This is a genomic window from Sulfuricaulis sp. (genome assembly GCF_040901545.1).
Taxonomy (GTDB): domain Bacteria; phylum Pseudomonadota; class Gammaproteobacteria; order Acidiferrobacterales; family Sulfurifustaceae; genus Sulfuricaulis.
The window spans coordinates 23,145-78,946 of the sequence record NZ_JBBDYL010000024.1; the positions used below are offsets into that span (position 1 = coordinate 23,145).

Here is a 55,802-nt window from a genome sequence, read left to right on the forward strand (position 1 = left end):
CCCCACTACTCCGCTTCGCCCTGTTAATCCTGTTTTCAATCCTGTGAATCCTGTCCATTCGATTTTTTAATACAACGCGGACTGAAGCGCCTCGTGGATATAGACGCGATAGTGGTCAATCAGGAGCAACGCAAACAGCAGCGCCAGGTAATTGATCGAATAGCGGAAGGTTCGGCGCGCCAATTCATCGCTGTAGTTCCGGTACAGGCACACGGCGTAATACAGGAAACCGGCATTGAGAATCATCGCACCGCCCAGGTACAGCCAGCCGCTCATATGGGTGGCAAACGGCATGACCGTCACCGCCACGAGCAGAATTGTATACAGCAGGATTTGAAGTTGCGTGTACCGCCGCCCATGGGTGACGGGGAGCATGGGAATGCCGACCTTGGCGTATTCCTTCTCGCGGTACAGGGCCAGCGCCCAGAAATGCGGCGGCGTCCAGAGGAAAATGATCAGGAACAACAGCAGCGCATCGGCGGCGACCTCGCCCGTGATCGCCGTCCAGCCAAGCACGGGCGGCGCGGCGCCGGCCGCCCCACCGATGACGATATTCTGCGGCGTGGCATGCTTCAGATACACCGTATAAACGATCGAGTAGCCGATGAGCGATATGAAAGTCAGCACCGCGGTAAGCGTGTTGATCCATAACGTCAGAATCACCATCGAGGCCACACCCAGCATCAGGGCGAAAATCAGCGCTTCGCGCGTGGTGAGCGATCCGGTGGGCAGCGGACGGAAGCTGGTGCGCGTCATGCCCGAATCGTAGCGCAGATCGAGGATCTGGTTGATGGCCGCGGCGGAGCCAGCGGCCAGCGCGATACCGAGCGTTCCGAGCAGCAGGGGCACGGCCGGCAGGCCGGACGGCGTGGACAGGAACATGCCGACCACGGCGGTGAATACGATCAGCGACACCACGCGCGGTTTGGTCAACTCGAAGTATTCACGCGCCAGCAAGGGAAGTTGGCGGCGTAATGCAGTTGATGTCGCGATGACGGGATCGTCTGACTTCATGGATGATCGAACGGAAGAATTATGTTGTTCGGTTTGGTCGGACCATATGATACAGGGTAATAATACTCAACAGTAGTAGTGCCGCCACGGCATTGTGCGCCACGGCGAGAACCAGAGGGAGATGCGCGGCTACCTGCGTGATTCCGAGGAGCATTTGTTCGGTTAACAGCAGCAGCACCAGCACTCCGAACATGTGCAGCTTGTCCTGCCGCCCCACGCGCACAACATGTAACGCGAGCCATCCGACATACAGCATGGTGATCAATGCCCCTGCACGGTGGGCTACGTGAATTGCGGTCGCCGATGCCAAATCCAGCAGCTTGCCTTCATACTCGATACCAATGTCGCGCCACAGGGTGAAGGCATTGAGAAAATCCATCGGTGGCCACCACATTCCCTGGCAGGTGGGAAAATCCGGGCAGGCCAACCCGGCGTAATTCACCATTGACCATCCACCTAGGGCGATCTGGATGGAAACCAGGATGAGCGCAAACAGCGCGCGGGGACGGAGCGAACGGGCGACGGTCGAACCCGCGCTGACTGATTTCCAGATTTTCTGTTCGCGCAGGGTAATCCACCACAATGCCCCGAAAATAATCATGCCTCCCAGCAACTGGGTCATCATGACCAGCGGCTTGAATTGCAGACTGAAAGTAAGCGCGCCGGCAATGGCCAGCGCAAACGTCATCAGCATGGTTACGAGCGGTATTATTACCTGCTGATTGCGCTTGCGTCTTTTGAGCTGCCAACCCAGCCACGCCAGGCGCAACAGCAGCAGCCCGAGCACACCGGATAAATACCGGTGGATCAATTCCTTCCAGGCGCGATCCTCCGGCGCCTTGGCACCGGCGCGATGCCTGGATATTTCGAGGTCACTGGCCGTTTGAGGCGTGAACACCTCGCCATAGCATCCCGGCCAATCGGGACAACCCAGACCGGCTTCCGACAGGCGCGTGTAGGCACTGAAGACTACCCCCAGACAGGATACCAGAGCGGCCGCCAGCGCCAGGCGAAAAAACTTCGAGGACTTGCGGCCGTTCAGCATCTCAGCCTATTTGCGAAACCCGTAACAGACGTTTGATGTCCTTGTTCATCCCTGTCGGGTCGGCATCGGCAGGATAACTCATCATGAAATTGCCGGATGGATCCACCAGATAAACCCGGTTCAGATTCTCCAGCGGACTGCCGGCGGGCAGGACAAACTGCCGTGCCAGCAAATTCACGGCTGCCGGCGGACCGATGATTACCTGCATGCCGGGATAATCCTTGATGGCATAGCGCAGCCAGTCGAGGTCTTTCCCGTCGGTAACCACCAACACCCCGCGGACCCGGTGCGCCTCTTTCCCCTGAGCGGCGATGATTTGGCGGATGTTGTTGAGATTACGTTCACAGGGCTTAAGGCACTCCGCCGTGCTGAACGTGAGCAAGGTCCATTTGCCGTGCCAGTGGCTGAATCGGCTGGACTCGCCACCGAGTAAAGTCAGTGCGACATCCTGCACCGGGCGCGCCGGCTGTAACAATTCTCCGTGATTGGCGGTTGCAGACGGACGCCAGCCGCTGTAATACAAACCGTAGGCGACAAGAACGGGCAGCAACAACAGCGCGGCAAGCAACAATAACCGGCGGCGGCCCGGCGCTGGATTGACCGGCGTAGTCATGATTTTAGGTTCTCCTGATCGGATGGCCGCGCGCGGCGCAGGCTCATGAAAAAATAAATAACGAGCGTCGCCCCGGCCAACATGAACCATTGGAAGGCGTACCCCTGGTGCACGGCGATGCCGGCGTCGAGCCGGTTCCACTCCCGGGCAAAGCCGGAGGCCTGGCTTTCGGGATCGAGCAACACCACCACCGGTTGTATCGGAAACGGCGCCGTGGCCGCATAACGTTCCATATCCATATGCTGCCAGACGAGTTGCCATCCCCGGTTGAGTGGTTCCGGCTTGGCAAGCATGAAAACATTCTCCGAAGGCACCGTCGCCACGCCCGTGACCTCTTGCAGTCCTTCCGGGGTGTCAACCACCGGCGGATGCTGACGATCTTCCCCAAGCGGAAACCACCCGCGATTGACGAGCAAACGAACATCGCCGCCTTGCAGCTTCAGCGGCGTGATGACGTGATAACCCGCGCGTCCGTGGTGTATCCGGTTGTCAATCAATACCTGATACTCCGTTTCGTAATGCCCCTGCGCGATAACCCGATAAAACTGTAATTGCTCGGCCCTTTGCAATCGCGGTTCAACCTTGACCACGGCGCCGGTCGCCCGCGTGTCGTATTCGGCCTGCAAAACGCGTTTTTCATCCGCTCGTTGCAACTGCCAGTACCCGAGATACAGCAAAGCCGGCACCATGACGGCGACGAGCACGGACGGGAACAGGGTTGGCCGGAAACGTCCCTGCATTTTCTTTCACCTCTTCCGGACGACACTTGAAGATAGAACGCGTCTGATCGGCATTTATTCAGTATAATGCACCCACATCCATTCGTCGGTTCCTTCCATGATCATTAAGATTGTCGTGATTCTGATGCTGGTCCTGATCTTTGGAAGCCTGTTTTCCGCTTTGATTTTCTTGTTTAAAGACAAAGGACGGGGCAAACGCACCGCCACGGCGCTTACCTGGCGTATCGGACTCTCATTGGCATTATTTTTACTGCTAATGGCTGGATTCTATTTCGGTGTGATTCCACCGGAGGGTCTTTCCGCAATGAAATAAAAAACCGGCGGTTCTTACACTCCACCGGCACGAGATAACCGCTTTCCGCTGCAGCAAAAAATAGTCGCAGTCTTTCCGGTCATCCGTTCACGATTTAATTCTCTCGCCCGCCAGTCCGAAATTGGTGCAATTCTGAAAGCCAAGGGCCGGTATCCCCGCGCCTGGCTTGCACGCGCGATTCCCGCCGAGTGTGATTTTTCCGGAACGGATCAGAGCCAATACACCAGGATAAACAGGAACAACCAGACCACGTCCACGAAGTGCCAGTACCAGGCAACGGCCTCAAATCCGAAATGGTGATCCGAGCGGAAATGTCCCGCCATGCATCGGCCCAGTATGACAATCAACATGATCGTACCCATCGTGACGTGAAAGCCGTGGAATCCGGTGAGCATGAAGAAGGTTGCGCCGTAAACGCCGGTCTTGAGCGTCAGCCCCAGCGCCGTGTAGGCATGAATGTATTCGTAAGCTTGTAACCCCAGGAACGTGATACCCAGCGCGATCGTCAGGAACAAGCCGGTAATGAGTTGTGCGCGATTGTCCTTGAGCAATCCCCAGTGTGCCCAAGTGACGGTAGCACCTGAGGACAACAGGATCAGCGTGTTAATGGCGGGGATGCCCCACGCGCCCATGGGTGAAAACTGGTTCACGCCCGGTATGGTGTCGGGCACCACCGGTACCGGTCCCTTGGGTCCCGCGGTCGGCCAACCGGCGTCATATCCGGGCCAGAGCAGCTCGGTGGCGCCGATCCATTCCACCGAGAACTGTCGCACATAAAACAACGCGCCAAAGAAGGCGGCAAAAAACATGACCTCGGAAAATATGAACCACGCCATCCCCCAGCGAAACGACCGGTCCACCTGGGCGTTATAGATTCCGCCTTCGGACTCTGCGATCACCTGACCGAACCAGCGGATCATCATGTAGATGATGATCGCGGCACCCAGCAGCATGCTCCAGGATCCGGCCTTGATGTCGTTCATCACCAGCACGAAACCCAGCGCCAGGAAGAACAGGCCGGCCGAGGTAATCACCGGCCAGGCGCTCGGGTTGGGCAGATAGTAATTGTTTCCAGAGTGGGCAGCGGACATGCTTATATCCTCAAAGTGAAATGGGTGCGCGCGTAGCGCGCTTCGGCTCCGATCTTACAAACCTCCCCTCTCCCGCGAGCGGGAGAGGGGTCGGGGTGAGGGCACCCTCTCCCGCGATAGCGGGAGAGGGAATGAGGGTGAGGGTTGCGGAAAATAGAGTGGAGTTCATTTTCCTAACCGCCGGACACCGTTGCCGGGTGCGCGTGCGGGGCGTGTTCCTCGCCATGGGCCATCGTTTCGCCGCCGTATTTCTTCGCAGATGCCTTGTTAGCGTTAAAAAACGAATATGACAGGGTGATGGTGTGCACGTCCTTGTCCAGGCCGGCATCCACCACAAATCGTACCGGCATTTCGCGTGTCTCGCCCGGCTTCAGGGTTTGCTGGGTGAAACAAAAACACTCGATCTTCTTGAAATGGATGGCCGACACGCCGGGCGCCACGCTCGGAACGGCCTGGCCGGTGATTTCCTCCTGCGCCAGGTTATGGACCAGATATTTCACCTCCATGATTTTTCCGGGATGCACCTCGATCTTTTTCGTCAGCGGCCTGAACTCCCACGGCAACCCGCTGGTGGCGAGCCCGGTGAACTCCACCGTCACCGTACGATTCGCGTCGACGGGTTGCTCGGCCGCCTGCTCCGTGACGCGCCCGGTCTTGCCGTTCAGCCCGAAGGCCGTGCACATCAGGTCGTACATCGGAGACAGTCCGTAACCGAATCCGAACATCGCCACCGTCACGACAACGAGCTTGATCGCCAGTCGGCGATTCGCTTTATGGACATTGGGACGCGCTGTCACGCCCCGAATCCCAGGAATGCAGCGGATACAAACATCAGCGTCACCAGCAAAGCCAAAACCATGACCGTGCGCTGGATGCCGCTCTGCTGCCGGGTTTTTTGCGTGATGTCAGTCATCGTTTGCCGGAAAATTTTATTTAACTTTCGGAACCACCGTGAAACTGTGATACGGCGGCGGCGAGGGCAAGGTCCACTCGAGACCCTCCGCGCCTTCCCAAACCTTGTTGGTTGCCCGGGCGCCGCCCCGGATGGCCTGTGTTATCACGTAAAAGAAAATCATCTGGGCGGCGACGGTCATGAATGCGCCCACGGTGGACCACTGGTTGAACTCGGTAAATTGGAGCGCGTAATCCGGGATACGTCGGGGCATGCCCGCGAGTCCAAGAAAATGTTGCGGAAAGAACGTGATCGTGAAACCGATCATGGTCAGCCAGAAATGCCATTTGGCCAGTCCCTCGTTGTACATATGACCGGTCCACTTCGGGATCCAATAATATACCCCGGCGAATATACCGAAGATGGAGGCACCGAAAATAACATAGTGGAAGTGCGCGACGACAAAATAAGTATCATGGTACTGGAAATCCGCGGGTGTAATGGCAAGCATCAGACCGGAGAGGCCGCCGATGGTGAATGTGAACACACCGCCAACCGCCCACAGCATCGGGCTTTCGAAAGTCATCGAACCCCGCCACATGGTCGATATCCAGTTGAATACCTTCACGCCGGTCGGCACGGCGATCAACATGGTGGAGTACATGAAGAACAGCTCGCCTGCCAGCGGCATGCCCACGGTATACATGTGATGCGCCCAGACGATAAACGACAGGAAGGCGATCGAGGCCGTCGCGTAGACCATGGAGTCGTAGCCGAACAGCGGCTTGCGCGCGAACGTCGGGATGACCTGGGAGAACACGCCGAACGCCGGCAGCACCAGGATGTACACCTCCGGATGTCCGAAGAACCAGAACACATGTTGCCACAGCACCGGGTCGCCGCCGCCCGCGGCGTCGAAGAAGTGCGTGCCGAAATGACGGTCGGTGATCAGCATCGTGACCGTGCCGGCCAGCACCGGCATAACGGCGATCAATAAAAATGCAGTAATTAACCAGGTCCAGGCAAACAGCGGCATCTTCATCAAAGTCATGCCGGGGGCGCGCATATTGAGGATGGTGGCGATGATATTGATTGAGCCGAGAATCGAGGACATGCCGAGCAGGTGGATGGAAAGCAAGGTGAAATCGGTGCCGATCCCGCCCTGTACCGACAATGGCGGATACAGTGTCCAGCCCGCCGCTGGACCGCCGCCAGGCATGAACAACGACATGATTAACAGCGTCGCGGCAAACGGCAGGATCCAGAAACTCCAGTTATTCATGCGCGGAAGCGCCATATCGGGTGCGCCGATCATCATCGGTATCTGCCAATTGGCCAGGCCCACGAAACCCGGCATCACGAAACCGAAGATCATGATCAGCGCATGGACTGTCGCCATTTGATTGAAAAAGTGCGGGTCCACCAGTTGCAAGCCCGGCTGCCAGAGTTCGGCGCGGATCACAAGCGACATAATCCCGCCGATAATCGCCATGGTGAAGGCGAACACCAGATAGAGCGTGCCAATATCCTTGTGGTTGGTGGTGTACAACCACCGGGTAAAGCCGTAGGGATGATCTGCGTTGTTTGCGGTAGCCATTATAGTTAAATATCTCCTTTCGGAATCCAGTTGTTACTTGCGCAGTGCCTTGACCTGGGACGGTTGAACCACGTCGCCGGTCTTATTGCCGAAGCTATTACGCTCGAAGGTCACCACCGCGGCCAGGTCCACTTCGCTCAGTTGGGCGGCAAAGGCCTGCATGGCCGTTCCCGCCTTACCTTTCATAACGATATCCAGATGACCGGCGACCGGACCGGTAACGATTTTACTGCCGGCCAGTTTCGGGAACGGTCCCATGCCTTCCCCATTCGCGCCGTGACAGGCGGCGCAGGCCGAGGCAAAAATTTTCTTGCCCTTCTCCATCAGTTCATCCTTGCCCCAAGTCTTTGCCGCGCCGGCTGAGTCTGCGGCCGTCTTGTCCTTTTGCATGGCCACCCATTTCGTAAAGTCCTCGGGGCTCACAGCCTGCACCACGATGGGCATAAAACCGTGATCCTTGCCGCAGAGTTCGGCACATTGGCCGCGATAAATTCCGGGTTCGTCGATGCGCGCCCACATTTCATTGATAAACCCGGGGATGGCGTCCTTCTTGATGCCCAACTGCGGGACCCACCAGGCGTGGATCACATCATTGGCGGTGACGATAAAGCGGACTTTCTTGCCCACCGGCAGCACCATCGGGTTATCGACTTCAAGCAGATAATTCTTTCCCTTTTCAGCCTTATTTTCGATTTGTTCTCGGGGTGTGGCAAGCGTGCTGAAAAAACCTACATCCTGATCCGGGTAATCATATTTCCACTTCCACTGATAACCGGTGATTTTAACCGTCAAGTCGGATTTGCTGGTGTCGCTCATCTCGATCAGCGTCGCCGTGGAGGGAATAGCCATACCAACCAAAATCAGGAAAGGGATGACGGTCCATACAACTTCAATAGTGGTGCTTTCGTGAAATTTGGCGGCCTTGAAACCGCGGCTCTTGCGGTGCGCGAAGATGGAATAAAACATGAAACCGAAAACAATAACGAAAATGACAACACAAATGATGATGATCATATTGTGAAGTTCGAGAATCCGCTGGGCGACGGAAGTAACCGGCTTCGGAAAATTCAACCCATATTCGGCAAACGCCATCGGTGCCGCGATCCACAGACACAAACCCAGGATCAGGCGGGAAATGTTTCCTCGGGCTTGTCTGACATAAAATAAGGGCATAACTGTCTCCCGTAACGTATAAAAACTGTATGCGAAAAATCGAAACCGTACCAACGGTGCAGGCAGCCTATCCCGCAATCTGTACCGCCGTTCCCGGAGGGAATATGAGCGGGTCGGGCAGAGAAATGAGGGGGTTCACCCATGTCTTGATCTGGCGTAGCGCGCGAACCATCCTCACTTGACGACCCCCGCCAGAAATTACCGGGCGCTCCCGCGAGATACAGATTTTTGATCTATATCAAGCTTATTTGGCGCGCGCAAACTATCATAAAGGCCCTAACATCTGCAACCGTATTTCCAGGGGTAAAAAGACAAATTGCCGGAGAAATTATGGCGCTAAAGCGCGCTGGAAAATACATCAAACCCGAGTGCTTTGGTGGGGATATCGGGACTAGGGCAGGAGCCGATGCAGCGGGAATTCAGGAAGTCGTTGGCAAGGGCCTTTTGGCGGCTGATACGGAAAGCGGGCGATCAGCGGAAGTTCCAAGCTGCGCGCCAAATCAATTATCGATTCATCCACCCGTGTCATGGCCGGATCGATTTGATTTGCAATCCACCCCGACAAGCGTATGCCCGCGTGCCGTACGGCTGACGCCGTTAACATCGCATGATTGATACATCCCAGGCGCATACCGACAACGAGTATGACGGGCAACCCGATCTCGCGCGCCACATCCGGCATGGAAAGGCGATCACCGAGAGGCACCGTCCAACCGCCGATACCTTCGACAATCACCCATTGGGCTGCTTGCTGCAGCCGCCGGAAGTGCAGCAGAATCTTGTCCAGCCGGATTTCCACGTTCGCTTCACGCGCCGCAATCGCCGGCGCGCACGGCGGCGCGAAGGCATAAGGATTGATGTCCCCATAATCGGCCGACACACTGCTGGATGCCAGCAATAATTCCGCATCCCCACTGCCCAAGCCGGTGTGGGTGGCAGTACACCCGCTCGCCACGGGCTTCATGCCAACAGCGCGCATGCCCCGCTGCGCTAACGCTGCCAGAATCATGCACGCAATCCGGGTCTTGCCCACTCCGGTATCCGTCCCGGTGATGAACCAGCCGCCACTCACGTCGATCGACGTCCGATCCGATTCACGGGAATCACGGCCATGCCTTCCCGGGAGAATTCCTGTTTGGCCTCCGGCACCCACGCATGGCCATATACGGCTTCATAGGTAGCAGGGATTTTCCCGTCCCGGGATTGCGCTTCGTATGCGGCCCGAAAGCGGGCAAATCGTCCCTTGCCGGTCAGTCCACGGGCACGAGTCATCGCGACATTATGCGCGCCCAGTTGCTTGAGGTCGGACATGACCGCGGTGACATCGCCATAAGTGAGAGTGAAGCGTTCCATATCCATGACCGGATCGGAAAACCCGGCATGGACCAGCATGTCTCCGAGATCATGCATATCGATAAAACCGTGCACATGCGTACCATCGTCCACCGCGCGCCAGGCCTCCCGCAGTTCACGCAGCGTATCCGGGCCGAAAGTCGTGAACATCAAAAGCCCGCCGGGGCGCAGGATGCGTCTGGCCTCGGTAAACACGGTCAACGGATTACACCACTGTAACGTCAGGTTCGACACAACCAAATCCACGGTGGCGCTGGCGAGAGGCATGTTTTCAGCGTCTCCGCAGCAAAAGGACTCCCGGCCGAACAGACGCGTCCACCGACTCCGATTACGGTGCGCGCGGCGGGCCATGGCTTCGGCGATATCAATTCCGATAATCCGCGCCCGGGGATAACGTTTCGACAAGTGATGCATGTCATATCCCGTGCCGCACCCGACATCAAGTATGTCTTTTGGACTAAGTCGAACCACATCCAGCCGGGCCAGCAGGCGGTCGGCGATTTCGCGCTGCAATACGGCGGCCGCATCATAGGTAGCCGCCGCGTTCTCGAACGAGGCTCGCAGTCGGCGCTTGTCGAGCAAAAGACTTTCAGCCATGAATAAAATCTTTCAGCTTATCCACGAACAGCGATTGATGGGTTAAAAATGGGGCATGCCCGGCCCGTGGAATAATTTCCAGCCGCGCTTGTTTCACTTGTGTCGCCACAAAGCGGGCCGCACCCACCGGAACCAGTTGATCGCGCTCGCCGTGAATAATAAGTGTCGGCACATCGATAGCCGATATTGCCGAACGGTGATCTACTTCCATGAGCAGCCTGAGCCCGGCGCGCAGTGCCGCGGCAGGCGGCTCGCTGTAGCGGAACAGCTCGGCACGCAACCGGCGTATCACTGACCGATCGTCTTCCGTGGAAACCTGCAGGCTCAGGAATCGGGTCAGCGTCGGAATGTAGTCATGTTCCAGATCATGCGCGAACTGATTCAGTACCTCGGATCTCGTCGCATACGGCCAGTCGGCGGTACGCGCGAATTTCGGCGTCGCGCCGACCAGCACTATTTTCGTGACAGAATCCGGAAAGTGCAGCGCGGCGGAGAGCGTCACCAGCGCCCCCAGTGACCAACCCACCCAGACGGCCGGGCCGGGCAGTATGCGTTTAACTTCCTCGGCGAAAACCTCCAATGTGTAGGCATGCGGTACAAATTCGCGCGAACGCCCGTGCCCGGGTAAATCAGGAACCATAACGCGGCTATGCCCGGAGAGTGCATTCGTTACCTCGCCCCACACACCGCCGTGCAACCCCCAGCCGTGCAACAACACCACATTCGGTCCTTGACCGTGTACGTCATAATAAAGCGTCATGTCGATATCGCCTCCTCGAGCGCGGCCAGCAACCGGTCCACGTGCGTTGCGTCGTGTGCCGCGGAAAAGGTGATGCGTAAACGCGCGGAACCTTCCGGCACCGTGGGGGGGCGGATGGCGGGCACGAGAATGCCCTGTTCGCGTAGGCGCCGGCTGGCGTCAAGGGCGGCCTGCGCTTCACCCAGAATGAGCGGTTGAATAGGCGTTGCCGACGTCGTCAGGGAATATCCCAGTTGCTTCACACCCATGCGGAAACGCTCGACTAAAACCTGAAGGTGCTCACGCCGCCACGATTCTTCGCGCACGATCCGGAGACTCGCGCGCACCGCCTCGGCGACGGCGGGCGGAAGCGCGGTGGTATAAATATAAGTGCGTGCGCGCTGGATCAGGGTTTCGATCAGCGCCGTTTCACCCGCTACGAAGGCGCCAAATACGCCAAGCGCCTTGCCCAACGTCGCCATATAGATGACCGGCGGCTTGAGCGTCAATCCCAGATGCTCGAAGGACCCGTAACCGTTTCTTCCCAGTACGCCAAAACCGTGGGCATCGTCGGCCAGCCAGCGCGTGTTGTGCCGCACGGCCAGGGAATGCAACGCCGCCAACGGCGCCATATCGCCGTCCATGCTGAAGACGGCATCGGTCGTGATCAGCCCGGGACGCGGCGTCTGCGCCAGCATTTTACTGAGATGTTCAGTATCGGCATGCGCATAGCGGATTACTTTGGCGCGGGTCAGGCGCGCGGCGTCGATCAGCGACGCGTGGTTGAGCCGATCCTCGAAAATCACTTCCTGCCGGTCGGTCAATGCGCCCACCACGCCGAGATTTGCCATGTATCCCGTGGAGAACAGCAACGCCCGCTCGGTGCCGATGAAATCCGCCAATTCCTCTTCCAGCGCATGATGCGCGCGGCTGTGGCCGCTGACCAGGTGCGAGGCGCCCGCACCCACTCCATAGCGATTCGCACCGGCGCGGAACGCGTCGATGACGCGCGGATGATTCGCCAGTCCCAGATAATCGTTGCTGCAAAATGACAACAGCGTTTCACCGTCGAGACGAACCTCGACGCCCGTCGGGGATTCGAGCACGTGGCGCTCGCGATAAAGATGTTTTGCGCGGCGAAGCGCCAGTTCTTCTGAGAGCGTCTTCATGGGAAAATGTGCCGCCGGTGTCCTGGTACAATCCCGTCACGCATGGAATTCAGGCGCGGATCCGGACAAGTCAAAGTAACGGCAGTGTAGTCGGTTCCCGTATTCAGTCAACTTACACTAACGACTGAGGTTGACATGAGTCTGTTAAATATACATAGGTGGCTCGACCCGCAAAATTGCCTGCTCTGCGCTGCGCGCGTGACGGTGGCAGCGGATTTCTGTCCAGGATGCGAGCGCTCTCTGCCGTGGTCGCGCTGGGCCTGTCCGCGTTGCGCGGCCCAAGACTCGGTCGTGGATACACTTGAGACGGTGTGCGGCGAATGCCAAAAAAATCCCCCTGCTTTCGCGTACGCACGCGCGCCGTTTCGCTTTGCGCTTCCCGTCGACAGGCTGATTCGAAACCTCAAATACCACGGCCGCCTCGAATTATCGCGCATCCTGGGGAAATACCTGGCGGCCTATCTCCAGAATTTGAACGAACCCCCGCCGGATGTGATTGTGCCCGTGCCATTGCATACGTCGCGCTTGCGCAGCCGGGGATATAACCAGTCGCTTGAGATCGCGCGGACCGTGTCCAAACACTTGGCGCTGCCGCTTAACTGGAGCGATGCAGAGCGCATCCGGGACACCACCCCCCAAACCGATCTGCCGCGCGATAAGCGGCGGAAAAATGTCCGTGGGGCTTTCAAATCAAGCAAGGCGTTTTCCGGTCAACGCATTGCCATACTCGATGACGTGATGACCAGCGGACAGACTGTCAATGCGCTGGCGGAGAGTCTGCTCCGGAGCGACGCGGCGGAAGTACGGGTGTGGGTCGTGGCAAGAACCTGAAAAGCAGTAGCAAGTATCAAGTGGCAAGTAGCAAGGCAAGAATCAGGTATTACCGTTTTTACTTGCTACTTGAAACTTGCCACTTGCTACTTATTTTTAATTACTGCCAGCCGCTGTTGGACGTATTTCTGCAGGTTATCGTCGAGAGTTCCGGTGTCGATGGCGCGCTGATAAGCCTCGCCGGCTGCATTTCCGGCATGAATGGCTTCGAGCGAAATCGCCATGCCGAGCCATGAACGACCTTCCTGCGGATTCAATTTGATCGCTTGTGTGTAGGCATTTATCGCTTCGGAATGATGTCCGACGCGTTGATGCAACGCCGCCAGAAATCCCATGTAATCGGCGCTTTCCGCGCCCGCCTGACGGCTGCCTTCCATGACATCCAGCGCTTTACGATCGGCGCCGTGCTCGGCATGTACCCGCGCAAGCAGTTGCGCGAACGGGAAATAGGCCGGCACCTTTTCAATTCCTGTTTCCAGCAATTGCTGGGCGTCGCGCCATCTTCCACGCTGTAGCAGAAGCCCGGCAAGCAATTCGCGTGCTTTGGTGTGTTCGGGGCTGATAGCAAGTGACGATCTAAGCTGGCGCTCGGCATCGGCAGCCCGTCCCCGTTGCAACAGATTCGCCGCCCGGTGATACTCCATTTCCGCCTTGTCGTCCGGACTGAAAGGCTTGTGCTTCTTTTCCATCTCGCCTTGTGCAATTGTTCTCTCGCCGAAGGCCGGCGTCGTAACGGGCGCGATTTTCGACACCGCATCCCGGGTACGCGGCATCGCTTTTTTTGCAGCAGCAACGGGCGCTTGCCTGTTCTCTGGTGTTTTGCCTTGGGGAGCAACTTTCGCGGTTTGTACCACGGGTTTCATATCGGTTGACACTCGCGGCGTCAGGCGCAGCCGTTGGCCCGGGCGTATCATGTGATCAGCGCCAAGTTGATTCCATGCGGACAGGTCCCCGGGATCGATACCCGTTTTTCTGGAAATACCGTACAGCGTTTCTCCTCTGGAAACGGTCCAGTAACCACTGTCCGAAACCGCTTCGACTTGGGTCTTTACCTTTATCACGGGATTTTTTTCCGTGATCGGCGCCGTCGATGTCACGGTGGCTTTTGTTTCTAGTTCAACCGTTGCATCTTTGTTGACTTTCGCCACTTGCTCATTCGCCACCGGTGGCTCAACCTTCGGCGGCGCAGGCGCGGGATTCACGTTCGTTGTCGGAGCTGCGGTCGCAACCGGTGTCTGGGGAACGGGTTGGGTAGCGGGTGCGGTTTTTGGCAAGGGCTTGATGGAGGCGACAGCCGGCTTCGCAACTTCGGGTTTGCCAGGATACAGGCCGGCGAGTAATTGATCCCCCCATTGCATCCAGGAATAGGCGCCAGCGCCGACAATGACAATGAATGCCAGCAGCAGTTTCAGCCGGCCACGTGACGGTGCCTGATAGTGTGAACCACGCACAGGTTTGAGATCTTCGAAAACCGGTTTCGTATTCGCCGCATCGGCCGCCGGATTCTTGCGCGACTCCAGGTCCTGGAGCATCTTGTTGATCAGGCTCAAATTCGCTCACCCGCAATCAAAGAGACACCGGAAATAGCCAGGACACAAGAGAAAGCAGGCTAATAACGGAAACTCCCGATACCAACGCCGTTAGATATTTGAGAATTTTCGATTTCACCGACAACAGCCCTTGCGTGGATTCGGTATCCGCGATTGCCATACGAATGTGCCTTTCGGAGACGGTGCGCGCACCTTCGCCGAAAGCGGCTATTAACGATTTGTGCGCGAGGATGTTAACCAGGCGCGGGATGCCGTTGCTGCCCTTGTAAATATGTTTGACAACCTTGTGCGGGAAAAGCCGCGGACCACGATAACCGGCCACGGCCAGGCGGTGCGAGATATAAAATTCAACCTCGCTCAGGCTGAGCGGCGAAAGTTGGCAGGAAAAACTGACGCGTTGTTTGAGCTGGCGGATCGAGGGATTCTCGAGACGGACATTCAGTTCCGGCTGGCCGAAAAGCACGACCTGCACCAGTTTGCGCCGTTCGGTTTCGAGATTGCTCAACAGCCGGAGACTTTCCAGCGTTTCAATCGGAATGGCCTGGGCCTCATCCAGGCACAGCAGCACGCGCTTTTCTCCGGCATAGGTGTCGATAAGGAAACGGTTCAGCAGTTTGAGCAACTGATGCTGGTTGACGTGTTGGGGATAATTGATGCCCAGCTCGTCGGCGATGGCGAACAACAACGTCGTCGGCTGTAAATACGGATTAGGCAGAAAGGCGGTGATAAATTCGTGATGATCCAGCGCGCTCAGGAATTTGCGACACAACAGCGTTTTGCCGGTGCCCACCTCACCCACCACCTTCATGAATCCCTCGCCGCTGCGCGCCGCGATCAGCAGCGTGTTCAGCGCTTCCTGGTGCGAGGAATGGGCGAAGAAAAAGCTCGTATCCGGTGTGATGGTGAACGGCGGTTCCCGAAGCCCAAAATGTGTCCCGTACATTTCTGTTACTCCATTTCCTTTTTCTGATTCAGGACCCGATGCGGATTTTCTTGATACGCTCTTGCGATTCGTCGACCGCATCGCTCCAGTCCTGCCCGGTAGTGATCGTCGTCGGCTTGAGCAGTATCACCAATTCACGCTTGATGCGCGTGACTTTTTTGTGCTTGAACAGATATCCAATCAGCGGTATATCACCCAGAATCGGGACAGAGGCATTATCGTCGGTGCTGGCCTCTTTCATCAGTCCTCCGATCACGATGATCTGGCCGCTGGTGGCGCGCACGATATTATCCGATTCCTGCACGGAACTGAGTGCCGTCGAAATCGTCTGATTGGAAGCTACGGTTATAAGCTTTTCCGATACTTCGCTCACGGACGGATGAATGTGCAAATTGATGTTGCCGGCATCGTCGATTTGGGGTGTTACGTCCAGGGCAATGCCGGAAAAGAATGGCGCGAGTTCGGTTGAAATCGTCGGTTGCCCGCCCACGACCGTAGTTGCCGTTGTTTCCTGCTTCGTGACAAAAAAGGAATCGGTACCGACCTTGATCACCGCCTTTTGGTTGTTCATGGTGGAGACGCGCGGACTGGAAAGGACGTTCAGATCGCCCTGCGTCTTCAGCAGCTCGAAAAAAGCCGCGAAATTCTTCGCCTTGACTGCGAGCGTAAACACGCCGCCGAAGGCCGAGCTGTTGGTTCCGGAGATCGCGCTGAACGTGCCCGTGGTCGGATTGAGATTACCGGTGTTGCCGGTAATTTCGCTTAATCCGGTGGTGCTGAGCGACTTGCCGCCGCCCACCTGACCGATGGTATAGGTTCGGCTCGCCGACGAGGCGATTCCCGCCCAGTTGATCCCGCTCTGGAAACCGTCCTTGAGCTGGACTTCCAGAATCTTGGCTTCCAGAATCACTTGCCGGTTCATGCTTGTCTGGGTCACCCCCAGATAGTCTTCCACCAACCTTAGTTCATCCGGCATGGCACGGACCACGACGATTCCGGCCTGCGGGTTGACGATCACTTTTTTTCCATTGTCTGCGCCGATGATCGCAACCAGCGCCGCGCCTAGGTCTTTCCAGAAATCTGTCTGGGTCTGGGTCTGAATCTGGACGCCGCTTCCGGTGGCAGTGGTGGCGGTCGAACCCGCGGTACCCGCGGTGCTCCCGGTGGCGCTGAGTCCGCTGGCCGCCACGCGCGTGTCGGAACTTCCCTTACGCGAGACATTCAGATAATTCACGGAGAACAATCGCGTCTGCATTTCATTCCCCAGAATGAAAAAACGATTGCCGTCACGCCGGTACTCGTAACCGAACACCTGGCGGATCGCGCTGAGCGCTTCCGGCACGGTCACTTCCTTGAGGCTCAACGATATCGTTCCGCTTACCTCTGGGTGCACCACCATGCTATAAGGTGTTCCCTCGACCAGACCCATGAAAACCTGGCGCGCCGGGGCACTGTTGACCGTAATGTCGAAACGCGGTTCCAGCGATACGGTGCCGCCCTGAGGGAGCGCGATTTCTATCGGCGGCAGTAACGCCCGACTCACATCCGCGGGAACCTTTTGTTCGTCCTTGCCGGCTCGTGCCTGGGACATACTATCGTCCACGCTGCCGCGCACGTCATCGCGCCAGCCGGGGGAGACGCTTTGGCACCCCACCAGCACCATGCCCAGTAACGCCACCAGCGCGCGCCGGGCAATATTTTCGAGAAAATTTGTCCGTCTCATTATCGTCCGCCTTCTTGGCTATTCGCCGGAACTTTCACCAGATAATTTTCCTTCACCACTTTCGGAAACAGACGCAGACGCGTCTCACGATCACCTTGCTTCACCACCACTTCATATGGCTGTATGTCAGTAATCACCCCGCCGCCGAACTTGTCGCCCTCCAAGTAGGAACGTCCGCTGATCACGGCGCGCCGCAGGCTCGACGAAACAAACGTCGATTGGAGCACCGGGCCGGTCGGTTTGCGGGCCGCGTTCCGGGAGGCCACCCCGCCGCCAACAGACGGCTGCGTCGGGTCTGCCAGACCGGCCGGGATACTGTCCGCCTGGGAAACCGACACCATTCCCCATATTCCGACTAGCGCCACTAATGGCCGCAAGACCCGCAGAAAATTTCCCGGATGCCCCCGGCGCCGGGCGACCGTAGCAGCTAAATCGATTGCAATTTTCAAGCCACGCAACGGTGTCATATCCCAATCCACCCTTGATGCGTGCTGAGCGTGTAGATCAGGAGATTGACTCTGGAATCCGGGTATTTCTCGGCGCTCAATGCCACCTGCCCCCAAAAGACTTTCCACGGCATGCCTTCCAGTGACTTGAGGTAACGCAAGGTGTCCATGTATCCGCCCTTGAATTCAATTCGCATGCCGTGTTTGTAAACCATCCCTTCCACGGCTTTACCGCCGCTTCCCCCGGTTTTCTCAAGCAGCGGCGCGGCCGGAAGGCTCTCCAGCTTGATTACTTGAAGCCCGCGGTTCTTGAGTAACATCTGCTCCACCAGCCTGGCCATTTCCTTGGGCGGAACCAGGCCTGTTGTAACCTTCTGCAGCGAAGCATCCATGTGTTTCAGATTTTCCTGCAGCGCGGCAAGCTTTTTTTGCTTGGCGAGCTGCGGGTCCTGCCCGCCGGCGGATAGAATCCCCTGCACCTGCACCTCCATCAAACGAGTTTCCTCACGCTTCTGGGTTATCTGTTTTTGTATCCGGTCTTTCTCCAGGCCAATCGGGCCGAAGATGACATGCACCGCAATGAAATACAGCGCCACCAGGAGCGTGATGAAGATCAGCGCGCGTTCGCGCAGCGACATGGCGTCGATCCGGTGGGTCAGATCTTTGAATTGAGATTGGAGGTTTTCGAGCGCCATGGCTATCCCGGGTTCGCAGAAGTTTTAACCTGGAATTCAATGTACGGCGGTTCCATCTGTTTCGCATCCGGCGCCGGGCGATTCATCTGAAAGACGTTGAACACAATTCCGGCAAGCGGTTTTTCGGCGGAGAGTTTTTGCATATAACGTGGAATCAATTCCGGCGATGTACTGCGACCGCTCAGTATCATCTGTTCCGCCGCGCCGGTGATATCGACACCCGTCAGCCATATGCCGTGGATATGCTGACGGGCAAAGGAAATAAAATAATCCGAAAAACCGAGGGTGTTGCTGAAAACGCCGCTCTGCAGTGCGGCCTGGATCCGCTGCCTGGAAACAATTTCGCTTTCCAAGCGGGCGACCTCTATATCGAGCGGGCTCTGCTTGCCTCCCTGGCCGAATTTATCCGTGACCTCGGCGAGGCGCTTGGATGCGGACGCCTGGTTTTGCTCGACCCGTTTTAGCTCTTTTTTCAATTCGCCGTTCTGCCACCAGGAGTAACCGTAAATGGCGATGACACCGATCGCCACAATTCCCACCGCTTGCAGCATGGCCACGGTGGAAAATTTCTTTTCCTCCCTGCGGAATATCGGCTGATAAAGATTGATCTGCTGGCTCACAGCGCGCGCTCCTCGAGTCGCAGCGCCGCGCCGAGCGTGCTTAAGCACACCGGTTGCTGTTCACGCGGAATGGGGGTGCGGCATTCCACAAGATTCATCAAATCCATGGTGAGCACGGTGACATTAAGGTTGGTTTGGAGAAAATCCACCAATCCCGGTATTTCGACGGACATCGGCGTTAGCGCCAACGTGTTGACGGGAGATTGATGGAAGTGGCTGTCGTAGTAATCCAGCGACCGCTGCACCTCGAGCGATACCCGGTCAAACAGGCTCGTGGGGTCCAGCAACTGCACGTCGGCATCGAGCTGCTGCAGCGAATCGAGCCCGATATCGATATTGCGGCTGAGATAAATCTCCGATTGCTTGCTGATGGTAATCAAACCGCTGCTCGGAAACAGAGACAACAGCACAACGCCTTTAGCTTCTTCCGATAACAGGGTGGCGAGATTGCGCTGGGCCATTTCGGGGATATCGATCACATCGAGATTGATTCCGGCGGCGCTCATCAGGTCCGCGCGCTTTTGGATGGCGGCGCTGCGCGCCGCGACGGCATACATCGAACGCGAGCGGCCCGCCGCTTTGTCGCCCGGAACGTCGAAAACATCGAGCGTGGCGTCATTGATGTGGAAATCGATCAGGTCTTTCACGCGCCAGCGGATGGCGGAGCGCAACTCATCGGGCGGAACATCCGGCGCGTCCGTCAGCAGTAGGGTATATTCGTTCGGATTCAAAACGGTGGTGCAACGCGAGCGCCCCAGGTCGTAATCGGAAGCCATCTTGCCGAGGACTTTCTCCTCACCCTGATCGCCCCACGGCCGGAAATCGAACAGCGTCACCGCCGGCAGGCGTCCCGGCGCGCGCTCGACGCGCACCACGCAGGCACCTTCCGACTGCAGCCCCACCCCGGTCAGCCCGGGGAGCATTTTCTTTTTCAGGAACGGAAACAGAAAAAATCTCCTTATACCGATTCATTCCATCAACATGCCGTGCAAAAAATTGGCCAGACCTCCCGCCATCAACCTTATTCCTTTATTTTCTGAGGTTTAACTTAAGAATCGGTCAACAACCCCCTGTTGTCAATGCGGTTTCCCTCATTAAAACCAGGCCAAAAAGCAGCCTACATGCGATCTTTGCCGTAATCGACACTCGACTTTTTTTGTCGGGTCCACAAACGATCCAGCCGGAGGAAATCAGTCACATTTGCGCACGAAACAACCGGATTTGCAGCTCACCGTGGACAGCGAGAACGTCTTGACAGGCTCGACCGGAAGTTAAGCGCAAGCAAGGATGCCAACCGGAAGCGGAACGGGCACGGACGTTTCGGTGCCGAGACATACATCGAAAACTCAACGGAATACCTCGAACCAGTCGTATACCACCAGCGCCCCCAGACGGTCGGCCGCCACCACCACGCGCTCCTTGACCGGATTACCCACGGTGGGTCCACCCCATACGGTGGTCTCGCCCGACCAGGCCGGGCCGCCACCGATTGATTGCAAGGCGGTAATGAAACGATTGCTCGCGCCTGAATCGCGATAAATACCGGCAAAGAGATTGCCACTTACGGGTTGCGCGGCGAGTTGCGCCAGCGCCGCACGGTCGCCGAAACTGGTGATGCTTCCCCAGGCGCTTCCGTCCTACAGGCGCCGCTTGGTGGAGCGCCCCGCGACCCGTCCACCCCACATCAGCCAGGCCTGACCGGCGCGGACCGCGGAGGTTTCAAACACGATGTCGAAGTTGCGGTCGTTGCCGTCTTCGGTATTCGCATCGTGCTCGGGATGATCGGTCCATCCGTCGCCCGGCGGCCCGGACCACATCGCGGTATTCAGATCCCGCCCTCCATTCATTACGCCCGACACGATCTGTTCCGAATACGGATCCCTGACCACCCGCAGCCACGTCACCCTGCCGCCCAGCGCCGCGACGTCGCGGAATTGCGGCGCGCTCAGCGCCAATCCCGTCCAGACTCGGTGATATATCCGGCGGTTGGTGTTACTCCCCCAGACGAACAGGGCGCGGCCACTTGTGCTCTCCCACACCGTGCCGATAGGCCTGAAATTGGAGTCGGCCGCATCGGTATCCCACGCTACACCACTACCCATGTTGCTCCAGACGGCGCCCGTCCAGCGCATACCATAAACATCGTTGTTCCGGTCCAGCATGATGACCGCCAATTCGTTGCTGGTGCTATGGGGATTGGCCGCGGTTTCGATCCATCTCGGCTTGGCGCCCAACGGAATGTTTACGGTGGTCTGAGATGACAGCGTGGCGCCGTCCCAGGTGCGGTAGGCGAACCGGCTGTTGGTATTGTCGTTGTACACAATCACGGCCCGATCGCTGTTAGTCTCGTAATCGATATCGAAACCACGATACAGATTGTCATTGTTGGCCGTGACGGTCGCGATGAGCTGCGGCGCGCCCCAGGTCAGGGTATCGCCGTTCCAGACCTGGACCCGAATCTGCCCGGAGGAATTCATGCTACCGAGGATCGCCTCGTTGCGCGTGCGCGCGAATTTCAATACCAGCCAATGGATATCGGCCCCGACGTTGTTGGCTGTCGCCTCCGTCCCCCAGGCGCCAGCAACGCGGTCCCACAAGCGGTAGTACGGCACGCCATCGCCGTTATTCTTCGCATAAACGATCATGGCGCTGCCGCCGCCGACACTGGATGTCGTGGCCCGCTCCACGATACGCCGGCTATCGCCACTCGTGCCCGTGGCGCGGATCAGACATTGATTCTGGAAAACCGCTGCACCCGTAGAATGGGATGCGGCGGCCGAGCCGCCGACCCCGCGCCGGGCGCCCGTGAAGCAGGCGTCGATGCCGCCACAGACGGCGGTATTCGTCGAGGTGCCCGTGTAGTTGATGGCCTCGGCGTCGATTGTAATACGCCCATGTGCTGCGTAACCGGCAACGCTGTTCACCGGGATCATGGTCACGGTGTTGCGATATTCGCGGCCAGGTTCACCGCCGCGGGCGCGAACAGGGTTCCCATCGTCGAAAAACTTCCCGGGCCGATGTTCCCGGTATAACTCAGCGAGGCACACGCCGTCCCCGTGGTGAACCCGCGCAACGCACGCTCCAGGCCTGATTCGGCAACGAACAGCGCCTGCCCGGACCGGGAATGTTCGACGCTGGATTCGTCCCCGGTGACGCCCATAAACACCATGACAGTCAGCAGCAGGACCGCGATCACGATCAGCACCACCGAGGTAATCAATAGAAACCCCCGCTGTGCTTTGATGTGAATCATGGAAAAGTTGGCGTGAGTCATCTTTGATAAATTTCGCGCCAGGCCGCCTTGGTATCCCGGCGCGCCCCGATGATATGGATCGCCGTGAGGTCCTGATTGATGTTCAACCCGCTGTTCTGGACGGACCAGGCGTTTCCGTCCCAATGGAGCATCAACGGCCGCTGACCGCCGCCCCCGGCTGCACCCACGGCCCAGCAGTCGTTGCTGGCGACGCAATGAACGCCGAACAGGTCCACGTTGATGTTGAGATTGCTGTTGTTGGTCGCCCAGGCGGCGCCGTTCCAATGAAGAATGAATGGACTCTGGGCCGCGCCGGCCCCGTCGGTGCCCACGGCCCAGCAGTCGTCGGTGGCGACGCAGTGGACGTCGCTCATGTCCTCGTTGATGTTGAGATTGCTGTTGCGCGTGGCCCAGGCGGTGCCGTCCCAGTACAGGATCAGCGGACGTTGCGCCGCCCCGGCGCCGGCCTCCCCCACGGCCCAGCAGTCGTTGCTGGCGACGCAATGAACGCCGAACAGGTCCACGTTGATGTTGAGATTGCTGTTGTTGGTCGCCCAGGCGGCGCCGTTCCAATGAAGAATGAATGGACTCTGGGCCGCGCCGGCCCCGTCGGTGCCCACGGCCCAGCAGTCGTCGGTGGCGACGCAGTGGACGTCGCTCATGTCCTCGTTGATGTTGAGATTGCTGTTGCGCGTGGCCCAGGCGGTGCCGTCCCAGTACAGGATCAGCGGACGTTGCGCCGCCCCGGCGCCGGCCTCCCCCACGGCCCAGCAGTCGTCGCTGTCGACGCAATGAACGCCGAACAGGTCCACGTTGATGTTGAGATTGCTGTTGCGCGTGGCCCAGGCCGTCCCATTCCAGTACAGAATCTGCGGACTCTGGGCCGGACCGGGGCCGTCGAGACCCACGGCCCAGCCATCGGCGTAGGACAACATGAAAACCCCTTGCAGATCGACGGTGACCGGCGATGCGGCGGCGGCCCAGGCCGGATTACCGGCGGGGCCCCCGGCCCAGCGCAGAATGGTGCCGTTCTCGCCCACGGCCCAGCCCTCTTGCAGCTGCACGCCCTGATTCACCACGCGATTGCCGCGGGCGTTGGCGGGATCGGGCACATTGCCCTCGGATTCGAGATCGCACTGATACTGGCCGACCGGCGAACCGGCGGCATGGGCGGCGGCGGCGGTACCGTCGCGTCCGCGCGCCGCGCCCACCAGGCAGGGCGCGCGCCCGGCACCGCCGCAGACGGCGTCGTCCACCGCTTCCACTTCGCTGTAGTCGATCGTCTCGCCGCCGATCAGGACGCGCCCGGCCGTGGCGTAGCCGGTGAGGCTGTTGACCGGGATGGTGCGGTCGGTGGCACTGATCGCGAGCTTCAGCGTCGTGGGCGCGGCGGGATAGGACGCTGCGCCGCCGGTGACGGTGAAACGGCCGTTACCGAAAACGACATCGGTCAGGTTCACATCACCGGTGACCGCCGTGCAATTGAGACGTTCACTGAGAACCGGTGACAGCAGAGCGCGTACGCCGCGTTCCAGGCCGGTATCGGCGATGAACAAGGCCTGTTTTGAATCCAGATGCCGTACGGATGCCTGATTGCCGGTCCCGGTTAAAAAAACCATGACACTCAGCACCAGCGCTGCAATGACGATTAGCACCACGGCCATGATCAACAGAAAACCACGTTGGTGTCGCGGGAGTTGCGGCGCGGCCACCCGGTGGTCCAGGAAATTTCCACGAGCCAGGCGCATCAGAAATTCCTCGGCCGCACGTTGGTGCGGAAACCGGAGTTATAGACACCGTCGGCCACGGTCATGTCCACCGTGATGTAATAAACGCTGGCGGTGACCGCCGTCGCCGCGCCGTTGCTGGCCCAATAGCTGAACGAAAGCGCGGTGATGTGATCGGCCAGCGAGTCACCGCCGCCGCAAGGATCGCCCGGTACACCGATATTGGGCGCTTGCGCGCTGCGCATGATGCGATTGGTCGGGGGATCGCGATAAAAGCAGACGCCGTTGCCGTCGGTATCGATGAACCGGACCTGTGCGGTTGAGGCAACGTCCAAGTCGGCGTCTGTGGCAGTCCTTACCGCGCGCAATTCGCGCGCGGCACGCTCCAGCGCCACCTTGGCCTGCCAGTCGGCCTCGGCAATTTCCTGCTTGGCACTGTAGGAACTGAAGACCTTCCCGAGCATGACGCTCCCCAGACTAAAAATAATTCCCACGATAATTATCACCAGCACCATCTCGATCAACGTGAAACCGTTTCCATGGCCGCATGCACGCCGTAACGATCCGCGATGAGATGTTGTACGCCAATCGATCCGTTGTCGGGCCATGTCAATAATTCGCCACCGCGGCCTGCAGTTCGGAGAGTCTCACGCCGCCGCCGTCGGTCACCGTGACCGTAATGCATTTATAATTTGTGTCCCCACCCAGGCAGACGCCGGTCTCGTCCAGTACCGGCGTTATCGTGAATCCGAAGGTTGTCGCCGCATTACAGGCCGGGTGGGTGGAGGCAGGCATCGCCGGACACGAACCTGCGAGCGCGGCGGCGGTGCAAGGATCGAAGCGCGTGCCGGTGAAACAGGCGAAACCCACGATATCCTTACGCGCCCGGATCAGTTCCATGCGTTCCTGCGCCAGCTGTAGCGCCAGCGTCACTTGTTTGGGTACGCCGCTGCCGCGCATGGCCACGCTGAATCCGCTCATGAGTCCGGACACCAGCACGCCCACGATAACGATGAAGGCAATCACCTCAATCAGCGTCAGGCCTCGTTGGCCTGACGCAATAATTCTTGATTTATATTTTTTAAGAACACTCATGGAACTATCACTCTTCCGGTTTGTGGAGAGATCATTACGGTGCGCGTATTGCCACCCGCGGTCAGCGTGATCGAGGCGGCAGCGGCCAGCGCCGTGCTCGCCGCCACGTCGGTGTACGGGACGCCCTTCCCGTCGAAGGCGACATAGTTGTTCGTCAATGGCGGGTTATAACCGCTCAGCGAGACATTGTTCATGGAAATAGGCGCCGATGATCCAGTAACCGGATGCACTACGGGGCCGCCCGAACTGGTCGTGATCTGATAGGCGGCCGCCGTGAGATTGATGCGATTGCCATTGCCGCTGGTCATGGCGAGCGACTGGGTAAAACGAATGTCGTTTGCCAGCTGTTCCGCCATGATACTGACATCGATGGAACCCTTGCTGAGATAGCGTGGAACCACGGTGAACGCGAGTATGGCCACAAGCACAATGATGACCACCAGCTCCATCAAGGTGAAGCCGCCGTAACGGGTAGACTGGATGCGAGAAATACACGCCATCTGTCACACCTGAAAAAAATGGGGCGCTGACCCCAGCCAGCGCCCCCATGCTTTTAGCGGTTTCACCGGGCTTACATCACAACCACTTTTGATTGGTTGCGCCGGGCTTTTAAAGCGACCATGCGATTGGTCACAGTTAGCTTCAAGAGAAAAACAGTCTTCAGTTTGCTCGATAATATTCCGACTCAACAACCGGTTGAGGTTACTGTCACCGTGCCCACGTTTGAATTGTACAAGGCCTGACAAGTGCTATTGCCGCCATTAGTTGGCCGGAAGGTAGAATCCGGTGAACCATGGGCGACGCTGTAACCGTCCAGACCCTGCATGGCGGCTTCGATACCCCCGGGTGCGTTGGTCGGAAAGCTTGAGGCATTCACAGCGACGCTTACCCCGTCCATGGTGATCGTGCCGCCACCGCTGCCGGCCACCAGCACTTGGGCCTTGGCAAGCGAGATCGCGCCACGCAGACCACCCGCCACCCCCTGAACGCTGGCGATGCGTGCGTCCGTGGCAATGTTGATGAACCGCGGCAGGGCCGTGGCCGCCAACAGACCGAGAATCACGATCACGATCACCAGCTCAATTAACGTGAATCCAGTTTGTTTCATCCGCATATAGACTCCCTAAAAAATTGCTTGCTCAACAACCAGTCGATGTAACGGTCACCACAGCTGTATTTGCGTTGTAGGAAGCCTGACAAGTGCCGTTGCCACCATTGCTGGGTTGGAAGGTGGAAGTTGATGAGGCATGGTTAATGTTGTAACCGTCAAGGCCCTGCATGGCGGCCTGGATTCCACCTGCTGCGGCCGTCGGAAAACCCGAGGCATTCACTGAAACTGAAACGCCGTCCATGGAGATCGTGCCGCCGCCGCTGCCACTGACCAGCACTTGGGCCCTGGCAAGCGAGGCCGCTGAGCGCAAACCCCCCGCGACGCCCTGAACGCTCGCGATGCGTGCGTCCGTGGCAATGTTGATGAACCGCGGCAGGGCCGTGGCCGCCAACAGACCGAGAATCACGATCACGATAACGAGTTCAATTAACGTAAAACCGCTTTGCTGTTTAGACATACTCTCTTTCTCCTGAAGTAAACCGAATTGCTCCACCCAAGTCAGCAGTGGACTGCTGCCTGTCACTTATCCACTTCTGCCGCGCTCAGTTGCGTAACCACGAATACGGTTCCACCGAACTGAGTCGCAAACCTTCAACTTTTTCTATTCCCTGATCGAATATTCCATTACCGTTAGTATCACTATAGACCAGCCTCACGCTGAATCGCGCCCGTGGAGGGTTGGACGCCCCGCCCTCGAAAAAACCCCTGTTTCGGACCAGATAAACGAGCGCTTTCTCGCGCTTGTCGAAATACCAATTACCGTCTTCGAGCTTCAATGGATCCACATCTTCCTTTTCGCCGAGGTAATTGCGCGGCACCTCAGCCAGCAGATCCATGGGATTGCTGCCCTCTAGGACTTTCAGCTCCGAAACCTTCGATTTCACAATACTTTCTGCAACCTTCATGCCAATTGCGCTTCTGAGTATCCCGGCCACCATTTCCATCGTCACCCGCTCCGCATCCACCTGCAGGGCCAGCAGGCGCGAAACAGCCAGCACCAGCAGCACCGAAATGATCACGATCACGATCACCAGCTCGAGCAGGGAAAAGCCGGCGTTAGCCTCGCTTGCGCCCCCCCGATCCCGTGGGCTACGGCCATGCCAACTCACGGGTAACCCCTTTCTGCAGCAGCAAGGCTGCTTAATAAATTACAGTAGGTTACGTTTCTAACCTTGTCCAGTTTCGCCATTTCGGCCATAACCTTTGAAATGGCTAGGATTTCCGTGCCACCTGGACCAGGTCCCACATCGGCAGGAACACACCCAGCGCCAGGATAAAAACCACGATGGAAAGAAATACGATTAATATCGGCTGAATCGCGGCACTCAGATTCTTGATGTCGTAATCCACCTCGCGTTCATAAAAATCGGATACGTTGAACATAAGCTCGTCCACCGATCCGGTTTCCTCGCCCACGGCGATCATCTGGATCACCAGAGGCGGGAACATGCCGGTGGCGGCAGCGGTCCGGGCGATGCTGTCACCGCGTTCAATGCCATCGCGCATTTGCACGATACGATCGCTGATATAATCGTTGTCCACCGCGCGACTGACCGTGGTCATGCCTTGCACCAGCGGGACGCCCGATTTCATCATCACCGCCAGCGCCCGGGCGAACCGTCCGAGTGTCGCCTTGTAAACAATCTTCCCGATAACGGGTATGCCCAGCTTTACTTTGTCCCAGCGATAGCGGCCCTCCGGGGTGCGAACGTAATAGCGCAGGGCAAAAAACGCGGAAATGACCGTAATCAAAATCATCTGCCAATAGGCGACGGTGAAATTCGACGAGGCAATTAGTATTTTCGTTGCCAATGGAAGCTCGATCTTGAACCCGGCATAAACCTTCGCGAACGTGGGAATAACAAAGAGATTGATAATGAATATCGCGATAAAAATAGCCGCCACTACAAAAGTCGGATAACGCGTCGCTGTTTTAATGCTGTCGCGAGTCTCCTTTTCGCGCTCGAGATACGTCGCGAGCTGCATGAACACTTCCTGCAAGCTTCCGGTGGTTTCACCGACCTGGATCATGTTCACGTACAGCGATGAAAATACCTTCGGGTGCCGCCGCATGGCGGCGGTGAGGTCCAGGCCGGTATCGAGACTTTCACTGATACTGATGATGACCTTCGCCATGGCCAGGTTTTGCGTGGAGTCGCGCAAGCCTCTTAAGGCCTGCATGATCGGAACGCCGGCCTTTAACAATGTGTACATTTGACGGCTGAAAAGAATGAGATCAACCATGGTAATCTGGGCGCTTTCCGCCCAGTGAGCCCGGATGGCGGCGAATACATCTGTCTGGCCTTTCGTCGAGGCAATGTCGATCGGGATGACGCCGCTATTCATCAATTGGGCCGCGACGGCATCCGGCGAAACGGCCTCAATATGTCCCCGGACCGCTTCACCGCGTTGATTACGCCCTTTGTACTGGAACAGCGGCAAGTTACTCCTCCAGGGTGTAGGTGGCGCGCACCACCTGATCCATGGTGGTCAATCCCTGGGCCGCCAGAATAATCGAGGCACGCCGCAACGACTGGTAACCCGGCTGCGCCTTCACGGCCGCGCCAAACTTCATGGGATCGCCCGTGTGCATGGCCTCGATTAAATTATTATCCATTTCCAGATATTCAAAGACGCCGATACGGCCCAGATATCCGGAACCGTTGCAGTGACTGCAGCCATGTCCGCGTTTGAATTTGAGCGAATCGGCCTTATCCCCGGCCTCGGCCCGGATAATCGCCATCTGCGCGGCGGGGAGTTCATAAGGCTCGGCACAGGATTCACAAATCCGCCGAACCAGCCGCTGAGATACGATGGCACGCAACGAGGCCGCGACCATGTACGGCTCCACACCCATGTCTATAAGACGGAGCGCGGTGGATATGGCGTCATTGGTGTGCAGGGTTGAAAGCACCAGGTGGCCGGTCATGGCCGCGCGCAAGCCGATTTCCGCGGTATCCTGGTCGCGCATTTCACCGATCAGAATGATATCCGGATCCTGGCGCAGCATGGAGCGCAACACCCGGGCAAAGGTCAACTCGATCCGGGTATTCACCTGCACCTGGTTGATGCCGGATAAGCGGTATTCCACCGGATCTTCAGCGGTCAGAATTTTGTATTCGGGACGGTTGAGTTCCTTGAGCGCCGCGTAAAGCGTCGTGGTTTTGCCGCTTCCGGTCGGGCCAGTAACCAGTACCATCCCGTTGGGGTTATGAATCATGCTGCGAAAGCGCGGCAGTACATTTTTCGGCATGCCGACCTGCTCCAGGCTCAGCACGCCGGCGAAGGGGTTAAGCAGACGCATCACCACGGACTCACCGTACTGAATCGGCATGGTCGAAATACGCACGTCTATGTTTTTTTCACGTATACGCACGTTGGTGCGGCCGTCTTGCGGCAGGCGTTTTTCGGAAATATCGAGACCTGCCATCAGCTTCACACGCGACACCAGCGCGCTCGCGATGCGGCGGTCAGCGACGGTTTGCACCCGCAATACCCCGTCCAGTCGAAAGCGGATGCGCAACTCCTTTTCGTCCGGCTCGATGTGAATGTCCGAGGCGTTCACCTGAATGGCATCTTCGAACAAGCTCTGCAACAGCTTGACCACCGGCGCGTCGGTAATACCCTCGGCCTCCGCCAACGCGGACAAATCCACGCTGCCTTGGGCGTTCAGCTCCTGTTGCAGTTCCTGCGCGAGATCGGTGATCTCGCTCGTGCGGCGGTAGACACGATCAATCGTCTTAAGCAATTCGGATTCCTTGACCACGGCAAACCGCAACGGGCGGCGAAGCACGCGCGACAACTCGTCATAGGCGAAAATATCGGTCGGATCGGCCATCCCCACGAGCAGGCTTTCGCGATTGTATTCCAGCGCAATGGCGCGAAAGCGCCGCGCATAGGTCTCCGGGATCATTCGGACAGTTTCGGGCTTATAGTTGTAACGGCGCAGATCGATGTATGGCACATTGAGTTGCTGCGAGAGAAACATCAGCAACTGATCCTCGGAGAGGAAGCCGTTTTCCACCAGCACGCGGCCGAGCTTGCGGCCGCTCTTTTTCTGGTCCGCCAGCGCCGTATCCAGCTGTTCCTGGGAAATGACCTTATTCGCAATCAGCAGGTCGCCGATGCGGATTTTTTTGGGCTTCATTTCGGTTATGGTTGCCATATCAATTCTCCACTGGATCGCCCCTCACTCCGGACATGAGAGGAACAATCTAATATCCTGAAAAGACTGAACTTACATTCAATATAGTCGATAAAAATGCAGCGCTCTGTGTTATCGAGACGCCAATCGGGTTACCTGGCCCTAGAAAAAGGGCGAGGCCCCATGGCGGAAACAGCTAGCAAATACCAAGCCATTTCCGCTTTGCTGAGAGGAGATATCGGTAATTGACCGAAAAACAGGGCTAGTAACCCCGCAAGTGATAACTGGCGGCTGACTGTTGTTCTAGATTGGCAACTTTATTTTCCAGAACCTTGGCTTGTTCATACTTTCCCGCTTCGCGCATCAGCTTGGCCGTAAGTGAATAGAATGGGATCAGATTTGGCATGGGGTGATACTCATATTTAACCCCCTCTTCGAGTGTCTGAAGTGCATTCTCCTTGTGACCTAATTGCAGCAACAACTCTGCGTAATCCAGCCTACTCAGAAAAAGTTTGGGGTTGAGCGATAGCGCCTGCCGGTAGGACTCGGTCGCGAGTTGTTGCCAAGTCTCTCCAGCCAGCACGGGATTTTGCTGATAAAGTCTGCCACGGATAACGTGGGTTAACGCTCTCAGAGGATTGGCCTGCTCGGCTCTGTTCAGAAATATTAGTGAGTCGCTGTAGAGCGATTTTCTTCCGCTGTTGCCTTCCGAGGGTAATAATGTTGCGGCATGTCGATAGAGGTCGGCATGCGCGATGAGCATGCGGTCATCCGACGGAGTAAGCCGTGTTGCGGTCGCCAGATTTCTATCGGCCTCCTGCAGCTTTCCTTCGCGCGCCTGTCGCAGCGCTTTATCATAAAAAGAGTTGGCCATCCCGAGCGCGATAAAATAGAAAATGGGCAGCAGCAGCAACAAAATCACAATGGCGGGATAGGCCTGCCTGCCCACGATCCGGGAAAAGCGAATTTGAATTGTGGACACTCTCAGCTTGCGGAGGGCGAGATCATGAAATCGGCCCATGAGCAGGCCAGAGATCATCATGATGGACAGAATATAGAGGTTAAAATCGACAATGCTGTGGCCCGCCACTGCGAGCAACCCACAGAACAGGCCGGACAGTTCTATTCGGAATGCTTTGTCGCTACTTGTCTTCGGCAGGGCGCGGACAAACAACCAGAAAGCAGTGAACAACGCCGAAATCAGCAACAACATTCCCGGAATACCGGCTTCTATCCAAATTTGGAGATAATCGTTGTGCGCGAAGAATCCGCCGGAATTGTCCACGGGATTCTGAAATGGTGGATAGGCCAAATAAAAAAGTCCCAAGCCAATCCCTTCCCAAGGAGCAGCCTTCAGCAGCTCCCAGGAGGATTCCCAGATCACCATCCGGCCGGTATCCTGAAACAGTTGCGGCATCCGCTCGCTGAGTTCCCCGTGTGAGATCTTGGTGGAAAAATACGCGGCCACTGTCAACAGCAGTAACAGCGCGATAGCTCGTTTCGATGCATAACGCAGTGTAAGGGCGACGAGAACACTCAAGGTTAAAATTAGGCTCATCGTGGCGCCACGGCTCGCGGCGGTGAAAATGGAATAAAACAAGATATACAAAACGGCGCCCAACAAAAAAGCGCGATAACGGGGTGTATTTTTCTGCTCGATCAATGACAGAAAATATGCTGATGCCGGAAGGGTCACAAGATTCAGGAATGCGGCGTGGGTGTTGCGTGTTTCAAAAACAGATCGGGCCTGCTGCTCCATAACAAGCACTTGATATATTCCCATGAGCGCTAAGACCAGCCCCAACACGAGCAAGATCGCCGCCGCGTGCGACCAGAGCATGTCCCGATCCGGTGTCAGGGTATACAACCAAAAAACCAGCATTAGACTGCCGATCCACCAGAAATTAAACACACTGATATTGGGCGCAAGGCTCCAGGTCAGCGATACTGCGAGCCATATCCAGAACAGCGTTAAACAAAGTGCCAGCGGGGTTTTGGGGATCGACAGGCCCGCTTCATAGGTTTGCAAAACGACCGTTCCCAGCCATATGACCAACAATACCTGGGTAATGGCAAAATATTCGAATTGCGGGCCTTTGAACAATAAGGCAGGTAACAGGGCACAGACAAATAACAGCGTACTGATCTGAACGGAGGGCATGCGGAAAGCATTTTTTCTGATCACCGCCATAATCCTCCTTGAATGACCGGTATCGGCACGTGCAGGTTACTTACATACTTATATACAATCTCCGCTGAAACACCAGACTGAACCCTCTTCATGGATAATGGAAAACCATGTTTCACGTCGTGCTCTTTCAGCCCGAGATTCCGCCCAATACCGGCAATATCATGCGCCTGTGCGCCAATACGGGATCGCGTCTGCACTTGATTGAACCGCTGGGCTTCTCGCTACAGGACAAAGAGCTGCGGCGGGCCGGTCTGGATTATCACGAATGGGTCGATGTGCGAACTTATACTGATCTAGAATCATTCACTCAGACTGTGCATCCACCGCGGATGCTGGCCTTCTCCACACGAGGAAGGCGACTCTACACAGAAATTGTATATAAGGATGAGGATGCCTTTGTCTTCGGGCCCGAGACGCGGGGATTACCCCAGAAATTATTTGATACTTTCCCGGAAGAACACTGCCTGCGTTTGCCACTTGAGCCCAATAACCGCAGTCTGAATCTCTCCAATACCGTCGCCATTGTCGTCTATGAAGCCTGGCGGCAACTTGGGTTCATTCAAGGAAGATAAAAGGATAATACGATGGCATCGTAGCCGATGCTATGGCTCTTGCTCCAAGAGAAAAGTTATATTTCAAGACTTGACCCTATTTACTCGCTCATTATGCTAGAAAGGTGTCCGTTGAATCAGGGGAAGTTCAATCTGTGGACTTGGCCATCAGGTTAAGTACTTCTCCACGATGGAGTCTATGAGTTTGTCAGGGTCAACTCCTAGCTCTTGAGCACGCTCTAGGAGTCGCGCTGTCATTTTTGGGGCGATCCTCAAAGCTTTGAATTTTTCCGGGAAAGCCCAAGGGCACTCAAAGCAGTCAAGCTCGCATCCTCTGCAACTTGTGCTCTTAAAATTGTTGCACTCATCGCATAAGGGCTGCCAGTTTTCTAGCGCATCAACTCCACCCTCAAGGAGCGCCGTCTTGTCAGGCCGCAAGCGCGGTACTTTGTGATCCTGCTGTAATTGTACTTCAGGCGGGCTGCGCTTGCAGTTTGCACACCTGTTGCCGTATCGCTCCAAAACTCTGGCCCAGTCTTCGTCACTTAATGCTGTCCGTGGGACTCGCTTCTCTGCAAGTGTCAGGTCAATCAACTGGTAAGTCTTGCCGTCCTTGACAAGACCTACAACGCCCTCTTCGCCTTGAAGCTCCCGCACACGCCTAAAGACATCCAGGTAATCTTCGTCTGGGTGCCTCCCTATTCGCTCAGTCCTTCTTAGGTGATTGGTACCGGCCCGTAGCTCGCTCTCTGTAACGTGTGGGCCTGGTATGCCGTGAGCCGCTGGCCAGGTTTTCTCAAGAATCAGCCTGTAATATTTCTTGTTTACTGGGGTGCCCACAAAGCTGCGGTATACCTGATCAAGCCAGGCTTCTCGATTGACGTTGGGATCGGGTTGAGGATTTGGCGGAAGCAGAACATAGGCTTCACGTCTTGCGCGGCTTCGCTTCTTAGCCATCTTTTTCCTTCCCGCGAAGTAGCCAAACTGTGCTGACATCGAGCACTCGCGCAATAGCATCAAGCTCGAAGTCTTTGACGCCCCGGATGCCACGCTCAATTTCAGAAATATCTGACTGATCCATCTTTATGTCATGGTCAACGGAGAGTGCCGCAGCGAGATCAACCTGGTCTAATCCGCGCTTTTCACGTGCCTGCTTTATCCTGAGGCCGCTAAGGTTAGCGGATCGCATAGGTAGTCCTCAGTTCAGGTGAGAAACTTTGCCCAAATCAACTACGGTTTTAGAGTATTATGAGCGTGATTTCCTTGTAGACGATTTTCGTATATGGTATCTTGTGTGCCGTCATTTATAGCAAGGCTTCTTCCGAGTACCTTAAAAAGCTAAAAATGCGTGTTGCTTCATTCTTCGCTGGCATTGGTGGGTTCGATTTGGGATTCGAGCGGGCTGGTATGGAAGTGGTCTTTCACTGTGAGATTGACGAGCATTGCCAAAAAGTTCTAAACCGTCACTGGCCAAAGGTGCCTCTTCATGCAGACATCACAACCCTTAAAGCATCAGCTATTCCTTACGCTGAACTCTGGTGTGCAGGATGGCCTTGCCAAGACCTCAGCCACGCCAACGCCGGCGAAAGAAAAGGCCTCGCTGGCGAGCGAAGCGGATTGTTCCATAACTTTATGGAGCTTGTTACAGAATCTCGGCCAGCGTGGCTTGTCATGGAAAATGTGCCAGGGCTCCTCTCGGCAGAGCAAGGAACCGCGCTTGAGACAGTTATCGACACGCTGGAAAAAAACGGGTATTTGGGGGGATGGATTTCGTGCAACACTCTCGATGCGGGCCTGCCCCACAACCGCGACAGAGTATTCTTTATCGCAAGTTATAGATCAGGACGTGCCTATAACTTCTTTACTGAGTGCGGCGAACTGCACGGGGGTTTTGCGAAGGGAGAAGAGAGCCGGGAGGAAGTTAGACCCCATATTCGAAAAGTCACTAAAGGAAACTCTCCGCTTGTGGTTCAACGTCGCGGAGGCTTCGGGTATACCAAAGCAAAAAGCTTTAGCCCCACGATACGTGCCCAAACTGGAGGCCATCAAGGAGGTCATTCAGACAGGCCAATACTCTGTGGCCAGAAACTTGACGTGGACAGAGTGCGAGAAACTGATGGGTTTTCCCGCAGGCTGGACGGTCGTAGAGGGCGGCTCATTGGCAACTCCGTCTCCCCAACAGTTGCCGAATGGATCGGGAGACAAATAGTTGCAATCGAAATGAGCTATAGGGCAAAGGTTCATCTCGCCGAATCTTCTGCCTCTTAGACGGCCCACAGGAAACTTTAGCCAAGAAGAGAATGGACACGATGACGCCCGTCGAGCGAAGCGTCCGCATGGCCCTGATTCGCTCCCGCGATACCACTCCTGAGATTGCTGTCCGCCGCGTAGTTCATGGCATGGGCTATCGTTACCGGCTTCACATTAGAGAATTACCAGGCAAACCCGATCTTGTCTTTTCGTCGCGCCGAAAGATCATTTTAGTCCACGGTTGCTTCTGGCATCAGCACAGCGATCCGGCTTGCAAGATTACGCGGAAGCCAAAATCAAACACCGGCTACTGGACAAAGAAACTCAAACGGAACGTGGCCCGCGATTCGCAGCACTCAGAATCGTTGTCTCGCCTAGGATGGAAGGTGCTCACTGTTTGGGAATGCGAACTGCGGGACAAGGCTGCGCTTTCAAAGAGGCTCCGTCGGTTCCTGGCTTGAATCAAACGTTGCGTCGCCCTATCTTCTAGGTAGCCCCAGCTTTACTTCCGCGCCCACGATACGGAAGCGTTCACGGAGAAGCTTCACGAGGCCACTAGCGGCCATTTCCAATTGACCACAGACGGATTGAAACCTTACTAAAACGCCGTGTCCTACTCACTCGGCACTCGCGTTGACTACGCGACGCTGATCAAAGTCAGCGCGAAGGAACGCAAAGGGTCAGACTTGCTCATCTCGAGCCCCCTGTGGCGATGCGCCAATTTAGCGGCGCTGTTTTTATTGCAGGTTCTCCATTTTTTCGTGCCGCCGGTACGGCCGCGGCGCTTTGGTTATTTTTCGCGCACCCATTTTCCCGCCATGCAAAACCTTGTCAAGTCATCTTCGGGGTAAAGCTTTGGCGGCGGATCGGGAAGAAATGACAGATAAAAGGTTAGATAAGACTGTTCAACAACGCTTAACATCGAGGTCCTAGCTTGCCGGAGGGCCGTAAGGACCTCTACTCCTGTTTCGGCTCGCGTCTGAGCAGCGCTTCTACCGCCGCCCTGGGAGATAATCCTTCAAACAGCACCCGGTATACTTGCTCGGTGATCGGCATTTCCACATTTAACTTTCCGGCCAGCCGATAAAGCTCACGCGCCGTCGCCACTCCCTCGGCCTCCTGTCCCAGTTCGGTCAAAATTTCAGCGAGCCCGCGTCCCTGCCCGAGCCCCAGGCCGACACGGCGATTGCGCGAGGTGTTGTCGGTACAAGTGAGAATCAGATCGCCCGCGCCGGCGAGACCCATAAAGGTTTCCTTCTGCCCGCCCATGGTAACCCCAAGACGCGTAAGTTCGGCGAGTCCGCGGGTAATCAGCGCCGCGCGTGCATTTGCACCGAAACCAAGCCCGTCGCTGATCCCGGCGGCGATCGCCATGACGTTCTTGATCGCGCCGCCCAGCTGCACGCCGGCGACATCAAGACTGGTGTAAACCCGCATACGATCATTTCTCAGCCAAACCGCAACCGATTCGGCCGTGGACCTGTTTTCGGACGCTACCGTCATGGCCGTCGGTAAATCAAGCGCCACCTCGCGCGCAAACGTGGGCCCGGATATCACGGCCGAGGGATACGCACCGCCGGATTCCTCCGCCATCACCTCGCTCAGCAGCTTTCCGCTCCCGGGTTCCAGTCCTTTTGTGGCCCAGGCCAAGACGGAATCTCGCGCCAGTAACGGCCGCAAGTGTTTAAGCGTGACGCGAAAGGCATGACTGGGCACGGCGATCAGCATATGTGTTGCCGATTTAGCCAATTGGTCCAGCGATGTCTCGACATGGACAATCGGCGGAAAGGAAATACCGGGAAGGAAGATGCTGTTTTGCCTTTCGCGTTCCAGGCGCAACACCTGGGGCTCATCGTTACCCCAAATAATCGGCGTATAACCGTTCCGGGCCAGAAGCAAGGCCAGCGCCGTGCCCCAGGATCCCGCCCCGAGCACGGCAATGGAGATTTTTTTTTCGGATAGCATTCTTGCTTTTTTTACAGCAACCAAATATCAGCCGTCCTCAATCCTCACGTCAAGATTATCCCGGATTGAATCAGGCGTAATATGGCAATCTCGAGACAATTCCATGTGCAGCTGTCGGTGATCAGTTGATGCCGGTCTGTTTCTCCCGGGCAGTCTGTTTTTGTTCGTACACCATCTCAAAATTGATCGGATTGATCAGCAGTTGGGGAAATCCGCCTTTGCCGACCAGGTCATTGATGGCCTCACGCACGAACGGCAGCAGCACGTAGCCGCAGCTGATTTCGAGCACACGTGCAAGCATCTCACCCTCGACACCGGTAATGCGAAATACACCCGCCTGCTTGATCTCGACGAGAAAGATGTTTTTGGTCTCGCGTTTGGCCGTCGCCGTTACCGTCAGTATTACCTCATACAGCCCCTGTTTCGGATCCAGGACGGCATGTTCCAAAGCGAGCTGGACGCCGATTTCACCCGCCGAATTTTCCGGCTGGGTAAAGGCCAACGGGACACCCGGCGCTTCGTATGAGATATCCTTGATGTATATCTTTTCAACGTTGAAAAAGATATTTTTTTCCGCGTCCGGTTCCGCCATATCAATCCTCGTTTATGTCACACAAATCTCGATTACCATTCATTTTTCGATATGCAGCAACGCATTCAGCTCGCCCGAGTGTTCCAACGCCGCCAGTTCACGGAATCCACCCACTTGCTTATTATCGATAATGATTTGCGGCACGCTGATATGCCCCGTGAGTCGGATCATTTCTTCGCGGCGCGCCGGATTTTCGTCCACCATTATTTTCTCAAGCCGGATGCCCTTCTTCTCCAGCAGCTTTTCCGCCATGCGGCAAAACACACAGGTGCGCGTGCCATAAATCAGCACCTTGGTCATTAAGACCGCTCCAACGGCATGTTCTCCTTTTCCCAGGCATGCAAACCTCCGGATAGCACGTATACCGAGGGGAAACCGTGTTTGCGCAAAGCCACGGCGCCCTTCGCGGAACGGTTTCCGGTGCGGCAGGTCACAATGATGGGATTATTTTTGTGTTTTTCCAGTTCGCGTATTCGATTCACCAGCGCCGAAAGAGGTAAATTGATCGCATGGGTGATGTGACCCGCCTTGAATTCGCCGGGTTCGCTCACGTCAACCACCACGCCATGCTCGCGGTTCAGCAGTTGCACGGTCTGGTTCACATTGGTGCTCTTCACCCCGTACAACTGTTGGGTGACGGGACCCATGATTAACAGCCCCAAAATTACGCCAAGCGCAACGAATAAATACCAGTTATTGATGACAAACTGCATGACTCACCTGAGAAATGTCAAAAAAAATAATAATAACGAGATTTAGATCGATGCCCGATGAGACATTCCTGCCCCATTGTTAAGGGAGTGATCAGCGGTTCGCTGGACGGCAAATGGCTTCGCACAATGCAACGATCAGATTCAAAATTTTCTGGTCGCCAAACCGGTAATAAACCTTGTTAGCGTTCTTGTGTGTAGTGAGGATATCCTTATCGCGAAGTATCGATAGATGCTGGGAGATATTACTTTGTGAGGTACCAACCAGTTCGACGATGTCTTGTACGCTTACCTCGGTATCACTTGCCAGGATGCAGAGAATTTTCAATCGCAAAGGATGCGCGATGGCCTTCAGCAGGTGTGATGCATGATGAATATTGCTTTCACTGCCGATGCTGCCGACTTTTAATTTTTCTGCGGAGGCGCTCATGTGTTCGTTTCTCATGGAATCACGCTTAGCTCATGACCTCGCTGATCCTAACCGCGGCAACCGATGTTATGTAAGCAAAAAACATTATACAATAGTCATATTGATGAAATAGAGACTGAAAAAACCGGAATTGAGTCTGCGCGCATGCCTTTAACCCTTAAACCCCTGGTTCTGATCATATTGGACGGATGGGGCTTCCGTCATGACACCCAGCACAATGCCATTGCCGCTGCCCGCAAGCCGACGTGGGACATGCTCTGGAAAAAATACCCCCGTACCCTGATTAACGCCTCGGAATCGGCCGTAGGGCTGCCGTCCAGCCAAATGGGCAATTCAGAAGTGGGCCATCTCAATATCGGTGCCGGCCGGGTGGTTTACCAGGAATTCACCCGCATCAGCAGCGCAATCAGCTCCGGCAGTTTCTTCACGAACAAGACTTTTACGGATGCCGTCGATCTTGCACTGAAAAATGACAAGGCCGTGCACATACTGGGCCTGCTGTCTCCCGGCGGCGTGCACAGTCATGAAGAACACATCCATGCCATTGCTGAACTTGCGGTGCAACGCGGCATCAAAAAATTATTTCTACATGCCTTCCTTGACGGCCGTGACACCCCACCGAAGAGCGCTTCCGGTTCGATCAAGGCAATGGAAGAAAAATTTGCTTCTTTGAAACATGGACGCATTGCCTCGATCATCGGCCGTCACTATGCCATGGACCGCGACCACCGCTGGCCACGCATTCAGGTCGCCTATGACCTCATGACTCGGGGCAAGGGCGAATATCAGGCACGCACGGCCTCGGAAGCGCTCGATCTGGCGTACGGACGCGGCGAAACTGACGAGTTCGTCAAGGCCACTGCCATCGTCCCAACGGGTGGAAAGTCAACGTGTATTTCCGAGGGTGATGTAATTATTTTTATGAATTTCCGTTCTGACCGGGCGCGGCAGATCACGCGGGCATTCATCGAGGATAATTTCACTGCCTTCCCGCGCCAGGTCGTCCCGAAACTCGGGGCTTATGTGAGCCTCACGGGATACAACGCCGATTTTCGGATTCCGGTGGCGTTTCCACCCGAACGACTGGATAACGTGTTGGGCGCCTACCTGTCGGGTCTTGGATTACACCAGTTACGCATCGCCGAAACCGAAAAATACGCCCACGTCACTTTCTTCTTCAACGGCGGTCAAGAAACTCCGTTCAAGTTCGAGGAACGCATTCTGGTGCCATCGCCCACGGACGTGCCCACCTACGACCTGAAACCGGAAATGAGCGCATACCGGCTAGCCGACGAAATAGTCAAGGCGATCCAGAGCGGAAAATATGACGTCATCATCTCCAATTTCGCCAACGCCGACATGGTGGGACATACCGGTGATTTTGACGCCACGGTCAAAGCCATCGAAGCCATCGACCTATGCCTGGGGCGTCTCTATGAAGCGGTTATGAAAACAGGCGGTGAATTGCTGATCACGGCCGACCACGGCAACGCCGAACAGATGTTCGACGACGATATCGGTCAAATGCACACGGCCCATACCACGAACCCGGTCCCGTTTCTCTATGTAGGACGTCCCGCCACGATGGCGGCCAGTGGCGCGCTGCAAGACATTGCGCCAACCATGATTTATCTCATGGGCCTGCCCGTGCCGGCAGAAATGACCGGCCGGCCGCTCGTGTCGCTGCAAAGCGGACAAGTGGCGGCCAAGGGACGCGCCTAAAAGGAAATATTCTTCTGAGTTCCCGCCTTCTCTCCGGGGTACCGGATCCGATTCGCCGGAAAATCAGTCGGGCACTGTGCCCCGGAATGTTTTTCCTTGCCGCCCTGCTGTGCACGGTACTATTCCCGGCATACGGCGCCCGCAACAGTGACGACGAAGCACGGTTGCAGAAACTGCGCGGCCGGATCGAGGCGCTGCAAGAGAAGATGAATGAAACCCGCGGGCGGCGCGACACGGTGACCGACGAAATGCGCAGCCTCGAGCGACGCATTGGCAGCCTGCTGAATGACCTGAAACTAACCGATGCGCGGTTGCGCCAGAATGAAAAAAAACTGGAGAACCTCAAGTCACGCGCCACACGGGAAGCTGGGAATCTTGCAGTGCAACAGCGACAACTCGAACGGCAGCTTTACATGGCTTTCACGGCGGGGCGCCAGGATTACTCCAAAATGCTCCTCAGCCAGGATAACCCCGCCAGCGTGGCGCGCGTGTTTACCTATTACCGTTACCTCAACCGTGAGCGTTCCGAACGCATCGCGGCGATCGGAGATACTCTGTCGCAACTCGATGTGATCAAGACGCAAATCCACAATCAAAATCGCGAACTGGAAATTTTGCGTAACACCCAGCGCGAGCAGAAATCGGCCCTGGAAACCTCGCATGCGCGCCGGAATGAACTGCTGGCGAGCCTCAACCGCCAGGTTCGCGATCAGGCGCAGGAAATAGCACGGTTGCGCGCTGATGAAAAACGCATGGAACAGCTGGTTGAAGAACTCAAGATAGTGCTGCCCGACACTCCTCTGCCGAGTACTACCGAGAGGCATTTCAGCCAGCTACGTGGCCGTCTCCCGCTGCCCACGCGGGGCCGGGTGCTGGCGCGCTACGGTACCCAGAAAAACATCGGTAATCTCAAATGGCGCGGGCTTTTTATTGCGGGACGCGAGGGTCAACAGGTTATTTCTGTTTTTCACGGGCGTGTCGTATATGCCGACTGGTTAAGGGGTTTTGGGCTACTCTTGATTCTGGAGCACGGAGATGGCTATATGACGCTATACGGTCACAATCAAAGCCTCCACAAGGCGGTCGGCGACTGGGTTAAGGCCGGTGAAGTTATTGCCAGTCTGGGCAATACCGGCGATGTGGCGCAGCCAGGTTTGTATTTCGAGATTCGACACAACGGCGAACCGCGCGACCCGTTAATCTGGTGCAGAGCACGGTAATGACCGCTTTCCTGGTCTCTCAGCACTGCGGTACAGCAAAGCGGTAATCTTTCTTATGGAGCATCACGCAATGAAACTAGCAACACGATATATTCTGGTCCTGATTCTCGGGATGTTCGTCGGTGCGGTGATCATCCTCGACATGGGCGTATTGGCGGAACGCGAGGGATCCAAGGATACTCTGGCGCCGTTACCGCTCGATGAACTGCGAACCTTCACAGAAGTATTCAGCCGGATCAAGGCCGACTACGTGGAACCGGTGTCAGACAAAAAACTTCTGGAAGATGCCGTACAGGGCATGCTTGCGGGGCTCGATCCGCATTCGGCCTATCTTGATGCCACCAGCTTCAAGGACATGCGCGTCGAAACCGAAGGGAAATTCGGCGGACTCGGCATCGAAGTCACGATGGAAAACGGATTCGTCAAGGTCGTCTCCCCCATCGAGGACACCCCGGCGGCCCGCGCCGGCATCAAGCCGGGCGATCTTGTAATCCGGCTTGACGAAAAAGCCGTTAAAGGGCTTACCCTCACCGAAGCCGTGCGACTCATGCGCGGCAAACCCGGCACCGATATCACGCTCACCATCGTTCGCGAAGGCGTATCGAAACCGCTCAAAATCACGCTCACGCGCGCGGTGATCAAGATCCAGAGCGTCAAGAGCCGGTTGCTGGAACCGGGGTTTGGGTACGTGCGGATTACTCAATTTCAGTCCGGCACAGAAAAAGGCTTGGCTGAGGTGGTCAGAAAACTGGAGACGGAAAACAAGGGCGCGCTGCGGGGTATGGTTCTCGATCTCAGGAACAATCCGGGCGGAGTGCTCAATGCGGCCGTGGGCGTGAGCGATGCCTTCCTTGACAAGGGCCTCATTGTCTACACCGAAGGCCGCGTCGAGGATTCCCGGATGAGGAAATCCGCCGTTCCGGGTGATTTGATCAATGGCGCGCCGATGGTAGTACTGATTAACGGCGGCTCGGCCTCCGCGTCGGAGATCGTCGCCGGTGCGCTTCAGGATCACCGGCGCGCTGTCATCATGGGCACGAAAAGTTTCGGCAAGGGCTCGGTACAGACCATCGTGCCCATCAGCAATGGCGCGGCGCTTAAGATTACCACCGCGCGATACTACACTCCGAACGGCCGCTCCATCCAGGCATCGGGCATCGAGCCCGATATCATCACGGAAGAGGCCCGGCTCACCAAAAGTGAAACCGCCGACAGGCTGAAAGAGGCCGATCTGGCGCGTCATCTGGAAAACGGCGATGAACCCCTCAAGAAGAAAGCGGAGCCGAAAAAAGAGGACAACCAGAATGACAAGAAAAAAGATGAAACCGGCAAGGCGCCGGCGGTAGAGGACTACCAACTGCAGGAAGCCCTGAATCTGCTGAAGGGAATAACCTTCTTCAGGGCCCAGGGAAGCTAGTAACGTCCCCAGGGTTTGCGATAGACAACGCCGGACACGGCGACTTACACGCGGGTTAAGCATTACGCCCGCGGGCTGCCCGGAATCAAATTACCGAACTGAAAATTACTCGATTGGGGTACCGCGGTCGAAACAGAGAAAGGACTTTAATTGAAATCGAATCGCGTGCGGAACAGGATGCGGCTGCGCTCGAAGCTGGATGAATCGAGATAGGGCGTGCTGCCCAAGGCGTAACTCGCTTCCGCCTGAAGACTGAAATCGCGCTGTACCTGCCACTTCCAACCTGCCGACAACAGCGATCGGTCGCCGCTGCGCGGGACTACCAAAGCAGACTCCTCCGTGGTGTCATACAAGCTCTTCTGCATTTTGAAAGACACGTAAGGCGTGTGCGTCTGGTTTAGCGTCAGGCTGCCACCGACGGTTATGCCATAGTATTTATGATCGAGTCGACGATAGATCTCCTCCCGGGCCAGTTCATCGCCGAGGAAGAAGCTGCCGGTAATGCTGGGTTTGCCGGCGCTCGGCAACCGGCTGGTCCAGGACACCGCCGCACGCGTATCGGTCGTGTCGAGTGGCAGTGGACGAATCGCCGTGCCTTGGCCGTATTCCGCTGATACGGCAAAGCTATGGGTGGCATCGAGCCGGTGTTGCCATTTCACGCCGAAGGAATTGATGCGGCTGGTCGTTTTTTCAAACGAGGAAAATTGCGGCCGGATTCCTGATGATTCCACTTCACCATAGAATCGAACGGTGCTGATTCCTGAGGCCGGGCCGACTCCGTTTGTGGAAAAATCCTCAGCTCCCAGCAGGGATCTGGAATGGTAGACATTGACATCGAAGGAAGAATATTCAGACGGATTGCGCAGCCGAACCTCGGGTATGCCCACTGACCCTACCCCCGCGAAGGGGGCGTCATCGAACCAGGAAAGCTTGCCCGCCGCCTGGGCAGGCACGGCCATACCGCACGCTAGGAACAGCGCCCCGGCTTGCATGGTCTGTCTAATACGCTTCATAGCACCCAGTCAAATTCGATTTTGTTCGAATATTAGCATAGTCGCTGTCCGGCCTGACACACCGTTGGTCACGGATTCTGATCCGGCCAGCCACGTACCAGAAATAAGCCTCCCACCACTGTAATAACCCATCCAAAAGCGCTACCCCAGGCCGACCCGTCAAAAACCTGAACTTCCATGCCCAGAATCAGGGCACCGGTAACCAGCATCCCGCTACCGGCGATGGCAAAATAAAGTCTCCGGTGGTTTTGCCGGAGCTGCCTTTGCAACTGCTCTTGTTGCTTCGCCCGCGCTGCTTTCTCCGCCTCGATTTCACCCGCGTGCCGGAGGTACTCATGCGCCAGCGACGGTATTTCAGGGAGCATGGCCCACCATTTCGGAAATTCCTGGCGCAACGTGCGCAAAAAGGCACGGGGGCCCATGTGCTCGCGCATCCACTGCTCCAGATAGGGTTTGGCGGTTTCCCACAAATCGAGATCGGGATAGAGCCGGCGACCGAGGCCCTCGATATTGAACAACGTTTTTTGCAGCAGGACCAATTGCGGCTGGATTTCCATGTTGAAACGCCGCGCGGTTTGAAACAAATGCAGGAGAAACCGACCGAAGGAGATGTCCTTGATGGGGCGGGCAAAAACCGGCTCGCACACGGTGCGGATCGCGGCTTCGAATTCCACCAGGCGCGTGCCCGGCGGAACCCAGCCGGCTCTCAGATGGGCGTCGGCCACGGCATGATAATCGCGATTGAAAAATGCCAGGAAATTCTCCGCCAGGTAGCGTTTATCCTTCTCGCCCAGCGTACCCATGATGCCAAAGTCGACCGCCCGGTATTGGCCCTCGGGTGAAACGAAGATATTGCCCGGGTGCATGTCGGCGTGGAAAAACCCGTCGCGAAACGCCTGGGTGAAGAAAATCTCCACGCCATGGTGCGCCAACTTCCGCATGTCGATGCCGGCGGCTTTTAGGCCCTCGATATTCCCGATCGGTATCCCGTGAATGTACTCGAGCACCATTACCGCGCGGCGGGTCAGGTCCCAGTAGATTTTGGGCACGTACAGCAGGGTGGAATTCTCGAAGTTGGCGCGCAGGCGGCTGGCATTCGCCGATTCGACCCGCAGATCCAGCTCGTCGTGAATGGTTTTGTCGAATTCATCCACCACTTCGACGGCGCGAAACCGGCGCGCTTCCGGCCAGTAGCGCGTCGCCAGTCGCGCCAGCAGATAAAGCAATTCCAGATCGCGCTCGATGACCGTTTCGATGCCCGGCCGCAACACCTTGACCGCCACTTCGGTCCCTTCGTGCAATCGGGCGATGTGAACCTGTGCCACCGATGCCGAGGCGATCGGATCACGGTTGAATTCGACAAAATGAATATCAAGCTTCCCTCCCAGCGCCTGTTCGATCAGGCGCACCGATTCCTCGCCGGAAAAAGGCGGGACGTGATCTTGCAGTTTCGCCAGTTCATTGGCGAGATCCTCCGGGAGCAAATCGGGGCGGGTGGACAACATCTGACCGAATTTGACGAAAACCGGCCCGAGCTCCTCAAGCGCCTCGCGTAACCGCACGCCCCGCGGGAGACCGCGGCGCGCGAACAACCGCCAAGGCGCAAGTCGCAGCAACAAGCGGTAAGGCCGGAAAAGATGAACGGCGGTGATGAATTCGTCCAAATCGTGCCTGACGAATATCTGCGTGATGCGCAGCATCCGGATGAAGTGGTGCAGGCGTTTCATCGGATTATCTCGCGCAGTCGCGCCACACGCCGTTCCAGACGATCCACCTCGGACCGCAGTGATTCCACCGCCTTGGTAAAATTCTCTGCGCGTAAGCGCGGCGCCAGGAGGCGGCTTTCTTCCTGAATATATTCATCGAAATCGTCTTTCAGGGTCTGCGCGGCCCGGGCCGACCAGCCATGAAGATCGCGTGACGCGTTACCCAACTGATGGGCGGTCACGTCGCCCAGGATATGCGCCGCCTGTTCTTCCCAATCGATATCGATTTTTTCCATCAGCTGTTGAAACCGTTGTCCCAGTTGAATATCACCGCTGATTCGAACGTCTCCCGCGGCCACCGCCTCGGGCATGATGCGTCTCATGGCAAACCGCGCAAACACGGGGACATCGCCGGTTAACGTCACGTCCGGTTCCCCGTCTTGTCGAGTGTGAAGGCGCAGACCGGATTTCGACGGCTGCACGACAATCTCAAACGGCATGGCGCCCGAGATCCGCAAACGGATGACCTTGCCATCGAGATCACCGAGCCGTGCCAGCGTGTCGGGATCGAGGCGCAACACGCGATTCAAGGCTGCTTCCAGCAATGTGGTGAAGGGAAACGGCATATATGCCTGTTCGGAAACGTTCACGGCGAGCCCTGCTGAATTACTTTCTTCGTGCTTTCAGCGATCACGAAGCCTGCTTAATATTTATAACCCCGGTGTAAGGCGACGATACCGCCGCTCAAATTGAAAAATTCCACCCGCTCGAAACCCGCCTGTTCCATCATGGTCTGCAACGCCTGCTGATCGGGATGTTTGCGTATGGACTCGGCCAGGTAGCGATAGCTCCCTTCATCCTTGGCGATGACCCGTCCGAGCCACGGCAGGATATTAAAGGAATAAGCGTCGTAGAGCCGGTTCAATCCCGAAATCGTGGGGCGGGAAAATTCGAGCACCAGCAAAGAACCGCCCGGTTTCAGTACGCGAAACATGGACGCCAGCGCCCGGTCGATATGGGTCACGTTGCGCAAACCGAAAGCAATACTCACGCGGTCGAAGTGATCGTCGGGAAAAGGCAGATTCTCGGCGTTGGCCTGCACGAAAGCGATATTGCCGGCATAACCCTGGTCGGCCAAACGGGTTCGACCGACTTCCAGCATCGAGCGATTGATGTCGGCAAGCACCACCTGCCCGCGCCAACCCACGCGCAGGGCGAACCTGGCCGCCATGTCGCCGGTCCCACCGGCGACATCGAGCACGCGAAATCCGGCACGGACACCGCTCGCCTCCGTGGCAAACTGCTTCCACAGGCGATGGATCCCCAGGGACATCAGGTCATTCATCAAATCGTATTTGCCCGCGACGGAATGAAATACACCGGAGACGAGACCGTCTTTCGCGGATTCCGGCACTTCGCGGTAACCGAAGTGCGTCGCGGGTTCTTTCCGGTCGGGCTGTGGCATCCCCAATTTACTCCGCAGGCTTCGAAAGTTGACGGCTCACCCCGGCCTTGGCGAGTTTCTCGAGATATTGGGCCCAGAGTTTGTCCTGATTCTTTCCCAGATGATGCAACCAATCCCAGGAATACAGCCCGGTATTATGTCCATCGTCAAAATGCAGACACACGGCGTAACTCCCCACCGGATCGATACCGGTAATATTCACGTTTTCCTTGCCGACCTGCAGGACTTCCTGCCCCGGGCCGTGGCCACGGACTTCCGCCGACGGCGAATATACCCGCAAGTATTCGCAGGAAAGCATGAACTGGCTACCGTCATCGAACGCCACTTCGAGAAGGCGCGATTTCTGGTGCAATTTGATGTCGGTCGGTCGAACGGTGTTTTGGCGCATGTTTTCGTGCGGAGAATGCGGTCACCGCTACTATACTGATTCCAAGAGAAATTTCAGCCATTGTCACGGAATAGCCATGAAACGGTAATGGTAACCAAAATGTAATATATATGGTATGAAATGGCGCCACTCCGAGGGAACGCAAATACGATTATCAACCCATGCGCAGTAAAATTCTCATTGTCGATGACGAACCCGCCATCCGGCAAATGGTGAGCCTTGCTTTGTCGCAGACAAACTACGAATGTATCGAGGCCGCGGATTCCGCCGAAGCCCAAGAAAAGATCCTGGCAGACAAACCCGACCTTATACTCCTCGACTGGATGCTGCCAAAGGTGAGCGGCGTGGAGTACGCCCGTCAGCTGCGGCGCGAGAAATTGACCGAGGACATTCCGGTTATCATGCTGACTGCGCGCACCGAGGAGGAGGACAAGGTCAAGGGGTTCGACAGCGGGGTGGACGATTACATCACCAAGCCCTTTTCCACGCGCGAGCTGTTGGCCCGGATCCGGGCGCTGTTGCGGCGCACCACACCGCACGCGGCGGAACTGGCCGTGGAAACCGGTGGGTTGTCGCTGGACCCGGTGACACACCGCGTCACGGCGGTGGATAAAACCCTCAGCCTGGGTCCCACCGAATTCCGCCTGCTGCACTTCTTCATGACTCATCCCGAGCGCGTGCACAGCCGCGAGCGCCTGCTGAACAGTGTGTGGGGCAATAACGTGTACGTCGAGGAACGCACGGTGGACGTGCATATCCGCCGGCTGCGCAAAATACTGACTCCCACCGGCCACGACCGGCTGATCCAGACCGTGCGCGGCACCGGCTATCGCTTCTCGGCGCAGAGCTGATACGTGTCGCAGAACATCTGGCGTGAAATCTGGATCCTGGCGGGCATCGCCATCGCGAGCCTTGTGCTCGGCCTTATCACCGGGCGCCCGTTTCTCATCGCCGCCATCGGTTACGGCCTTTACATTTTTTTTACGATGCGCCAGTTGCAACGCTTGCACCACTGGCTGCTCAACCACCAGCAGGCGGAAATACCCGAAGCCGAAGGCTTATGGGGCGATGTGTTCAACGAAATCCGCAAGCTCATGAAACAGACGGAACACCGAGAGGACCAGCTGAACGAGATGCTGGGCCGGTTCCAGAGCGCTGCCGCGGCTATGCCGGATGCGATGGTGATCCTGTCGCAGGAAGGCGATATCGAATGGGCCAACCCCTCCGCCGCGCGCCTGTTCGGCATTCGCTACCCGCGCGATGCCGGCACGCGCCTGTTCAACCTGCTGCGCGATCCCGATTTCATCCAGTACCTGCAGCGCGGCGACTACTCCGAACTGCTGGAAATCAGCTCTCCGGAGAGCAGCGAAACCCACATTTCCATCCAGGTCACGCCGTTCGGCAGCCTGCAAAAGCTCGTGATCGGGCGCGACGTCACGCGTCTCGCGCGCTTGGAACAGATGCGCCGTAATTTCGTCGCCAACGTCTCGCATGAACTGCGCACGCCGCTCACCGTGCTCGGCGGTTTCGTCGAGACCCTGGGCCACATAGACCAGATACGTATGGAGGATTTCAAGAAATACCTCGCGACCATGGAGGAGCAGACGCTGCGCATGCAGCGGCTGGTGGACGATCTGCTCATGCTGTCGAAACTGGAGACTGCGCCGCCGCGCACCCACGACGAGACGGTGGACGTGACGGCGCTGCTGGCCGGACTCAAGGAGCAGGCGCAACTGCTGAGCGGCGAACAGCGTCACGTCATCACGATCGAGGCGGACCGGAACCTGCGGCTCCTCGGAAGCCGCGATGAGCTGCTCAGCGCCTTCTCCAACCTGATCAACAACGCCGTGCGCTACACGCCGGCCGGCGGCCGTATCGCGCTGCAATGGAGCACGTCCCCGGACGGGGGCGCCAATTTTACCGTCAGCGATACCGGCATGGGCGTCGCCCCGGAACACATCCCGCATCTGACAGAACGCTTCTATCGCGTCGACACGGCGCGCTCGCGCGCCTCGGGCGGCACCGGTCTCGGACTGTCCATCGTCAAGCACGTGCTGCTGCGTCACGACGCACGCCTTGAGATCGAGAGCGAACTCGGCGTCGGCAGCACCTTCACCTGCATCTTCCCCGCCGCCCGCATCCGGCACGCCGACAAACCTGTTTCCAGTACTGCCTGACCGCGGGCAACACCCGCCGCCCGTTCCCGATCACCGCTGTACCGGTCAATCCAGCCCACCGCCGGATTACGCCATCACAAGCCATTAATTTTCCGTGCTTTTTTGACGGATAAGCCTATTATCATATATATGCTTGAACATATATATGTTTAGGCATATATTTAGCTCATGATTACCGTCGAAAGCTTCTTCCCCGCCCTGGCCGATCCGACACGCCTGCGCTGCCTGCTGCTGCTGGCCGCGGAAGGCGAGTTGTGCGTATGCGAGCTGACCCACGCGCTCGGCGAATCCCAGCCCAAGATCTCGCGCCACCTCGCCATGCTGCGTGAGAGCGGGATCGTCAGCGACCGGCGCGAAGGATTGTGGGTTCATTATCGTCTCAACCCGGACTTGCCGTCGTGGGCGCGTGAAATTCTGAATACGGCGAGCCAGGCAAACGCCGCAGCCAAGCCCTTCGCGCAGGACCGCAAGCGTCTGCGCGGCGCACCGAATCGGCCGCCGGTGCGCTGCTGCCCCTGACGGTGGACGCAACCGTAACTGTTCTAGGATGAACCATGTTCGAAGCCTTCGCCAACTGGATCGTCTACGACCTCGCCGGGATGCAGGGCACGGCCCTTGGCGCCGCGCTGCATTTCTTCGTCATGGACGTGACCAAGATCCTGGTGCTGCTCACGCTGGTGATCTACGTCATGGGGTTGCTGCGCGCCATGCTTTCGCCCGAGCGTGTGCGCGAGTTCATCCGCAACCGCGGCAATCTGCAAAGCCGCTTCATGGCGGTCGGGCTGGGGGCGGTGACGCCGTTTTGTTCGTGCTCGTCGATCCCGCTGTTCATCGGCTTCGTCGAGGCCGGCATCCCGCTCGGCGTAACGCTGTCGTTCCTGATCGCGAGCCCGATGATCAACGAGGTCGCGATCGTGGTGCTGGCCTCGGTGATTGGCTGGCAGACGGCCCTGATCTACGTCGCCACCGGCCTGACCGTGGCCTTCGTCGGTGGCTTCGTGATCGAGCGCTTTCGCCCCGAGCGCTGGGTCGAAGCATATGTCTGGAAAATCCACATGGGCGAGGCGCAACGCGCAGCACCCGACGTCTCGCTCAAGGGCCGGCATGAATACGCGGCTTCGCAGGTGCGCGAGGTCGTCGGGCGCATCTGGAAGTTCGTGCTCATTGGCGTCGGCGTCGGCGCCTTCATCCACGGTTACGTGCCGCAGGATTTCGTGGCGCGCATCGCCGGTGACGGCGGCCTGCTGTCGGTGCTCGGTGCGGTGACGGTCGGGGTGCCGCTCTATTCCGATGCCGTCGGCATCATTCCGATCGCCGAGGTGCTGCTGGGCAAAGGCGTGCCGCTCGGCACCGTGCTGGCCTTCATGATGGCGGTCACGGCGCTGTCGCTGCCCGAGATGGTGATCCTGCGCAAGGTCGTGCAGTGGCCGCTGCTCGGGGTGTTCGCGGGCTACCTGGCCACGGCGTTCGTGGTCGTGGGCCTGCTGTTCAACGCATTAAGAGGTGTCATATGAAAAACGTGCAGGTGCTCGGCACCGGCTGCGCCAACTGCAAGGCCACCGTGAAGCTCATCGAGGACGCGGCGCAAGCCAGGGGCATGGCGGTCGCAGTCGAAAAGGTCGAGAACATCGCCGACATCATGGCTTATGGCGTGATGTCCACACCGGGGGTGGTGATCGACGGCAAGGTGGTGCACACCGGCGGTGTGCCGGACCGCAAGAGAGTCGAGGGCTGGCTCGGGGATGGGTCGCCGTGAACGACAAGCCGCTGCTCGAATACGGCGTCAGCGCCGAGCGCCTGGACGCGCACGGCAGCCTTGCTTCCTGCAAGGAAGCCGAGCTGTTGCTCGATACCGACGTCGACGGGCGCATGGACGCCTTCAACCCGGTCGAGCTGCTGCTGGCGGCGCTCGCTGGCTGCATGATCAAGGGCATCGAGCGGGTGACGCCGATGCTGCACTTTCAGCTGCGCGGCGTCGAGGTGGTGCTGCGCGGTGTGCGCCAGGATACGCCGCCCAAAATGGCCAGCATCGAATATACGCTCACGGTGGACACCGACGAAAGCGACAGACGCCTGGAGCTGCTGCACCAGAACATGAAGAAGTATGGCACCGTGTACAACACGCTCGCCGCCGGCACCACCATCACCGGCACTATCCGGCGCGCCGCCGGGAGCAAGTCATGAACGATATATCGAACACATCGCCGGCCGCGATGATGAACAGCAACGCCACCCCCGATCTGGCCACGCAACTCAACCGCAACTGCCTGTGCCACACGCTCGATAGCCCGCGCCTGGCGCAGGCGCTGGGGCTGGCGCCGGATGCGGCGGCGCTGGCGCAACCGCCTTGGAGCGAGCGCCCGCACGCGTTCTCGGCCACGCCGGTGTTCGTATCAGCCGCCCAGGCGCGCGCCATGACTTCCACTATTCAGGCCATCGAATCCGCCGTGCACCTGCCCGGTTACCGGGAGCAGGCGCTGGCGCGCGCCCCGGCCAGCGCGCGCCTCGATCCCGGACCGCGCGGTGTGTTCCTGGGTTACGATTTCCATCTTGACCCCGGCGGACCGCGGCTGATCGAGATCAATACCAATGCCGGCGGGGCGCTGCTCGTGGCGGCACTGGCGCAGGCGCAGCGCGCCTGCTGCAACGAGGCCGAAGCGTTCCTGGCATCGTCCGGGACCGCCGGGCAGATCGAGCACAGCATCGTCGAAATGTTCCTCGCCGAGTGGCGCCTTAGCCGCGGTGAGCAAACGCTCAGGCGCATTGCCATCGTGGATGACGCGCCGGCGGAACAATATCTTTATCCGGAGTTCCTGCTGTTCCGCGCCTTGTTCGAGCGCCACCGGCTCGAAGCCGTGATCGCGGATGCGCGCGAACTCGTTTGGCGCGACGGCGCATTGTGGCATGGCGAGCAACGCATCGATCTCGTCTACAACCGCTTGACGGATTTCTACCTTACGGCACCGGAGCATGCCGCCCTGCGCGCGGCCTATGAGGCCGGCGCGGTGGTGCTGACGCCGCACCCGCGCGCGCACGCGCTGTACGCCGACAAGCGCAACCTGGTGCGTCTATCGGACCCGGATTTTCTGCGCGCGCTCGATCTGCCCGCGACAACGATCGAAATATTGACGCGCGGTGTGCCCCGGACCGTGGCCGTGAATGCCGCGCACGCCGAGGCGCTGTGGGTCGAACGCCGGCGTTATTTTTTCAAGCCGGCGGCGGGTTACGGCAGCAAGGCCGCCTACCGCGGCGACAAGCTCACCAAGCGTGTGTGGTCCGAGATTCTCGGCGCTGACTACGTGGCCCAGGAAACCGTGCCGCCGAGCGAGCGTGCGTTGCATGTCAAAGGCGACACGCTGGACCTCAAGCTCGACATCCGCGCCTACGTCTACGACGGCGCGATCCAGGCGCTGGCGGCGCGTCTGTACCAAGGCCAGACCACGAACTTCCGCACCCCGGGCGGCGGCTTCGCCCCGGTCGTGGTGGCGCCCGACAATGCCGCGACGACGTTCGCCGCTTGGCCGGATGCAACGGGCCACGACTTCGAATTCAGCAATCTGTGACGACGAGGCGATCATGTACAAACGCAAGGTAAAAATCCTGTTCCTCTGCACCGGCAACTCCTGCCGCTCGCAAATGGCCGAGGGCTGGGCCAATCATCTTGGCGGGGAATGGCTTGAGGTTTCCTCGGCCGGCATCGAGGCGCACGGAAAGAACAAGAGAGCCATTGCCGTGATGCGCGAAGCGGGGGTGGACATTTCGCTCCAGGAATCCACGCGCGTGACGCCTGACATGCTGGCGCAAGCCGACCTCGTCGTTACCGTGTGCGGCCATGCCGACGAGCACTGCCCGACGCTGCCGGCCGGCGTGCAGAAAAAACACTGGCCGCTGGATGACCCGGCGAAGGCGACAGGCACGGAGGATGAAGTCATGGCCAAGTTCCGCGCCACGCGCGATGAAATAAAAAACCGCGTCGAGGGCCTGATCGGCGGACTAAAAATAATGGCGCGCAGCGACACCAAGGAGAAAGCATGAGCGCACAATGTGAAACCACGGGCAAACGCGCCGCGGGCAATCCTATGGGAATATTCGAGCGCTACCTGACGCTGTGGGTGTTCGCCTGTATCGCCGCGGGCGTGGCTCTCGGGCATCTGTTCCCGGCGCCGTTCCTGGCGATCGGCAAAATGGAACTCGCACGCGTAAACCTGCCGGTGGCGCTGCTGATCTGGCTGATGATCATTCCGATGCTGCTCAAGGTGGACTTCGGCGCGCTGCGCGAGGTGCGCCGCCACTGGAAGGGCGTGGGCGTGACGCTGTTCATCAACTGGGGCGTCAAGCCGTTCTCGATGGCGCTGCTCGCCTGGATATTCATCCGCCACGCGTTTGCCGACTGGCTGCCGGCGGAACAGCTCGATTCCTATGTCGCCGGCCTGATCCTGCTGGCCGCCGCGCCCTGCACCGCCATGGTGTTCGTCTGGAGCCGGCTGTCCGGCGGCGAGCCGAATTTCACGCTCACGCAGGTAGCGCTGAACGACACGATAATGGTTTTCGCCTTCGCGCCGATCGTGGGACTGCTGCTCGGCCTCTCGGCCATTACTGTTCCCTGGGACACGCTGCTGCTGTCGGTCGTGCTTTATATAGTCATCCCGGTGATCGCTGCCCAACTGTGGCGCACACAGTTGCTCAGGCACGGCGGCGCGGCGGCGCTCGAACGCACGCTCGCGCGCCTGCACCTGCCATCGCTGGCCGCGCTGCTGGCAACGCTGGTGCTGCTGTTCGGCTTCCAGGGCGAACAGATCCTGGCGCAGCCGCTGATCATCGCCCTGCTCGCGGTGCCGATCCTGATCCAGGTGTATTTCAACTCGGGGCTGGCCTACCTGCTCAGCCGCCGCTTCAGGATCGCTCACTGCGTGGCCGGTCCCTCGGCGCTGATCGGCGCCAGCAACTTCTTCGAACTCGCCGTGGCCGCCGCCATCAGCCTGTTCGGCTTCCAGTCCGGCGCGGCGCTCGCCACCGTGGTGGGCGTGCTGATCGAGGTGCCGGTCATGCTGTCCGTCGTCAAGATCGTCAATGCCACGCGCGCCTGGTACGAGATCAAACCCGGCGTGCCAGGTTACGCGCAATGTTGTCCCGCCGTGGAAAACAGCCAGAAAGCACTGCCAAACAATGTTTAATCATTTCGTCATGGATGCGTCATGTATTTGTCATATTGCGCTGGGATAGTAGCGCCGCGTTAAACAGACCTTATTAATATTTTTTACACATTCCCGTTTCCGGAGGACATAGCATGCAAATGAAACGTACATTAGTGGCGCTCGCGACTGTTACCGCGGTGCTGGGCGGCATCGCCGGCACATTCGTCCCGGCTATGGCCGAATCCATCATCATGGTCGACGGTTCCAGCACCGTGTTCCCGATTACCGAGGCGGTGGCCGAGGAATTCCAGAAAACTCACAAGGGCTCCAGGGTGACCGTGGGCGTGTCCGGCACCGGCGGCGGTTTCAAGAAGTTCTGCCGCGGCGAGACCGACA

The 55,802-nt window shown here is 57.6% G+C and carries 63 protein-coding genes (1 of these 63 only partly in view); 19 read left to right on the forward strand and 44 right to left on the reverse strand.

Going from position 1 to position 55,802, the window contains the following annotated elements; translation table 11 throughout:
• Positions 1-66: 66 nt before the first annotated feature.
• The 4 genes from cyoE to WD823_RS03830 are packed head-to-tail and all read right to left on the reverse strand — an operon-like array spanning position 67 to position 3,412.
• Positions 67-1,014, reverse strand: coding sequence for a heme o synthase (gene cyoE / locus WD823_RS03815; protein WP_368428157.1), 948 nt, complete (start codon positions 1,012-1,014; stop codon positions 67-69).
• 19 nt (positions 1,015-1,033) lie between these two features.
• A complete protein-coding gene (locus WD823_RS03820) occupies positions 1,034-2,059 on the reverse strand; it encodes a heme A synthase (RefSeq protein ID WP_368428158.1) in 1,026 nt (341 codons plus the stop codon).
• A 1-nt stretch (position 2,060) separates the two neighbouring features.
• Entirely contained in the window at positions 2,061-2,672 is a 612-nt protein-coding gene (locus WD823_RS03825; RefSeq protein ID WP_368428159.1) for an SCO family protein, read from the reverse strand.
• Positions 2,669-3,412: an SURF1 family protein gene (locus WD823_RS03830; RefSeq protein ID WP_368428160.1), complete on the reverse strand. Its 744-nt coding sequence runs from the start codon at positions 3,410-3,412 to the stop codon at positions 2,669-2,671. Before WD823_RS03830 ends, WD823_RS03825 begins: the two co-directional genes overlap by 4 nt.
• 97 nt (positions 3,413-3,509) lie before the next feature.
• On the opposite strand from WD823_RS03830, the gene WD823_RS03835 reads away from it, so the two are divergent.
• Positions 3,510-3,725 carry a twin transmembrane helix small protein gene (locus WD823_RS03835; protein ID WP_368428161.1) on the forward strand — a complete coding sequence of 72 codons (216 nt, stop codon included), beginning with the start codon at positions 3,510-3,512 and terminating at the stop codon, positions 3,723-3,725.
• Between the two features lie 209 nt (positions 3,726-3,934).
• On the opposite strand, the gene WD823_RS03840 is transcribed toward WD823_RS03835, so the two are convergent.
• From WD823_RS03840 to bioF, 8 genes are all read right to left on the reverse strand, one after another.
• Positions 3,935-4,816, reverse strand: coding sequence for a cytochrome c oxidase subunit 3 (locus tag WD823_RS03840; RefSeq protein ID WP_368428162.1), 882 nt, complete (start codon positions 4,814-4,816; stop codon positions 3,935-3,937).
• A 173-nt stretch (positions 4,817-4,989) separates the two neighbouring features.
• Positions 4,990-5,613, reverse strand: coding sequence for a cytochrome c oxidase assembly protein (locus WD823_RS03845; RefSeq protein ID WP_368428163.1), 624 nt, complete (start codon positions 5,611-5,613; stop codon positions 4,990-4,992).
• A gap of 132 nt (positions 5,614-5,745) precedes the next feature.
• On the reverse strand, positions 5,746-7,305 hold the full coding sequence (gene ctaD, locus WD823_RS03850) for a cytochrome c oxidase subunit I (RefSeq protein WP_368428164.1): 1,560 nt from the start codon (positions 7,303-7,305) through the stop codon (positions 5,746-5,748).
• A 33-nt stretch (positions 7,306-7,338) separates the two neighbouring features.
• Positions 7,339-8,397: a cytochrome c oxidase subunit II gene (gene coxB / locus WD823_RS03855; protein WP_368428311.1), complete on the reverse strand. Its 1,059-nt coding sequence runs from the start codon at positions 8,395-8,397 to the stop codon at positions 7,339-7,341.
• Positions 8,398-8,869: 472 nt separating this feature from the next.
• Positions 8,870-9,550, reverse strand: coding sequence for a dethiobiotin synthase (gene bioD, locus WD823_RS03860; protein WP_368428165.1), 681 nt, complete (start codon positions 9,548-9,550; stop codon positions 8,870-8,872).
• Positions 9,547-10,428, reverse strand: a complete 882-nt coding sequence (bioC, locus tag WD823_RS03865) for a malonyl-ACP O-methyltransferase BioC (RefSeq protein WP_368428166.1) — start codon at positions 10,426-10,428, stop codon at positions 9,547-9,549. Before bioC ends, bioD begins: the two co-directional genes overlap by 4 nt.
• On the reverse strand, positions 10,421-11,188 hold the full coding sequence (gene bioH / locus WD823_RS03870; protein ID WP_368428167.1) for a pimeloyl-ACP methyl ester esterase BioH: 768 nt from the start codon (positions 11,186-11,188) through the stop codon (positions 10,421-10,423). The genes bioC and bioH overlap by 8 nt, the downstream gene beginning before the upstream one ends.
• Complete coding sequence (gene bioF, locus WD823_RS03875) at positions 11,185-12,336, reverse strand: 8-amino-7-oxononanoate synthase (RefSeq protein WP_368428168.1); 1,152 nt, start codon at positions 12,334-12,336, stop codon at positions 11,185-11,187. Before bioF ends, bioH begins: the two co-directional genes overlap by 4 nt.
• Positions 12,337-12,471: 135 nt before the next feature.
• On the opposite strand from bioF, the gene WD823_RS03880 reads away from it, so the two are divergent.
• Complete coding sequence (locus WD823_RS03880) at positions 12,472-13,167, forward strand: ComF family protein (RefSeq protein WP_368428169.1); 696 nt, start codon at positions 12,472-12,474, stop codon at positions 13,165-13,167.
• A gap of 86 nt (positions 13,168-13,253) precedes the next feature.
• On the opposite strand, the gene WD823_RS03885 is transcribed toward WD823_RS03880, so the two are convergent.
• The 20 genes from WD823_RS03885 to WD823_RS03980 all read right to left on the reverse strand — a co-directional run bounded on the left by WD823_RS03885 (position 13,254) and on the right by WD823_RS03980 (position 32,665).
• Positions 13,254-14,717, reverse strand: coding sequence for a tetratricopeptide repeat protein (locus WD823_RS03885; RefSeq protein WP_368428170.1), 1,464 nt, complete (start codon positions 14,715-14,717; stop codon positions 13,254-13,256).
• 16 nt (positions 14,718-14,733) lie between these two features.
• A complete protein-coding gene (locus tag WD823_RS03890; RefSeq protein ID WP_368428171.1) occupies positions 14,734-15,660 on the reverse strand; it encodes an ExeA family protein in 927 nt (308 codons plus the stop codon).
• Between the two features lie 28 nt (positions 15,661-15,688).
• Positions 15,689-17,383, reverse strand: a complete 1,695-nt coding sequence (gene mshL, locus WD823_RS03895) for a pilus (MSHA type) biogenesis protein MshL (RefSeq protein ID WP_368428172.1) — start codon at positions 17,381-17,383, stop codon at positions 15,689-15,691.
• On the reverse strand, positions 17,383-17,850 hold the full coding sequence (locus WD823_RS03900; RefSeq protein ID WP_368428173.1) for a hypothetical protein: 468 nt from the start codon (positions 17,848-17,850) through the stop codon (positions 17,383-17,385). Before WD823_RS03900 ends, mshL begins: the two co-directional genes overlap by 1 nt.
• On the reverse strand, positions 17,847-18,524 hold the full coding sequence (locus tag WD823_RS03905; protein WP_368428174.1) for a hypothetical protein: 678 nt from the start codon (positions 18,522-18,524) through the stop codon (positions 17,847-17,849). Before WD823_RS03905 ends, WD823_RS03900 begins: the two co-directional genes overlap by 4 nt.
• Before the next feature lie 2 nt (positions 18,525-18,526).
• Complete coding sequence (locus tag WD823_RS03910) at positions 18,527-19,144, reverse strand: hypothetical protein (protein ID WP_368428175.1); 618 nt, start codon at positions 19,142-19,144, stop codon at positions 18,527-18,529.
• A complete protein-coding gene (locus tag WD823_RS03915; protein WP_368428176.1) occupies positions 19,141-20,067 on the reverse strand; it encodes an agglutinin biogenesis protein MshI in 927 nt (308 codons plus the stop codon). Before WD823_RS03915 ends, WD823_RS03910 begins: the two co-directional genes overlap by 4 nt.
• 423 nt (positions 20,068-20,490) lie before the next feature.
• Positions 20,491-20,643 carry a hypothetical protein gene (locus tag WD823_RS03920; protein WP_368428177.1) on the reverse strand — a complete coding sequence of 51 codons (153 nt, stop codon included), beginning with the start codon at positions 20,641-20,643 and terminating at the stop codon, positions 20,491-20,493.
• 138 nt (positions 20,644-20,781) lie between these two features.
• Positions 20,782-22,083 carry a hypothetical protein gene (locus tag WD823_RS03925; protein ID WP_368428178.1) on the reverse strand — a complete coding sequence of 434 codons (1,302 nt, stop codon included), beginning with the start codon at positions 22,081-22,083 and terminating at the stop codon, positions 20,782-20,784.
• Entirely contained in the window at positions 22,080-22,397 is a 318-nt protein-coding gene (locus tag WD823_RS03930; protein WP_368428179.1) for a hypothetical protein, read from the reverse strand. The genes WD823_RS03925 and WD823_RS03930 overlap by 4 nt, the downstream gene beginning before the upstream one ends.
• Positions 22,398-22,414: 17 nt before the next feature.
• Complete coding sequence (locus WD823_RS03935; RefSeq protein ID WP_368428180.1) at positions 22,415-24,145, reverse strand: hypothetical protein; 1,731 nt, start codon at positions 24,143-24,145, stop codon at positions 22,415-22,417.
• On the reverse strand, positions 24,145-24,732 hold the full coding sequence (locus WD823_RS03940) for a prepilin-type N-terminal cleavage/methylation domain-containing protein (RefSeq protein ID WP_368428181.1): 588 nt from the start codon (positions 24,730-24,732) through the stop codon (positions 24,145-24,147). The genes WD823_RS03935 and WD823_RS03940 overlap by 1 nt, the downstream gene beginning before the upstream one ends.
• A gap of 1 nt (position 24,733) precedes the next feature.
• Positions 24,734-25,219, reverse strand: coding sequence for a prepilin-type N-terminal cleavage/methylation domain-containing protein (locus tag WD823_RS03945; protein ID WP_368428182.1), 486 nt, complete (start codon positions 25,217-25,219; stop codon positions 24,734-24,736).
• Complete coding sequence (locus WD823_RS03950; protein ID WP_368428183.1) at positions 25,216-25,719, reverse strand: Tfp pilus assembly protein FimT/FimU; 504 nt, start codon at positions 25,717-25,719, stop codon at positions 25,216-25,218. Before WD823_RS03950 ends, WD823_RS03945 begins: the two co-directional genes overlap by 4 nt.
• A gap of 185 nt (positions 25,720-25,904) precedes the next feature.
• The gene (locus WD823_RS03955) at positions 25,905-26,327 is read right to left on the reverse strand and encodes a type II secretion system protein (RefSeq protein WP_368428184.1); all 423 of its coding nucleotides are present in this window, start codon (positions 26,325-26,327) and stop codon (positions 25,905-25,907) included.
• A gap of 31 nt (positions 26,328-26,358) precedes the next feature.
• The gene (locus WD823_RS03960) at positions 26,359-26,787 is read right to left on the reverse strand and encodes a type II secretion system protein (protein ID WP_368428185.1); all 429 of its coding nucleotides are present in this window, start codon (positions 26,785-26,787) and stop codon (positions 26,359-26,361) included.
• Between the two features lie 85 nt (positions 26,788-26,872).
• Positions 26,873-27,439: a prepilin-type N-terminal cleavage/methylation domain-containing protein gene (locus WD823_RS03965; RefSeq protein ID WP_368428186.1), complete on the reverse strand. Its 567-nt coding sequence runs from the start codon at positions 27,437-27,439 to the stop codon at positions 26,873-26,875.
• Positions 27,440-27,542: 103 nt separating this feature from the next.
• Positions 27,543-28,772: a type II secretion system F family protein gene (locus tag WD823_RS03970; RefSeq protein ID WP_368428187.1), complete on the reverse strand. Its 1,230-nt coding sequence runs from the start codon at positions 28,770-28,772 to the stop codon at positions 27,543-27,545.
• A 1-nt stretch (position 28,773) separates the two neighbouring features.
• Positions 28,774-30,495, reverse strand: a complete 1,722-nt coding sequence (locus WD823_RS03975) for a GspE/PulE family protein (protein ID WP_368428188.1) — start codon at positions 30,493-30,495, stop codon at positions 28,774-28,776.
• Positions 30,496-30,736: 241 nt separating this feature from the next.
• Positions 30,737-32,665 carry an O-antigen ligase family protein gene (locus WD823_RS03980; protein WP_368428189.1) on the reverse strand — a complete coding sequence of 643 codons (1,929 nt, stop codon included), beginning with the start codon at positions 32,663-32,665 and terminating at the stop codon, positions 30,737-30,739.
• A 107-nt stretch (positions 32,666-32,772) separates the two neighbouring features.
• On the opposite strand from WD823_RS03980, the gene trmL reads away from it, so the two are divergent.
• Positions 32,773-33,237, forward strand: coding sequence for a tRNA (uridine(34)/cytosine(34)/5-carboxymethylaminomethyluridine(34)-2'-O)-methyltransferase TrmL (gene trmL / locus WD823_RS03985; protein WP_368428190.1), 465 nt, complete (start codon positions 32,773-32,775; stop codon positions 33,235-33,237).
• Between the two features lie 147 nt (positions 33,238-33,384).
• On the opposite strand, the gene WD823_RS03990 is transcribed toward trmL, so the two are convergent.
• Positions 33,385-34,173 (reverse strand): HNH endonuclease, encoded by a 789-nt coding sequence (locus WD823_RS03990; RefSeq protein WP_368428191.1) that lies wholly within the window; start codon positions 34,171-34,173, stop codon positions 33,385-33,387.
• On the reverse strand, positions 34,166-34,405 hold the full coding sequence (locus WD823_RS03995; protein ID WP_368428192.1) for a helix-turn-helix domain-containing protein: 240 nt from the start codon (positions 34,403-34,405) through the stop codon (positions 34,166-34,168). Before WD823_RS03995 ends, WD823_RS03990 begins: the two co-directional genes overlap by 8 nt.
• Positions 34,406-34,506: 101 nt before the next feature.
• On the opposite strand from WD823_RS03995, the gene WD823_RS04000 reads away from it, so the two are divergent.
• The 3 genes from WD823_RS04000 to WD823_RS04010 all read left to right on the forward strand — a co-directional run bounded on the left by WD823_RS04000 (position 34,507) and on the right by WD823_RS04010 (position 36,317).
• Positions 34,507-35,484, forward strand: coding sequence for a DNA cytosine methyltransferase (locus WD823_RS04000; RefSeq protein ID WP_368428193.1), 978 nt, complete (start codon positions 34,507-34,509; stop codon positions 35,482-35,484).
• Between the two features lie 41 nt (positions 35,485-35,525).
• The gene (locus WD823_RS04005) at positions 35,526-35,927 is read left to right on the forward strand and encodes a very short patch repair endonuclease (RefSeq protein ID WP_368428194.1); all 402 of its coding nucleotides are present in this window, start codon (positions 35,526-35,528) and stop codon (positions 35,925-35,927) included.
• A gap of 147 nt (positions 35,928-36,074) precedes the next feature.
• Entirely contained in the window at positions 36,075-36,317 is a 243-nt protein-coding gene (locus WD823_RS04010; protein ID WP_368428195.1) for a hypothetical protein, read from the forward strand.
• Between the two features lie 106 nt (positions 36,318-36,423).
• Here WD823_RS04010 and WD823_RS04015 read toward each other — a convergent pair whose 3' ends face one another.
• From WD823_RS04015 to WD823_RS04035, 5 genes are all read right to left on the reverse strand, one after another.
• Positions 36,424-37,431 carry an NAD(P)H-dependent glycerol-3-phosphate dehydrogenase gene (locus WD823_RS04015; protein ID WP_368428196.1) on the reverse strand — a complete coding sequence of 336 codons (1,008 nt, stop codon included), beginning with the start codon at positions 37,429-37,431 and terminating at the stop codon, positions 36,424-36,426.
• A 121-nt stretch (positions 37,432-37,552) separates the two neighbouring features.
• Entirely contained in the window at positions 37,553-38,023 is a 471-nt protein-coding gene (gene secB / locus WD823_RS04020) for a protein-export chaperone SecB (protein ID WP_368428197.1), read from the reverse strand.
• Positions 38,024-38,062: 39 nt separating this feature from the next.
• Positions 38,063-38,323, reverse strand: coding sequence for a glutaredoxin domain-containing protein (locus WD823_RS04025; RefSeq protein WP_368428198.1), 261 nt, complete (start codon positions 38,321-38,323; stop codon positions 38,063-38,065).
• Entirely contained in the window at positions 38,323-38,736 is a 414-nt protein-coding gene (locus WD823_RS04030; protein WP_368428199.1) for a rhodanese-like domain-containing protein, read from the reverse strand. Before WD823_RS04030 ends, WD823_RS04025 begins: the two co-directional genes overlap by 1 nt.
• Positions 38,737-38,827: 91 nt before the next feature.
• Entirely contained in the window at positions 38,828-39,163 is a 336-nt protein-coding gene (locus tag WD823_RS04035; RefSeq protein WP_368428200.1) for an ArsR/SmtB family transcription factor, read from the reverse strand.
• Between the two features lie 144 nt (positions 39,164-39,307).
• On the opposite strand from WD823_RS04035, the gene gpmI reads away from it, so the two are divergent.
• The 3 genes from gpmI (at position 39,308) to WD823_RS04050 (ending at position 43,522) form a co-directional block, all read left to right on the forward strand.
• Complete coding sequence (gene gpmI, locus WD823_RS04040) at positions 39,308-40,885, forward strand: 2,3-bisphosphoglycerate-independent phosphoglycerate mutase (protein ID WP_368428201.1); 1,578 nt, start codon at positions 39,308-39,310, stop codon at positions 40,883-40,885.
• Positions 40,886-40,971: 86 nt separating this feature from the next.
• Positions 40,972-42,105, forward strand: coding sequence for a murein hydrolase activator EnvC (locus WD823_RS04045; RefSeq protein WP_368428202.1), 1,134 nt, complete (start codon positions 40,972-40,974; stop codon positions 42,103-42,105).
• A 70-nt stretch (positions 42,106-42,175) separates the two neighbouring features.
• On the forward strand, positions 42,176-43,522 hold the full coding sequence (locus WD823_RS04050; protein ID WP_368428203.1) for a S41 family peptidase: 1,347 nt from the start codon (positions 42,176-42,178) through the stop codon (positions 43,520-43,522).
• A gap of 146 nt (positions 43,523-43,668) precedes the next feature.
• Here the strand turns inward: WD823_RS04050 and WD823_RS04055 are convergent, their stop codons facing one another.
• From WD823_RS04055 to WD823_RS04075, 5 genes are all read right to left on the reverse strand, one after another.
• Positions 43,669-44,535 (reverse strand): hypothetical protein, encoded by an 867-nt coding sequence (locus tag WD823_RS04055; protein WP_368428204.1) that lies wholly within the window; start codon positions 44,533-44,535, stop codon positions 43,669-43,671.
• A 68-nt stretch (positions 44,536-44,603) separates the two neighbouring features.
• Positions 44,604-46,262 carry a ubiquinone biosynthesis regulatory protein kinase UbiB gene (ubiB, locus tag WD823_RS04060; protein ID WP_368428205.1) on the reverse strand — a complete coding sequence of 553 codons (1,659 nt, stop codon included), beginning with the start codon at positions 46,260-46,262 and terminating at the stop codon, positions 44,604-44,606.
• On the reverse strand, positions 46,259-46,891 hold the full coding sequence (locus WD823_RS04065; RefSeq protein WP_368428206.1) for an SCP2 domain-containing protein: 633 nt from the start codon (positions 46,889-46,891) through the stop codon (positions 46,259-46,261). The genes ubiB and WD823_RS04065 overlap by 4 nt, the downstream gene beginning before the upstream one ends.
• A gap of 53 nt (positions 46,892-46,944) precedes the next feature.
• Positions 46,945-47,706 carry a bifunctional demethylmenaquinone methyltransferase/2-methoxy-6-polyprenyl-1,4-benzoquinol methylase UbiE gene (gene ubiE, locus WD823_RS04070; RefSeq protein WP_368428207.1) on the reverse strand — a complete coding sequence of 254 codons (762 nt, stop codon included), beginning with the start codon at positions 47,704-47,706 and terminating at the stop codon, positions 46,945-46,947.
• 7 nt (positions 47,707-47,713) lie between these two features.
• Positions 47,714-48,094 (reverse strand): gamma-butyrobetaine hydroxylase-like domain-containing protein, encoded by a 381-nt coding sequence (locus WD823_RS04075; RefSeq protein ID WP_368428208.1) that lies wholly within the window; start codon positions 48,092-48,094, stop codon positions 47,714-47,716.
• A 161-nt stretch (positions 48,095-48,255) separates the two neighbouring features.
• On the opposite strand from WD823_RS04075, the gene phoB reads away from it, so the two are divergent.
• The 10 genes from phoB to WD823_RS04125 form a co-directional block, all read left to right on the forward strand.
• The gene (phoB, locus tag WD823_RS04080; protein ID WP_368428209.1) at positions 48,256-48,945 is read left to right on the forward strand and encodes a phosphate regulon transcriptional regulator PhoB; all 690 of its coding nucleotides are present in this window, start codon (positions 48,256-48,258) and stop codon (positions 48,943-48,945) included.
• Positions 48,946-48,948: 3 nt separating this feature from the next.
• Positions 48,949-50,271 carry a phosphate regulon sensor histidine kinase PhoR gene (gene phoR / locus WD823_RS04085; RefSeq protein WP_368428210.1) on the forward strand — a complete coding sequence of 441 codons (1,323 nt, stop codon included), beginning with the start codon at positions 48,949-48,951 and terminating at the stop codon, positions 50,269-50,271.
• 168 nt (positions 50,272-50,439) lie between these two features.
• A complete protein-coding gene (locus WD823_RS04090) occupies positions 50,440-50,790 on the forward strand; it encodes a metalloregulator ArsR/SmtB family transcription factor (protein WP_368428211.1) in 351 nt (116 codons plus the stop codon).
• A gap of 35 nt (positions 50,791-50,825) precedes the next feature.
• Positions 50,826-51,785: a permease gene (locus tag WD823_RS04095; RefSeq protein ID WP_368428212.1), complete on the forward strand. Its 960-nt coding sequence runs from the start codon at positions 50,826-50,828 to the stop codon at positions 51,783-51,785.
• Positions 51,782-52,027 carry a thioredoxin family protein gene (locus tag WD823_RS04100; protein WP_368428213.1) on the forward strand — a complete coding sequence of 82 codons (246 nt, stop codon included), beginning with the start codon at positions 51,782-51,784 and terminating at the stop codon, positions 52,025-52,027. Before WD823_RS04095 ends, WD823_RS04100 begins: the two co-directional genes overlap by 4 nt.
• Positions 52,024-52,455: an OsmC family protein gene (locus tag WD823_RS04105; RefSeq protein ID WP_368428214.1), complete on the forward strand. Its 432-nt coding sequence runs from the start codon at positions 52,024-52,026 to the stop codon at positions 52,453-52,455. The genes WD823_RS04100 and WD823_RS04105 overlap by 4 nt, the downstream gene beginning before the upstream one ends.
• Entirely contained in the window at positions 52,452-53,834 is a 1,383-nt protein-coding gene (locus WD823_RS04110; RefSeq protein ID WP_368428215.1) for a hypothetical protein, read from the forward strand. The genes WD823_RS04105 and WD823_RS04110 overlap by 4 nt, the downstream gene beginning before the upstream one ends.
• A 13-nt stretch (positions 53,835-53,847) precedes the next feature.
• Entirely contained in the window at positions 53,848-54,306 is a 459-nt protein-coding gene (gene arsC / locus WD823_RS04115) for an arsenate reductase (thioredoxin) (protein ID WP_368428216.1), read from the forward strand.
• A complete protein-coding gene (gene arsB, locus WD823_RS04120; RefSeq protein WP_368428217.1) occupies positions 54,303-55,445 on the forward strand; it encodes an ACR3 family arsenite efflux transporter in 1,143 nt (380 codons plus the stop codon). Before arsC ends, arsB begins: the two co-directional genes overlap by 4 nt.
• Positions 55,446-55,564: 119 nt before the next feature.
• Positions 55,565-55,802 carry the start of a PstS family phosphate ABC transporter substrate-binding protein gene (locus WD823_RS04125; protein ID WP_368428218.1) on the forward strand. It continues 767 nt past the right edge of the window, so the window shows 238 of its 1,005 coding nt (coding positions 1-238); it begins with the start codon at positions 55,565-55,567; its stop codon lies off the right edge, out of view.

Bases quoted from the DNA above. Each gene is read 5' to 3' on its own strand.
- cyoE (WP_368428157.1), bottom strand. From the start codon at position 1,014: ATGAAGTCAGACGATCCCGTCATCGCGACATCAACTGCATTACGCCGC.
- WD823_RS03820 (WP_368428158.1), bottom strand. From the start codon at position 2,059: ATGCTGAACGGCCGCAAGTCCTCGAAGTTTTTTCGCCTGGCGCTGGCG.
- WD823_RS03825 (WP_368428159.1), bottom strand. From the start codon at position 2,672: ATGACTACGCCGGTCAATCCAGCGCCGGGCCGCCGCCGGTTATTGTTG.
- WD823_RS03830 (WP_368428160.1), bottom strand. From the start codon at position 3,412: ATGCAGGGACGTTTCCGGCCAACCCTGTTCCCGTCCGTGCTCGTCGCC.
- WD823_RS03835 (WP_368428161.1), top strand. From the start codon at position 3,510: ATGATCATTAAGATTGTCGTGATTCTGATGCTGGTCCTGATCTTTGGA.
- WD823_RS03840 (WP_368428162.1), bottom strand. From the start codon at position 4,816: ATGTCCGCTGCCCACTCTGGAAACAATTACTATCTGCCCAACCCGAGC.
- ctaD (WP_368428164.1), bottom strand. From the start codon at position 7,305: ATGGCTACCGCAAACAACGCAGATCATCCCTACGGCTTTACCCGGTGG.
- coxB (WP_368428311.1), bottom strand. From the start codon at position 8,397: ATGGCGTTTGCCGAATATGGGTTGAATTTTCCGAAGCCGGTTACTTCC.
- bioC (WP_368428166.1), bottom strand. From the start codon at position 10,428: ATGGCTGAAAGTCTTTTGCTCGACAAGCGCCGACTGCGAGCCTCGTTC.
- bioH (WP_368428167.1), bottom strand. From the start codon at position 11,188: ATGACGCTTTATTATGACGTACACGGTCAAGGACCGAATGTGGTGTTG.
- bioF (WP_368428168.1), bottom strand. From the start codon at position 12,336: ATGAAGACGCTCTCAGAAGAACTGGCGCTTCGCCGCGCAAAACATCTT.
- WD823_RS03880 (WP_368428169.1), top strand. From the start codon at position 12,472: ATGAGTCTGTTAAATATACATAGGTGGCTCGACCCGCAAAATTGCCTG.
- WD823_RS03890 (WP_368428171.1), bottom strand. From the start codon at position 15,660: ATGTACGGGACACATTTTGGGCTTCGGGAACCGCCGTTCACCATCACA.
- mshL (WP_368428172.1), bottom strand. From the start codon at position 17,383: ATGAGACGGACAAATTTTCTCGAAAATATTGCCCGGCGCGCGCTGGTG.
- WD823_RS03900 (WP_368428173.1), bottom strand. From the start codon at position 17,850: ATGACACCGTTGCGTGGCTTGAAAATTGCAATCGATTTAGCTGCTACG.
- WD823_RS03905 (WP_368428174.1), bottom strand. From the start codon at position 18,524: ATGGCGCTCGAAAACCTCCAATCTCAATTCAAAGATCTGACCCACCGG.
- WD823_RS03915 (WP_368428176.1), bottom strand. From the start codon at position 20,067: ATGCTCCCCGGGCTGACCGGGGTGGGGCTGCAGTCGGAAGGTGCCTGC.
- WD823_RS03930 (WP_368428179.1), bottom strand. From the start codon at position 22,397: ATGATTCACATCAAAGCACAGCGGGGGTTTCTATTGATTACCTCGGTG.
- WD823_RS03935 (WP_368428180.1), bottom strand. From the start codon at position 24,145: ATGCGCCTGGCTCGTGGAAATTTCCTGGACCACCGGGTGGCCGCGCCG.
- WD823_RS03940 (WP_368428181.1), bottom strand. From the start codon at position 24,732: ATGGCCCGACAACGGATCGATTGGCGTACAACATCTCATCGCGGATCG.
- WD823_RS03945 (WP_368428182.1), bottom strand. From the start codon at position 25,219: ATGAGTGTTCTTAAAAAATATAAATCAAGAATTATTGCGTCAGGCCAA.
- WD823_RS03950 (WP_368428183.1), bottom strand. From the start codon at position 25,719: ATGGCGTGTATTTCTCGCATCCAGTCTACCCGTTACGGCGGCTTCACC.
- WD823_RS03955 (WP_368428184.1), bottom strand. From the start codon at position 26,327: ATGAAACAAACTGGATTCACGTTAATTGAGCTGGTGATCGTGATCGTG.
- WD823_RS03960 (WP_368428185.1), bottom strand. From the start codon at position 26,787: ATGTCTAAACAGCAAAGCGGTTTTACGTTAATTGAACTCGTTATCGTG.
- WD823_RS03975 (WP_368428188.1), bottom strand. From the start codon at position 30,495: ATGGCAACCATAACCGAAATGAAGCCCAAAAAAATCCGCATCGGCGAC.
- WD823_RS03980 (WP_368428189.1), bottom strand. From the start codon at position 32,665: ATGGCGGTGATCAGAAAAAATGCTTTCCGCATGCCCTCCGTTCAGATC.
- trmL (WP_368428190.1), top strand. From the start codon at position 32,773: ATGTTTCACGTCGTGCTCTTTCAGCCCGAGATTCCGCCCAATACCGGC.
- WD823_RS03990 (WP_368428191.1), bottom strand. From the start codon at position 34,173: ATGGCTAAGAAGCGAAGCCGCGCAAGACGTGAAGCCTATGTTCTGCTT.
- WD823_RS03995 (WP_368428192.1), bottom strand. From the start codon at position 34,405: ATGCGATCCGCTAACCTTAGCGGCCTCAGGATAAAGCAGGCACGTGAA.
- WD823_RS04005 (WP_368428194.1), top strand. From the start codon at position 35,526: ATGACGCCCGTCGAGCGAAGCGTCCGCATGGCCCTGATTCGCTCCCGC.
- WD823_RS04015 (WP_368428196.1), bottom strand. From the start codon at position 37,431: ATGCTATCCGAAAAAAAAATCTCCATTGCCGTGCTCGGGGCGGGATCC.
- secB (WP_368428197.1), bottom strand. From the start codon at position 38,023: ATGGCGGAACCGGACGCGGAAAAAAATATCTTTTTCAACGTTGAAAAG.
- WD823_RS04025 (WP_368428198.1), bottom strand. From the start codon at position 38,323: ATGACCAAGGTGCTGATTTATGGCACGCGCACCTGTGTGTTTTGCCGC.
- WD823_RS04030 (WP_368428199.1), bottom strand. From the start codon at position 38,736: ATGCAGTTTGTCATCAATAACTGGTATTTATTCGTTGCGCTTGGCGTA.
- WD823_RS04035 (WP_368428200.1), bottom strand. From the start codon at position 39,163: ATGAGCGCCTCCGCAGAAAAATTAAAAGTCGGCAGCATCGGCAGTGAA.
- gpmI (WP_368428201.1), top strand. From the start codon at position 39,308: ATGCCTTTAACCCTTAAACCCCTGGTTCTGATCATATTGGACGGATGG.
- WD823_RS04045 (WP_368428202.1), top strand. From the start codon at position 40,972: ATGTTTTTCCTTGCCGCCCTGCTGTGCACGGTACTATTCCCGGCATAC.
- WD823_RS04050 (WP_368428203.1), top strand. From the start codon at position 42,176: ATGAAACTAGCAACACGATATATTCTGGTCCTGATTCTCGGGATGTTC.
- WD823_RS04055 (WP_368428204.1), bottom strand. From the start codon at position 44,535: ATGAAGCGTATTAGACAGACCATGCAAGCCGGGGCGCTGTTCCTAGCG.
- ubiB (WP_368428205.1), bottom strand. From the start codon at position 46,262: ATGAAACGCCTGCACCACTTCATCCGGATGCTGCGCATCACGCAGATA.
- ubiE (WP_368428207.1), bottom strand. From the start codon at position 47,706: ATGCCACAGCCCGACCGGAAAGAACCCGCGACGCACTTCGGTTACCGC.
- WD823_RS04075 (WP_368428208.1), bottom strand. From the start codon at position 48,094: ATGCGCCAAAACACCGTTCGACCGACCGACATCAAATTGCACCAGAAA.
- phoB (WP_368428209.1), top strand. From the start codon at position 48,256: ATGCGCAGTAAAATTCTCATTGTCGATGACGAACCCGCCATCCGGCAA.
- WD823_RS04090 (WP_368428211.1), top strand. From the start codon at position 50,440: ATGATTACCGTCGAAAGCTTCTTCCCCGCCCTGGCCGATCCGACACGC.
- WD823_RS04095 (WP_368428212.1), top strand. From the start codon at position 50,826: ATGTTCGAAGCCTTCGCCAACTGGATCGTCTACGACCTCGCCGGGATG.
- WD823_RS04100 (WP_368428213.1), top strand. From the start codon at position 51,782: ATGAAAAACGTGCAGGTGCTCGGCACCGGCTGCGCCAACTGCAAGGCC.
- WD823_RS04110 (WP_368428215.1), top strand. From the start codon at position 52,452: ATGAACGATATATCGAACACATCGCCGGCCGCGATGATGAACAGCAAC.
- arsC (WP_368428216.1), top strand. From the start codon at position 53,848: ATGTACAAACGCAAGGTAAAAATCCTGTTCCTCTGCACCGGCAACTCC.
- arsB (WP_368428217.1), top strand. From the start codon at position 54,303: ATGAGCGCACAATGTGAAACCACGGGCAAACGCGCCGCGGGCAATCCT.